The following is a 56,614-nucleotide window of genomic DNA, read 5'->3' on the forward strand; positions in this document are numbered from 1 at the left end:
CGGCGCATCTCCTCGAGCTTGGCGGCGTTGTTGGCCTCGATGTCCTGCAGCTTCCGCTCCAGCGTGGCACGGACCTCGGCCAGGCGCCGCTCGTTGGCCTCGGACAGTTGCGCCAGCTGCTGCTGCAGGCCGTCGCCAAAGCGACGCAGCGTGCCGGCCTGCTCGTCGCGCGCCTGCTGCGACTGCAGCATCAGGTGCTGGCGCACCTGTTCCAGTTGCTGGGTGTTGGTCTCGGTCAGCTTGGCCAGCTGCTGCGCAAAGGTGTCGATCTGGTTGTTCTGCAGCGTGGCGATGCCGGTCAGCTGCGACGACAGCGCCTGCTGGAAGCGCAGCATCTGCTGCGCCGACTCGCCGCGGCTGCCGCGCGCGGCCTCGGCCACCTCGGTGCGCACCTCGCGCTCCAGCCGCTCCATGCCGCGGGCCTGCTCCAGCCGCATCTCGTCGAGTTGCCGCGCCATGCCGGCGCCGGATGACCCGGCCTGCTGGCGCAGCAACACGATCACCAGCAGCACGACCGCGAGCAGCGCCGCGGCCAGCGTCAGGAACGGAATCAGGGTCATGCGAAAACCTCAGCGGCGATGCGCCATCACTTCAGGGTTGATCACGGTGGGCGGATGGCCGGCCTGCGGGCCCTGGTCGAGCGCCGCGATCAGGTTGTCGGCCGCGAGCATGGCCATGGCGCGGCGGGTTTTCTCGGACGCGCTGGCGATATGCGGCGTCAGCACGACGTTGGGCACCGTCAGCAGGTCTGGATGGACGGCCGGCTCGCCCTCGAACACATCCAGGCCGGCGCCGAAGATGCGCTTGTCGCGCAGTGCCTGCGCCAGCGCGGCATCGTCGACGATGCCGCCGCGCGCCAGGTTCACCAGCGTCGCGGTGGGCTTCATCAGCGCCAGCTCGGCGGCACCGATGGCATGGTGGCTCTGCGGGCCGTACGGCAGCACCAGCAGCAGATGGTCGGACTGGCGCAGCAGGTCTTCCTTGCCGACATAGCGGGCGTTGAGCGCGCGCTCGGTCTCGGCCGGCAGCTGGCTGCGGTTGTGGTACAGCACGTTCATGCCAAACCCGCCCGCACGCCGCGCCAGCGCCTGGCCGATGCGGCCCATGCCGAGGATGCCCAGCGTGCTGCCGTACAGGTCCATGCCGACCAGCATGTCGTAGCTCCAGCGCTGCCACTTGCCGGCGCGCAGGTAGTGCTCGGCCTCGGTGACGCGGCGCGCGGTTGCCATCAGCAGGGCCCAGCCGAAATCTGCGGTGGTCTCGGTCAGCACGTCCGGGGTATTGGTGGCGACGATGCCCGCGGCGGTCAGGGCCGGCAGGTCCAGGTTGTTGTAGCCGACCGCCATGTTGCACACCGCGCGCAGCGCAGGCAGCCCGGCAACGACGCCGGCGTCGATGCGGTCGGCGGCGTTGGCCAGCACGCCGGCCTTGCCGGCCAGCCGCGCCTTCAGGGCCGCGGCGTCGAGCACCGCGTCCTGCTGGTTGTCGTCGACATCGAAATACTGCGCCAGGTGCGCGATGACCTCGGGATAGATGGCGCGGGTGACCAGGACGGACGGCTTCATGGCATCAGATATGGAAGAAGAGGAAGGTCATGATGACGAACAGCGGCACCAGGAAAATGCCCGAATACAGCATGTAGCCGAAAAAGCTCGGCAAGCGCACGCCGCGGTTTTCGGCAATCGCCTTGACCATCAGGTTGGGCGCATTGCCAATATAGGTGTTGGCGCCCATGAACACCGCCCCGGCCGAGATCGCGGCCAGCGTCGAGGCATCTCGCGTCATCAGCGTGGCGGGGTCGCCACCGGCGGTATTGAAGAACACCAGGTAGGTCGGCGCATTGTCCAGGAATGAAGACAGCACGCCCGTCGCCCAGAAATACATGCTGTCGACCGGCTGCCCGTTGGCGTCGCTGACCGCCCGGATCACGCCCGAGAACGCGCCGTCGGTGCCCGCCTTCAGCATGGCGATCACCGGGATGATGGTCAGGAAGATGCCAGCGAACAGCTTGCCGACCTCGAGGATGGGTTCCCAGTTGAATTCATTGCCCACGCGCGCCGAGCGCGGCGTGACCAGCAGCGACACCACCGCCACCACCACCAGCAAGGCGTCGCGCACCGCGGCCTGCAGCGGCACCTCGGTGCCGAGGATATCGAACGAGATCCCGGGCTTCCACAGCCCGCTCATCAGCACCAGGCTGACCACGGCGAGCAGCAGCACGAAGTTGAACTTGCCTTCGATGGCAATGCCGCCCGAATCGGGGGTGGGATCGTTGCGCGGCGGCAATTCCTCTTCCTTGTTGCGGTAGTAGTACCGGTCGACCAGGTAGAACAGCAGCAGCAGCGCCGCGCAGACGAAGAGCGTTTCCGGAAAGATGTTCTGCAGGGTCCAGAAGAAGTCAACGCCCTTCAGGAAGCCGAGGAACAGCGGCGGGTCTCCCAGCGGCGTCAGCGCGCCGCCGGCATTGGCCACCAGGAAGATAAAGAACACCACCACGTGCGCCACGTGGCGGCGGTTGTCATTGGCGCGCAACAGCGGCCGGATCAGCAGCATGGCGGCGCCGGTGGTGCCCATGAAGCTGGCCAGGAACGTGCCCAGCGCCAGCATGCCGGTGTTGAGCCCCGGCGTGCCATGCAGGTTGCCGCGCACGCAGATGCCGCCGGCAACGATATACAGCGTGGTGATCAGCGCGATGAACGGAATGTACTCGGCCAGCAGCGCGTGCACGGTGCTGGCGGCAGCGGCCTGCGCGCCGAACAGAAACGCGAACGGCAGCAGGAACAGCAGTCCCCAGCCGGCGGCGATCTTGCCGTAATGGTGGTGCCAGAACTTCGGGCCGAGCAGCGGCCACAGCGCGATCGACAGCAGGATGCCGGCAAAAGGCAGTCCCCACAGCGGCGACAGCGACGCCCCGTCGAGATCGGCGGCATGACCGGCGGCGGGAAACGCGGCCAGCATGGCCAGCAGTGGCAACAGCACGGGGGCATGTCGCATCAGGCAGGATCTCCTCGGAAATGCAGCGGTCATGGGCGCGCGCGGCGCGATGCCAAAGCGCGCGGGCAAGCCTGCAAGTGTAATGCAAGCCCTTGCCGCGATTCCCTTGCAGCGTGCATTTTCGGATTGCGGCGCGCTGTCCTCGCGCCATCCGGCTCAGGCCGCGTCGACCAGGATCACATGCACCCGGTACGGGCCGTGGGCGCCCAGCACGATGGTCTGCTCGATATCGCCGGTGCGCGACGGACCGCTGATGATGTTGGTGGCGCGCGGCAGCTCGCCGCGCTCGCTGCGCACCAGCGCAAACGCATCCTCCAGCCCGGCGACGATGCGTGAGCCCGGCACCACCGCCACATGGGTCTCGGGCAGCAGCGCGGCCGAGGCGAAGGTGGCGGGGCCGGACAGCAGCATCAGCGAGCCGGTCTCGGCAATCGCGCAGAAACATCCGGTGATGCCGACCAGGTCGCCGTGCTCGCGGTCGGCCGCGGCGTCGCGCACCGGCGGGCGGCACTCCACTGCCAGCCCTGCGTCCTGCCAGGGCAACCGGCCGAATTCATCCCACGCGACCGCGCGGCGCACCAGGCCCAGGCTGTCGAGATAGCGCACCGTGGCGGCGGGCACCTCGGCCAGGGTCGCGACGCGGTCCACGGTCGAGGCCATGCGCTGCGCCTGCGCCAGGAAGGCTTCGGCCAGGTCCGGCGCCGCGGCCGGACGCGGGCCCTGCGGGTGGCGGGCCAGGTAATCGGCCACGGCGCCGCGTTCTCCCGCGCTGGGCCGGGCCGGCCTGCCCTGGGCGGCACGGATGCGGGCAAAGATGCGGTCGCGGGCGTCGTTGGTTTCCATGGGGCCTGGCTGGAGTGGCAATGCGCAAGGGCGCGATGCGGCGATTATAGGGTCGATACAGCGGCGCAGCTGTGTTGAGGCCGGCTACGCGGCCGGCTGCACCGAATACACCTGGCGCAGGTAGGCCAGGTAGCCGGGATCGTCGCACATGGTCTTTTCCGGCGTGTCAGACAGCTTGGCCACCGGCTGCCCGTTACAGCGCACCATCTTCAGCACGATCTGCAGCGGCGTGTAGCCCAGGTCGTTGGTCAGGTTGGTGCCGACCCCGAACGCCAGCCGGCAGCGGCCGTGGAAGCGCTGGTACAGCTCGATCACGCGCGGGATGTCCAGGCTGTCGCTGAAGATCAGCGTCTTGGTGCGCGGGTCGACGCGGTTGGCGGCATAGTGGGCCACCATGCGCTCGCCCCACAGCAGCGGATCGCCGGAATCGTGGCGCACGCCGTCGAAGAGCTTGCAGAAATACAGGTCGAAGTCGCGCAGGAAGGCATCGAAGCCGTAGGTGTCGGACAGCGCGATGCCCAGGTCGCCGCGGTATTCGCGCGCCCAGCGTTCCAGCGCAAACACCTGCGAGTCGCGCAGCCGCGGCCCCAGCGCCTGGCAGGCCTGCAGGTATTCGTGCGCCATCGTGCCCAGCGGCACCATATTATGCAGGCGCGCGAAGTGGACATTGCTGGTGCCGGCCAGCTGCGGGCCCAGCAGGCGCCGCATGGTCAGCAGCACCTCTTCCTGCCAGTCGCGCGAGAAACGACGACGCGTGCCGTAGTCGGCGATCACGCAATCGCCCAGCTCGGGCGTCTTCAGCAACGCCAGCTTGGTTTCCAGCCGGCGCCGGCCTTCGGCCAGGTCGGGCTCGGGCTGGGTGCGGCGGAAATAGACTTCGTTGACGATGGCCAGCACCGGCACCTCGAACAGGATGGTGTGCAGCCACGGGCCGGTGATGGCAATTTCGATCTCGCCGTTGCCCTGCGGCGACGGGCGCACCGAGACATATTTCTCGTTCAGGTGGAACAGTCCGAGAAAATCGACGAAGTCGCTCTTGATGAAGCGCAGGCCGCGCAGGTAGGCCAGCTCTTCCTCGGTGAAGCGCAGCTGGCACAGGTGCGCCACCTCGGCGCGGATCTCGTCGATATACGGAGTCAGGTCGATACCCGCGTTGCGGCACTTGAAGCGGTATTCCACTTGCGCCTGCGGGAACTGATGCAGCACCACCTGCATCATCGTGAATTTGTACAGGTCGGTGTCGAGCAGGGACTGGATGATCATAGCGGGCCAGACGGCGATGCCGGGGTCAGAACGCCATGCTACCTGAAGTCTGCCCGCGGCCGGCTGGCGCGGTGCTGCCGCGCGGCATGCCGGCGAACAGACAAAGCCGCCAGCCGGCCGCCCTGCGTCAAATCAAAAGTACATAAAGAAATAAGAAAACTATCTGATCCAGCTATATAGGCCGGCTATCCTTGCCAGAAGGCTCGGCTACAATATCGGTTTCCGAAAGGCCTCGGCCGGCGTTCGCCCAGCCCATGCTGCCCTGCGGCACGCGGGTACCTCCATGTGATGGATTGGGCGCGTCACGCCGGCAAGAAGCGGCCCCACAGTTTCCCATTAAAAGCCGACCCGTTTTCCTGGAACCGAAATGACTCACGTTGTCACCGAATCCTGCATCCGTTGCCGCTACACAGACTGCGTTGACGTGTGTCCGGTCGATTGTTTCCGCGAGGGCCCCAACTTCCTGGCCATCGACCCGGATGAGTGCATCGACTGCGCCGTGTGCGTGGCCGAGTGCCCGGTGAACGCCATTTACGCCGAGGAAGACGTGCCGGGCGACCAGCAGCAGTTCATCGAACTGAATGCCGAGCTGGCGCGCGCCTGGCCCTCCATCACCAAGACCAAGGCCCCGCTGGCCGAGGCCGAAGAGTGGAAGGACACCACCGACAAGCTGCAGTACCTGGAGCGCTGAGCGCACCGGGCAGTAAAGAAAGCCGTCCCCACGCGCTTTCCGCAATGCCGGGCACCCGCGTGCCCAACCAACGTATCAGGACGAAAATGGACTTGAGCATTCCAAATCCCGTTGCCGACACGACCAAACAGGTCGAGGGCGGCAGCCCCGCGGGCGGCCAGCCGCTGGAAATCGACGCGCTGATCGTCGGTGCCGGCCCGGTCGGTCTGTTCCAGGTGTTCGAACTGGGCCTGCTCGAAATCAAGGCCCACGTCATCGATTCCCTGAAGGTCGTTGGCGGCCAGTGCGTCGAGCTGTATCCGGACAAGCCCATCTACGATATTCCGGCCGTGCCCAGCTGCACCGGCCAGGAACTGACCGACAACCTGCTCAAGCAGATCGAGCCGTTCGAGCCCACCTTCCACCTGGGCCAGGAAGTCTCCGTGGTCGAGCGCCGTGAAGACGGCCGCTTCTTCGTCGAGACCTCGCTCGGCACGCGCTTCATCACCAAGACCATTTTCATCGCCGCCGGCGTGGGCTCGTTCCAGCCGCGCACGCTGAAGGTCGACGGCATCGACAAGTTCGACGGCAAGCAGCTGTTCTACCGCGTCAAGGACCCGAGCCGCTTCCACGGCCGCAACCTGGTGATCGTCGGCGGCGGCGACTCGGCGCTGGACTGGACCCTGGACCTGGTCGGCAAGGCCGAGTCCGTGGTGATGATCCACCGCCGCGACGGCTTCCGCGCCGCGCCCGCGTCGGTCGCCAAGATGAAGGAACTGTGCGAGCAGATGGAAATGCAGTTCGTGGTCGGGCAGATCAGCGGCTATGAAGAGAAGGACGGCGTGCTCACCGAGATCAAGGTGAGCGGCGCCGACGGCGTGACCCGCCGCCTGCCGCTGGACGACCTGCTGGTGTTCTTCGGGCTGTCGCCCAAGCTGGGCCCGATCGCCGAATGGGGCCTGGACCTTGAGCGCAAGCAGATCAAGGTGGACACGGAGAAATTCCAGACCAATATCCCCGGCATCTTCGCGGTCGGCGATATCAACACCTACCCCGGCAAGAAGAAGCTGATCCTGTCGGGCTTCCACGAGGCTGCGCTGGCTGCGTTCGGTGCTGCGCCGTATATCTTCCCGGAAAAGAAGATCCACATGCAGTACACCACCACCTCGCCGAAGCTGCACAAGGTGCTGGGCGTGGAATCGCCGGTGTTCGACTGACCGGCCATGGCCCACGGAAAAAAGCCGCCGCGAGGCGGTTTTTTTCTGGCACAAAGCCGGAACCGTCGCTATAATGCGGCCTCGCTGTTCAGCGCCACGGTCCCGGGCCGGCAACCAGCCACCCTGCACCACGCGCCAGCAAGCCTGCCTTCGCCGAGCCCCTCCCCTGACAGGAAGTTAATGTCGAAAGGGTGTTGACGAAGAAAAGAGAAACTGGCTATAATTTCTTTCTCAGCTGTTCCCCGATAGCTCAGTCGGTAGAGCGACGGACTGTTAATCCGCAGGTCCCTGGTTCGAGCCCAGGTCGGGGAGCCAACCGATACGGAAGCCCGGTGCAAACGCACCGGGCTTTTTCGTTTGTGGGTCGCAAATGGCTTTGGTTCGGGGCTGCCGCAGCGCCCCGCCCTTTGTTTTACTCCTGCAGCGTAGCGCCGGCGGCCTTCAGCGCCACGACGATCGCCTCTGCATTGGCTTCGACCCGATGCAGCGGCCCAGCCACCGACATCCCGTAGACCACGCCGCCGAGCGATACCGGCATCGCGATGGCCCCCAGGTCGGGGAACGACTCGCCGAAATTCGGATACCACCCCTGCGCCTGCCATTGCTGCATCGCCGCCTCGAATACCCGCAGCGAGTCCACCGTGCGGCCGGTGCGCGACGCAAAGGAAGCGCCGGCCAGCAATTCCGCGCGGCTTTCCCTGGTCATGGTGCCGAGGATGGCGCGGCCGATGGAATTCACATGCGCGTCGCGCAGCTCGCCCGGCGCGGCGATATAGCGCACCGGGTTGGGGGATTCGCGCACCTCCAGATACAGCACGCGCCCGTCGTCCTGCAGCTTGCCGAACACCACGGTCTCGCCGGTGGTGTCGCGCAGCGATTCCAGCACCGGCTGCACACGCTCCAGCAGCGGGTCGTTGCGGGCGATGCGTTGCGCGATATCGAGCAGCCGGCGGGTCGGATAGTAGCCCTGGCGGCGCCCGGTCTCGTACAGATAGCCCAGCGAAGCCAGCGTGCGGATCAGCCCCAGGCAGCTCGACATCGGCGCGCCCAGCAGCTTGGCCAGTTCGGTCAGTGTCAGCGAGCGCCCTTCGCGCGCATAGATTTCCATGATCTCGATCACGCGCAGCGCCGTCTTGACGCTGCCGTAACCGGACTTCTCCGCCGCTTCGTTTGCTGCCATCGTTGGCTTCCTCGACTTCAGTATCCGTTGGCCGGGATTGTACGCGGCGGCAGCGCGGGTCAGTCCTCCTGACGGGCGGCTGGCGGCAAGGCTTGCGGCCAGCTGCGGATATTGCCGGGCGTACGCGAGAAGCGCGTGGGAATGCCCACGCCGCGCAGGCGCCCTTCGCTTGGATGGTCGTATTCGAACATCATGCCGGTGGCGCTCAGGTGCGGGTCGTCGGCGAGGCTGTCGAAATGCGGCACCTCGCTGTGCGGGATGTCGGCATCGCGCAGCAGCGCCAGCCATGCGGCGGTGGTGCGCTGCGCGACGATCTCGGCCAGCGTGGCATAGAGCGCGTCGATATTGGCGCTGCGCGCGGCCGGCGTGGCGTAGCGCGGATCGCTGGCCAGCGGCGCATGGCCGGAGACATCGAAGAAGCGCTGCCATTGCGCGCTGGTGTACGGCAGCAGCGCGATATGCCCGTCGCGGGTGCGGTACGGCTTGCGGTGCAGCGACATCACGCGCGGATAGCCGGCCGGCCCGAGCGGCGGCACGAAGGTCTGCCCGGCCAGCTGTTCCGTGGCCAGGAACGACACCAGCGTCTCGAACATCGGCACCTCGATGGCCTGGCCGCGGCCGGAGCGCTCGCGCTCGTACAGCGCCATCGGAATCGCATAGGCCACGGTCAGCCCGGCGACCTTGTCGGCGAGGATGGTGTTGACGTACTGCGGCCCTTCGTTCGAGTTGGCGCCCTGGAACTGCGCCATGCCGCTGCGCGCCTGGATGATGTCGTCGAACGCGGGCGCGCCGGCGTACGGCCCTGACTCCGAATAGCCATAGGCACCGCAGTAGATCAGCCGCGGATGGTCCGCGCACAGCGAGGCATAGTCCAGCCCGAGCTTGCGCAGCGACTGCGGCCGCACGTTCGAGACAAAGACGTCGGCGCCGGCGATCAGCGCCTTCAGCGCCGCCAGGTCGTCGGGCTGCTTCACGTCCAGCACCACGAACTGCTTGTTGCGGTTCAGGTTCAGGAAGCTGGCGCCCATGGCGGCGTGCCGCGCCGGCTCGGCATGGCGAAACACATCGCCCGCCGGCGGCTCGACCTTGATCACCTCGGCGCCCATGTCGCCGAGGATCTGGGTGGCATACGGCCCCATCGCCACCGAAGTCATGTCGATCACGCGGATCCCGGCCAGCGGCCCGGTCGGCGCACTGCCCTGCACTGCCTTGTCTTGCATCGCCGCTCCCGTTCAGTACGACTTGGGCAAGCCCAGCACGCGCTCGGCGATAAAGCACAGGATCAGCTGCGGGCTGACCGGCGCGATGCGCGGGATATAGGACTCGCGCAGCAGCCGCTCGACCCGGTACTCGCGCGAGTAGCCCATGCCGCCCAGCGTCAGGATCGCGGTCTGGCAGGCATTGTGGCCGGCCTCGGCGGCGAGGTACTTGGCGGCATTGGCCTCGGCCCCGCACGACTGGCCCGCGTCGTAGCGCGCCGCGGCCTTGAGCATCATCAGGTTGGCCGACTCCAGCTGCATCCACGCCTGCGCCAGCGGATGCTGCACGCCCTGGTTCATGCCGATGGGGCGGCCGAACACCACGCGCTCCTTGGCGTACTGCGTGGCGATGGCCAGCGCCGCGCGTCCCAGCCCGATGGCCTCGGCCGCGATCAGGATGCGCTCCGGATTGAGCCCGTGCAGGATGTACTCGAAGCCCTTGCCCTCTTCGCCGATGCGGTCTTCGTCCGGAATGAACAGGTCGTCGATAAACAGCATGTTGGTGTCGACGGCGGCGCGGCCCATCTTGTCGATCTCGCGGATCTCGATCTTGCTGCGGTCGACCCTGGTGTAGAACAGCGACAGGCCCTCGGTCGACTTCTTCACCGACTCCAGCGGCGTGGTGCGCGCCAGCAGCAGCATGCGGTCGGCCACCTGCGCGGTCGAGATCCAGATCTTGCGGCCGCTCACCGAGTAGCCGCCCGGCACCTTGCGCGCAAAGGTCTTGAGCTTGGTGGTGTCCAGCCCGGCGTCGGGCTCGGTCACGCCGAAGCAGGCCTTCTCCTGGCCGGCGATCAGCGGCGGCAGGAAGCGGCCCTTCTGCGCGTCGGTGCCGAACACCACCACCGGGTTCAGGCCGAATACGTTCATGTGCACCGCCGACGCGCCGGTCATGCCCGCGCCCGACTGCGAGATGGTCTGCATCACCAGCGCCGCTTCCAGGATGCCCAGCCCCGCGCCGCCGAAGGCCTCGGGCATGGCCACGCCGAGCCAGCCACCTTCGCACAGCGTCTGGTAGAACTCATGCGGATAGGTGCCGGACTTGTCGAGGCGGTCCCAGTATTCCATGTCGAATTGCGCGCAGACCTGCTGCACCGCCTCGACAATGGAGGCCTGTTCTTCGGAGAGATCGAAATTCATCGCGTTACCTGCTTGCTGTCGTTGTCTGTTCGACGGTGTCTTATTCCGGCTGGATGCCTGCGTCCTTCACCAGCCGCGCCCACTTCTGCAACTCGGCCACGACGAACTGGTTGAGCTCGGCCGGCGTGCTGCCGAAGGGCTCGAAGCCGAGCGCGTGGAACTGTGCCGCATGCTGCTTGCTGGTCGCAATCGCGACCAGCTCGCGGTTCAGGCGCTCGACCACCGGGGCCGGCACTCCGGCCGGGCCGAACACGCCGTTCCACGAGGTCACGTCGAAACCCTTCAGTTCCGGCACGCTCGCCAGCGGCGGCAGGTCCGGCAGCAGCGCGCTGCGCTGCGCGGTGGTGACCGCCAGCGCGCGCAGCTTGCCGGCGCGCACGTTGGCGATGCCGGCGGCAAAGTCGACGAACATGGCCTGCACCTGGCCGCCCATCACGTCGGTCATCGCCGGCGGCGTGCTCTTGTACGGCACGTGCAGCATCTTCAGCCCCGCCATCTTCGACAGCGTCGCGCCCGAGACGATGCCGGTGCTGTTGCCGCTGGCATAGGTCAGTCCCGGATGCGCCTTGGCGTAGTCGACGAACTCGCGCAGCGTCTTGACCGGCAGCGCCGGGTTGACCACCAGCATGAACGGCAGGTTGCCCATGCGCGAGATCGGCGTGAAATCCTTGACCGGGTCATAGCGCAACTGCTTCATCAGCGACGGGTTGGCCGAATGCGTGGTGTTGGTGGTCATGAACAGCGTATAGCCGTCGGCGGGCGCCTTGGCCACGAACTCGGCGGCGATGGTGCCGTTGGCGCCGGGCTTGTTGTCCACCACCACCGGCTGCTGCAGCGACTCGCCCAGGTATTTGGCGGTCAGGCGCGCCACGGCATCGGTGCCGCTGCCGGCGGCAAACGGCACCACCAGGCGCAGCGGCTTGGCGGGGAATTCATCGGCGGCCAGCGCCGGGTTGGCGGCCAGCGCCGCGCTGCAACCCAGCAACAGGCCGGCAAAAGCGTTCTTGAAGGACTTCACGGTGGTTGTCTCCTGTCGTTATGTGCCCTGCCCGTGAGCGCCGCCGGTCAGGCGGGCCGTATCACGCGGTCAGGGGATTCCTCGTAGGGCGGGGAATAGATCACCAGAATCTTCGCCGGCTCGTCGCTGACCACCGTGAAGACGTGCATCTGGTCCGGGGGGAAGAAACAGCAGTCGCCCGGACCCAGCTCGCGGCGCTGGCCGCCGACCTCGGCGACGGCGCGTCCTTCGAGCACGTAGCAGACCTGCTCGATGCCGGGATGCGCGTGCGGCAGCGCGCCCTTGCCCTTCTCGATGGTGCCGTGGATCACTTCCAGGTGGCGCGAACCGACCGTTTCCGGCGCGACCAGCCGGCGGTTGAGCGTGCCGACATGGTTGGCGGGGTGGTAGCCCTCGACCTCGGCGGTCGAGATGAAATACACAGGTTGGTGGGGCATGCGGGTCTCCTGCCTGAATTCATGTTTATGAATAATAGTTTATACAGATGAATTTATCCGTCAAAGGTTTTTTTAGTGCGTTTGCGGGTTTACCGGGAGCGGATGGCATGGACGAGCGCCGCCCTCACGCGGCGCGTGATCGATCGCAAACGGATGGTGTGAAGTGGGCTTCCCCGGGCTCAGCCGGCGAAGCGGTAACCCACGCCGACCTCGGTCAGCAGCCACGCCGGCTGGGCCGGGTCGGCCTCCAGCTTGTGCCGCAGGTGCCCCATGTAGACGCGCAGATAGTGGCTGCTGTCGGCATGGGACGGTCCCCACACTTCGCGCAGCAGCTCGCGGTGCGTCATGACCTTGCCGCGGTGCGCCAGCAGCACGGCAAGCAGGCGGTATTCGATCGGGGTCAGGTGCACCGCCTCGCCGCCGCGCGTGACCTGCCGGTTGGCGAGGTCGACGGCGACATCGCCGAACGCCACCTGCGCCCGCCCCTGCGCGCCAGCGCGCGCATGCCGGCGCAACAGCACACGCAGCCGCGCCACCAGCTCGCCCACGCCGAAGGGCTTGGTCAGGTAGTCGTCGGCGCCGGCGTCGAGCGCGCGGATCTTCTCGGTCTCGTCGGTGCGCGCCGACAGCACCAGCACTGGCACTTCGGTCCAGGTGCGCAGCTCGCCGATCATCGACACGCCGTCGCCGTCGGGCAGGCCCAGGTCCAGGATCACCAGGTCGGGCTGGCGCGTGCCGGCCTCGATCAGGCCGCGCTGCAGCGTATCGGCCTCGTGCACGATGCAGCCCTCGTCCTGCAGCGCCGCGCGCACGAAGCGGCGGATATGGGGCTCGTCTTCCACCAGCAGCACCGTGGGCGAAAACTCGAATGGCATGACGCGTTGCTTCCTTGCAAGTTGGGCGGCTTCAGGCCGGCACGCCGGCCGCTTCGGGTTCCAGCACGGGCGGGGTGCCGCGCGGCAGCGTGACCACGAAGCGCGCTCCGGCCCCATCGACCTTCGCGGCCTGCGCCGGATGCACCGGCTCGACCCGGATGCTGCCGCCGTGCGCCTGCACGATCGCCTCGCACACGGCCAGGCCCAGGCCCACGCCGCTGGTGACGGATTCGCGCTCGCCGCGCGTGAATTTTTCGAACACCTGGCGTGCCATCGCGGCCGGCACGCCGGGGCCGTCGTCCTCGACGATCAGATGCACCGACGCTTCGGTGACCTCGCCGCGCAGCCGGATCTCGGTGCCCGGCGCGGTGTACTTGGCGGCGTTCTCGAGCAGGTTGCACAGCACGCGCTCGATCAGCACGCCATCGCATTCCACCAGCGGCAGCGCCGACAGGTCGGCCACCACCACGCGGTGCCGCGCGAGCGCATCGCGCAGCGATGCCAGCGCCGCGCCGGCCAGTTCCTCGAACGACTGCCAGGTCTTGCGCAGCGCCACGTCGGGGCCCTGCAGGCGGGCCATGTCGAGCAGGTTGGCCACCATCGCATGCATGCGCCGCGCCTGGTCGCGCATGGCACCGACCGTTTCGGCCACGCCCGGCGCCAGCGGCGGCGTGCCGCGCTGCAGGGTCTCGGCCATGCCGATCAGGCTGGTCAGCGGCGTGCGCAGGTCATGCGACACCGCCGCCAGCAGCGAGCTGCGCAAACGTTCGGACTCCATCGTCAACAGGGCCTGCTGCGCGACCTCGACGTAATGCAGCCGCTCCAGCGCAATCGCGATCAGCGTGGCGAAGACATCGGCCTGGCGCCGCAGCGCTGGCTGCGCGAAGGCACGCCAGGCGCGCGGCTCGACTGCGAGCACGCCGCGCACCTGCATCGGCGCTTTCAGCGGCAGGTACAGCACCGTGCCCGCCGGCAGCGTGTCGGTGCCGGTGCCGGCCGGCTGGCCGTGGTTGAACACCCATTGCGCCAGCACATGGTCGATGGCGTCGCTCTGCGCCGCGACGCCGGCTTGTGCATCGCTCTCGGCATCGGTTGCAGCAGGCAGCAAGCGCCCTTTCGGGCCGGCCAGGAAGAACGCCGTGCGCGCGTCGAACGCCGCGCGCAGGAAGCGGCTGCCGATGGCGATGATCTGTGCATCGGTCAGCGCCGCCGACAGTTCGCGCGCCAGTTCGTACAGCGTGCGCGCGTCGGTCTCGCGCTGGACCGACACGCGCGCCTGCTCGCGCAGCCCGGCGGTGAGCTGCCCGATCACCAGCCCCACCGCCAGCATCACCAGGAAGGTCACCAGGTATTGCACGTCGCTGACCGCGAACGACAGCTGCGGCGGCACGAAGAAGAAGTCGAACGCGCCCACCGCCACCAGCGCGGCGAAGGCGCCGGCGGTGCGTCCGTGGCGCAGCGCCACCCCCGCCACCGCCAGCAGGAACAGCATGGCGATATTGACCAGGTCGAACCATGGCCGCGCCAGCGCCGACAGCGCGGTGGCGCCGGCGCACCAGGCCACCGCCCACAGCAGGCCGGGCCACTGCGCCGGACCGACCTCTTCAACTTGCGGTTGGACGCCATGCGCATTGCGGACGGCATCGGGCGCATCATGCCGGACCCCGTCGGCGGCGACGCGGATCACGTCGACCTCCGGACACGCGGCCGCCAGCGCATCGGCAAAGCTGCTGCGCCCGAACAGCCAGGCGCGCGCACCCAGCCACGGCGCCAGCAGCTGCGCCAGCCACGCATGCAGGCGGCCCGGCAGCGCAGCGCCACGGTCACGCCAGCGCGCCGGGGTGCGGCCGATCAGGACCTTGGTCAGGTTGTGCCGCCGCACATAGCCGGCCACCGCCGCCACCATGTCGCTGCCGGCCAGGGTCTCGGTGCGCGCGCCCAGCGACTCGGCCAGCCGCGTGGCCTCGTCGAGCTGCGCGCGCAGCGGGTCAGGCACCGGCGCCAGCCGCGGCACCGACACTGTCACCACATGGCAGTCGCAATCGAGCTGCGCCGCCAGCCGGCGCGCGCTGCGCACCACCTGCGCGGCATCGCTGCCGAGGCCGATGCAGGCCAGCACGGCTTCGCGCGTGCGCCACACCGGCTCGATCGACGCCTGCTGGCGGTAGGCGCGCACATCGTCGTCGACGCGGTCGGCGGTGCGGCGCAGCGCCAGCTCGCGCAGCGCGATCAGGTTGCCCTTGCGGAAGAAGTGCTGCACCGCGTGGCGGGCCTGTTCGGGGACGTACACCCGGCCTTCGCGCAGCCGGCGCAGCAGCTCGTCGGCGGGCAGGTCGACCAGCACCACTTCGTCGGCCTCGTCGAAGACCGCGTCGGGCACGGTCTCGCGCACGCGGATGCCGGTGATGCCGGCCACCGCCTGGTTCAGGCTGTCGAGGTGCTGGACGTTGACGGTGGTCCAGACGTCGATGCCGGCCGAGCGCAGCTCGGCAATGTCCTGCCAGCGCTTGGGATGGCGGCTGCCGGGCGCGTTGCTGTGGGCCAGTTCGTCCACCAGCACCAGCGCCGGCCGGCGTGCCAGCGCGGCGTCGAGGTCGAATTCCTGCAGCGCGCGGCCACGGTGCTCGAGCACGCGCCGCGGCAGTTGCTCGAGGCCTTCGGCCAGCGCCTCGGTCTCGGCGCGGCCATGGCTTTCGACCACGCCCACCACCACATCGCCGCCCTGTTCACGCAGCGCGCGTGCCGCCGCCAGCATCGCAAAGGTCTTGCCGACCCCCGCCGAGGCGCCGAAGTAGATGCGCAGGCGTCCGCGCGCGGCGCGTTCGCCGTCGGCCTGCAGGCGTTGCAGCAGGTGGTCGGGATCGGGGCGGAGGTCGTCGGCTGGGCGCGCGGGCATGGTGGGCGCGCTCACGTTGCGGCAGCGCGAGCGCAGCCAGATTGTGCCATGCAGGCCGGCGCGAGGCCCGCCGCGAGGTTCGCCGCGAGGTTTGCCGCCTCAGCGCGCCGGCAGCGCATCCAGTGCCAGGTTCAGCTGCAGCACGTTGACTCCGGCCTCGCCCAGCACCGGCAGCAGCGGCCTGTCGGTATGCGCCGCGATCAGCGCGCGCACCTGCGCGAGCGGCACACCCCGCGCCCGCGCCACGCGCGCCGCCTGGTACTCGGCCGCGGCCACGCTGATATGCGGGTCCAGGCCGCTGCCGGAGGCGGTGACTAGGTCCACCGGCACCGGCGCGGTGTTGCCGGGATCGGCCGCGCGCAAAGCCTCGATGCGCGCGCGTGCCGCATCGGCCAGCGCCGGGTTCGACGGCCCCAGGTTGGAGCCGCCGGAAGCCCCGCCGTTATAAGGCATTGGCGCGGTCGCCGAGAGCCGGCCCCAGAAGTCCCCGGGCGCGGAGAACGGCTGGCCGATCAACTCGGATCCCAGCACCTTGCCGTCGCGCACGATCAGCGAGCCGGCCGCCTGGTGCGGAAAGGCCGCGCCGGCAATCATGGTGATCGCCGCGGGGTACAGCAGGCCGGTCAGCAGCGACAGCGCCAGCAGGATGACCAGCGCCGGGCGCATCAGGCCGCCCTGTTCTTCGGTGTGCGCGGCGTGCGCGGTGCCGGCAGTGATTGGATTGGACATGGTTGCTCCGAACATTGTTTGAGGTCGGGTCGGATCAGGCCCAGCCCATGGCGGCCAGGCCCAGGTCGATCAGCTTGATGCCGGCAAACGGCAGCGCGATGCCGCCCAGCCCGTACACCAGCAGGTTGCGGCGCAGCAACGCGGCGGCGCCGAGCGCGCGGTAGCGCACGCCACGCAGCGCCAGCGGGATCAGCACCACGATGATCAGCGCGTTGAAGATCACCGCCGACAGGATCGCCGATGCCGGCGTCGCCAGCCCCATCACGTTGAGCAGGCCGAGCTGCGGATAGGTGGTGGCAAAGGCCGCGGGAATGATCGCGAAATACTTGGCCAGGTCGTTGGCCACGCTGAAGGTGGTGAGCGCGCCGCGGGTCATCAGCATCTGCTTGCCGATGCCGACGATCTCGATCAGCTTGGTCGGGTTGCTGTCGAGGTCGACCATGTTGCCGGCCTCGCGCGCGGCCTGGGTGCCGCTGTTCATGGCGACCGCGACGTCGGCCTGCGCCAGCGCCGGGGCGTCGTTGGTGCCGTCGCCGGTCATCGCCACCAGCCGCCCTTCGGCCTGATACTGGCGGATCAGCGCCAGCTTGGCTTCGGGCGTGGCCTCGGCAAGGAAGTCATCGACGCCCGCCTCGGCGGCGATCGCGGCGGCGGTCAGCCGGTTGTCGCCGGTGATCATCACGGTGCGGATGCCCATGCGGCGCAGTTCGCCGAAGCGCTCGCGGATGCCGCGCTTGACCGTGTCCTTCAGCTCCACCACGCCCAGCACGCGCACCTCGGCCCCGCCCAGCTCGGCCACCACCAGCGGCGTGCTGCCGGCCCGCGCCACGTCCTCGACCGCGTGCGTGACCGCATCGGGAAACTTGCCCGCATGCTCGGCCACGTAGCGGCGCACGGCATCGGCCGCGCCCTTGCGCACGCTGCGCCGCGACGCGCCGTCGTCGAGGTCGACGCCGCTCATGCGCGTCTGCGCGCTGAACGGCACGAACACCGGCCGCGCCGCACCCATGCCCGGGGCGTCGGCGCTGGCCTGCTGGCGCGCCAGCGCCACGATGCTGCGGCCCTCCGGGGTTTCATCGGCGAGCGACGACAGCCACGCCGCGGCCGCCAGCTGGCGTTCGCTCACGCCCGGTGCCGGCAGCATCCGCGCGGCCTGGCGGTTGCCCAGCGTGATCGTGCCGGTCTTGTCGAGCAGCAGCACGTCGACGTCGCCGGCCGCTTCCACCGCGCGGCCCGAGGTCGCGATCACATTGGCCGCCATCATGCGGCTCATGCCGGCCACGCCGATCGCCGACAGCAGCCCGCCGATGGTGGTCGGGATCAGGCACACCAGCAGCGCCACCAGTACCGTCACCGTGACCGGCAGCCCCGCGCCCGTCACCAGCACGCTGTAGGCGGAGAACGGCAGCAGCGTGGCCGTGGCCAGCAGCAGCACCATCGACAGCCCGACCAGCAGGATGGTCAGCGCCAGCTCGTTGGGTGTCTTCTGGCGCCGCGCGCCTTCCACCATCGAGATCATCCGGTCGATAAAGCTCTCGCCGGGATTGGTGGTGATGCGCACCACGATCCAGTCGGACAGCACGCGGGTGCCGCCGGTGACCGACGAGAAATCGCCGCCGGATTCGCGGATCACCGGTGCCGACTCGCCCGTGATGGCGCTTTCGTCGACCGAGGCCACGCCTTCGATGACCTCGCCGTCGCCGGGGATCATGTCGCCGGCTTCGGCCAGCACCACGTCGCCGCGGCGCAGCGTGGTGGCCGGGCGCACCTGCATGGCACCGTCGCGGCGGCCCTCGGTCAGCACGCGCGCGCTCGCGGTGCGCTTGAGCCCGCGCAGCGACGCGGCCTGCTGGCGGCTGCGCCCCTCGGCCAGGGCCTCGGCAAAGTTGGCAAACAGCACGGTGACCCACAGCCAGATCGTGACCGCGACGATAAAGCCGGCGCTTTCCGGGGCATGCGGCTGCGGCGCGACCATCGCGCGCAGCGCCAGCAGCGTGGTCAGGACGGCGCCGGCATAGACCACGAACATCACCGGGTTGCGCAGCTGCTCGCGCGGCGACAGCTTGCGCAGCGCCGCGAGCAGCGCCGGGCGCACCAGCTCGGGCGACAGCAGGCGGCGCGGCGCGCGCGCGGGGTCGTGCGCGGCATCGTGGGCTGGATCATGGGCGGCGCCGTCCTCGGCGCGCTCCGGGGCGGCCTGGGGCCGCGTGGTCAGGGTATCGGGTTGCATCATGGGAACAGGTTCGCGAGTGGCGATTCGTCAGGACTGGCGATCAGCGCGCGGCGCCGGCCAGCACGCCCTGCAGGTGTTCGGCGACCGGACCCAGCGCCAGCGCCGGGACATAGGTCAGCGCGCCCACCATCAGCACGGCGCCGGCCAGCAGCACCACGAACAGCGCGCCGTGCGTGGGCATGGTGCCGCCGGTGGCCGGCAGCTTCGGCTTGGCCGCCAGCGAGCCTGCCAGCGCCAGTACCGGGATCACGATCCAGAAGCGGCCGAACCACATCGCCGCGGCCAGCAGCGTGTTGTAGAACGGGGTGTTGGCCGACAGTCCCGCGAACGCGCTGCCGTTGTTGTTGGCCGCCGACGACAGCGCGTACAGGATCTCGGAAAATCCGTGCGTGCCCGGGTTGAGCACCCCCGCGCGGCCCGCCCCCGCCATCACCGCCACCGCTGTGCCCAGCAGCACCAGCAACGGCGTGACGAGGATCACGATCACGGTCATCTTCATCTCGAAGGCCTCGATCTTCTTGCCGAGGTATTCCGGCGTGCGGCCGATCATCAGGCCGGCGATGAACACCGCCAGCACCGCATAGACCAGCATGCCGTACAGGCCGGAGCCGACCCCGCCGAACACCACCTCGCCCAGCTGCATCAGCAGCATCGGCACCATGCCGCCCAGCGCAGTGAAGGAATCGTGCATGGCATTGACCGCGCCGCACGACGCCGCCGTGGTGATCGCCGCGAACAGCGCGGAGGCGGCCACGCCGAAGCGCGTTTCCTTGCCTTCCATATTGCCGCCCGCCTGCAGCGCGGAGCCCGCGTGGTCCAGCGGCAGCGCGGACAGTACCGTCCCGGCGCGCTGCTCGGCGAGCGCGGCCAGGCACGCCATGGCCACGAACAGCAGCGTCATTGCCGCCAGCACCGCCACGCCCTGGCGCCGGTCCTGCACCATCTCGCCGAAGGTGAAGCACAGCGCGGCCGGGATCAGGAAGATCGCCAGCATCTCGATCAGGTTGGACAGCGCGGTCGGGTTCTCGTACGGATGCGCCGAGTTGGCGTTGAAGAAGCCGCCGCCGTTGGTGCCCAGCATCTTGATCGCCTCTTGCGACGCCACTGGCCCCATCGGCAGCGTCTGCGTGTGCGCCGTGGCGGCACGGGTCAGCGCCTGGCCTTGCGCATCGGCAACCGGATTGCCGGCGGCGTCCGTGACCGGCTGGCTGTAGGCCACCGGACGCAGCAGCGCGGCGTCGCGGTAGCCGCTGAAGTTCTGGATCACGCCCTGGCTCGCCAGCATCAGCGCAATGGCCGATGCCAGCGGCACCAGCACGTACAGCGTGATGCGTGTCAGGTCGACCCAAAAGTTGCCGATGCCGCCGGCGCGCTGGCGCGCAAAGCCGCGGATCAGCGCGAACACCACGGCGATGCCGGTGGCCGCCGAGACAAAGTTCTGCACCGTCAGCGCCAGCATCTGCGTCAGGTAGCTCATGGTCGATTCGCCGGCATAGCCCTGCCAGTTGGTGTTGGCAACGAAGCTGACGGCGGTGTTGAAGGCCGAGTCCGGCGACACCGCGCCGAAGCCCTGCGGGTTCAGCGGCAGCCAGCCCTGCAGGCGCTGCAGCGCATAGACCGCCACCGCGCCGAGCAGGTTGAAGGCAAGCACGGCCAGCGCATAGCGCCGCCAGCCCATCTGCGCGCCGCCCCGCTCGCCGCCAGGCACGCCGGCGAGCTGGTACAGCGCGCGCTCGAGCGGCCGGCCCCAGCCGGTCAGGCGGTAGCGGTCGTCTTCGACCGCGCGGCGCAGGTAGCGGCCAAGCAAAGGGGCCAGGGCCAGCAGGATGGCCAGGTACAGGGCCAGCAGGCCCGGGAAATCGGTCGGCATCAGAACTTCTCCGGACGGCACAGCGCAATCAGCAGGTAGAGGAAGATGGCCACGGCAAGCACGCCGGCCAGCAGTTCGGTCCAGTCCATCAGCGGTCTCCGGCGGTGGTGGCGCCCGGCTGGGGCCGGTCCGCGGCAGATACCGGCCGCGCCGGGCCGCACAGCCATGCGCACAGCGCGACCAGGGCGACGCTGGCGGCGCCGAAGGCAATCAGAACGAGCAGGAACATCGCATCCATGTCGAGCAGAATCGTGAGTGGCAGACGTCACCCAGATTAGGGATGTGGGGATAAAAACGGGGTAGAAAGGCCCGCTACGGCTGTAAAAACGGTATAAAGACGGCTCGCGGTCGGGTGCCGACGCCGCGGCACGCTGAAGTGGCCTGGCGATAACTTCCAGGCCCGGCCGCCGCGCCTGCGTTGCACTGCATTCTTGACAGCGCCGTCGTATACATGCCATAGTTACGGGCGTATAGCATTCATGGAAACCGGTACTGTCAGGCTCCAGTTATGTTCGGACCTGGCGCTATCACCCCTGACACTGGTTGCACGGACTGAAACGTCCACATCTTTCAGGTTCGCGGGGGCGCACCAGGGCATTGGCCCGGCGTGCAATACCAGTCGCTCCGGCGACCGCAGTTTCCCCCCGTGTGAACCAGCCGCCCCGGCGGCAATCCCCTAAAGGACTGAATTGACTAAGATCGTCTTGAAACCCGGTGAGCCCGTTGAAGTTGCAATGCGGCGTTTCCGTCGCGCCATTCTGCAGACTGGCCTGATCGTTGAACTCAAGAGCCGTACCGCTTACGAGAAACCGACGACCGAGCGCAAGCGCAAGAAGAAGGCCGCCGAAGCACGCCTGCGCAAGCGCCTGCGCATGCAGATGCTGCCGAAGAAGATGTACTGATTCCGGTACGCTTCGCGCCTGGCCTAGCCAGGCAAAAAAACCGCCAGTTCGCTGGCGGTTTTTTTATTCCCGCGCCTGCTGCACCGCGCCAACCGAGGCCGGCGCGGATGACCGGCATAATGGCGGATATTGCGCCGTTGCGGCGCCACACCGGACCCTGCCTTGACTGCCATCCTCGAATTGCGCAAGGTGCGCAAGCAATACGGCGACACGGTCGTGGTCGACGACCTCGACCTGCAGGTTTTCCGCGGCCAGTGCTTCGGCCTGCTGGGCCCCAACGGCGCCGGCAAGACCACCACGCTGCGGCTGCTGCTGGGCCTGACCACGCCGCTGGCGGGCACGCTGACGCTGTGCGGCGAGCCCATCCCCGAGCGCGCGCCGCAGGCGCGCATGCGCGTGGGCGTGGTGCCGCAGTTCGACAATCTCGACCCCGACTTCTCGGTGATCGAGAACCTGCGCATCTTCGGCCGCTACTTCGGGCTGTCGTCGGCCGAGATCGAGCGGCGCGTGCCGAAGCTGCTGGAATTCGCGCGGCTGGAAAACCGCGCCGACGCGCAGGTGCGCGACCTCTCCGGCGGCATGCGCCGGCGCCTGACCGTGGCGCGCGCGCTGATCAACGACCCGGACCTGCTGGTAATGGACGAGCCCACCACCGGCCTCGACCCGCAGGCGCGCCACCTGATCTGGGAGCGGCTGAAATCGCTGATGGCCAGCGGCAAGACCATCCTGCTGACCACGCACTTCATGGAGGAAGCCGAGCGGCTGTGCAACTACCTGTGCGTGATCGACGGCGGCCGCAAGATCGCCGAAGGCAAGCCGCACGAGCTGATCGACAGCCAGATCGGCTGCGACGTGGTCGAGGTCTATGGCGATGAACTGGAAACGCTGCGCGGCACGCTGACACCGCTGGCGCAGCGCACCGAAATGAGCGGCGAGACGCTGTTCTGCTACGTGCGCGAGCCCGCCCCGCTGCTGGCGGCGCTGCACGGCAGGAGCGGCGTGCGCTACCTGCACCGCCCGGCCAACCTCGAGGACGTGTTCCTCAAGCTGACCGGCCGCGAGATGCGGGACTGAAACAAGGGACGACATGAGCGAACAGGACCCCCGCGCGGACGCCGCCGATGCCTCCCCCGCCGCCGCCATGGCGTCGCGCCAGACCTATCCGCAGCCGCTGCTGCCGCGCAACCTGCGCAACTGGATGATGGTCTGGTACCGCAACTACATGGTGTGGAAGAAGCTGGCGATTCCGTCGATGATCGGCAACCTGGCCGACCCGATGATCTACCTGTTCGGCCTCGGCCTCGGGCTCGGGCTGATGGTGGGCCAGGTCGACGGGGTGTCGTATATCGCCTTCCTGGCGGCCGGCACCACCGCGTCCAGCGTGATGATGTCGGCCAGCTTCGAGTCGATGTATTCGGCGTTCTCGCGCATGCATGTGCAGCGCACCTGGGAAGCGATCATGCATGCGCCGCTGACGCTGGGCGACGTGGTGCTGGGCGAGATCGCCTGGGCCGCCAGCAAGGCGGTGCTGTCGGGGCTGGCCATCATGCTGGTGGCGGGCGCTCTCGGCTATGCGCAGATGCCGGGGGCGCTGCTGGCGTTGCCGGTGATCGTGCTGGCCGGGATCGCCTTCGCCGCGCTGGCGATGATCGTCACCGCGCTGGCGCCGAGCTACGACTTCTTCATGTTCTACCAGACCCTGGTGATGACGCCGATGCTGCTGCTGTCGGGCGTGTTCTTCCCGCTGGAACAGCTGCCCGAAGGTGTGCAGGCCGCCGCCAAGGCGCTGCCGCTGGCGCACGCCGTGGCGCTGATCCGGCCGCTGATGCTGGGCCGCCCGCTCGACGGCGCCAGCCTGCACCTGGCGGTGCTGGCCGCCTATGCGGTCATCGCGCTGGTGGTGTGCCTGGTGCTGCTGCGCCGCCGGCTGCTGCGCTGACTCGACCCCATGCCAGGCTCAACCAATACCAAGAGTTTTATGCCGTCTTTATTTCTCCGCCTGCGTCGCAACCTGCGCAACCATAGCGAAACCTGCGCCACCCTGCCGCGCATCGCCCCGATGCTGGCGGCCGCCTGCGCCGTCGCGTCGCTGTCCGCTTGCATGGTGGTCGGCGCCACCGTGGCGGTCGGCAGCGCCGCGGTGTCGACGGTGGCGACGGTGGGCTCGGCCGCGGTCAGCGTGGCCTCGACCGCGGTCGGCGCCACCTACGACGTCACCGCCGCCGGCGTCAAGGCGATGGCCGGCAGCGACGAGCCCGCGCCGCTAGCGCAGCCACCGCAAGGGCCAGTCCTGCAAGAACAGGCCCCGGTGGTCGCGGCGACCGAGTAGCGCCTCAGTCGCCCAGGCCGCGCAGCAGGTCGGCCTTCAGGTCCTCGACCGACTCCAGCCCCACCGCCAGGCGGATCAGCCCTTCGCCGACGCCCGCGGCCGCCTTGGCCTCGGGGCTGACGCGCGCGTGCGTGGTGGTGTACGGGTGCGTGATGGTGGTGCGGGTGTCGCCCAGGTTGCCGGTGATCGAGCACAGCCGCGTGTTGTCGATCACGCGCCAGGCATTGGCGCGCTGCTGCTCGGGCGTGGCGCCCTTGAGCTCGAACGAGACGATGGCGCCACCGCCGCTTTGCTGGCGCATCGCGATCTGGTGCTGCGGGTGCGACGCCAGCGCCGGGTGGAACACGCGCGCCACCGCCGGATGCGATTCCAGGAACTGCGCCAGCGCCAGCGCGCTCGCCGAATGGCGCTCCATGCGGATTGCCAGCGTCTCCATGCCCTTGAGCAGCACCCAGGCATTGAAAGCCGACAGCGTCGGCCCGGCGGTGCGCACGAACGGGAACACCTTGCCCATGATGAAGTCGTGCGTGCCCAGCACCGCGCCGCCCAGCACGCGGCCCTGGCCGTCGATATGCTTGGTCGCGGAATGCACCACGATGTCGGCGCCGAACTTCATCGGCTGCTGCAGCGCGGGCGAGCAGAAGCAGTTGTCGACCACCAGCAGCGCCTTGGCGTCGTGGGCGATATCCGCCACCGCGGCGATGTCGGCCACCTCGGTCAGCGGGTTCGATGGCGTCTCCAGGAAGAACAGCCTGGTGTTGGGCCGCACCGCGGCGCGCCACGCTTGCAGGTCGGTCGGATCGACAAAGGTGGTCTCGACGCCGAACTTGGCGAAGATATTGTTGAACAGCGTCATGGTCGAGCCAAAGATCGCGCGCGAGCTGACCAGATGGTCGCCGGCCTGCATCGACGACAGCACCACCGACAGGATCGCGCTCATGCCCGAGGCCGTCGCCATGCAGGCCTGCGCCCCTTCCAGCGCGGCCAGGCGCGACTGGAACATCGACACGGTCGGGTTGGTGAAGCGCGAATAAGTGTAGCCCTCTTCCGAGTTGGCAAAGCGCTCGGCGGCCTCGGCGGCGCTGTTGAAGCAGAAGCTCGAGGTCAGGTACATGGCCTCGGAGTGCTCCATGAACTCGCTGCGCAGCGTGCCGGCGCGCACGCCGAGGGTATCGATGCCGAGCGATTCGGGATTGAGCGGTTGGTTCATGCTGGTGGCGCGGTCGTACCCGCGCAAATGCGATGGTTGCGACAAGCTGCGCAGCGCCCGGCGGACGGCGCGCGGCCATGAAAAAAGCCCGTGCGATCGGATGGTCGGATCGACGGGCTTGCTGTCCTGCGTATGCGTATGGCCTTGGGCTTCAGGCTGTGGCGGCCGGCTTCCGGGCATCGTCGCGCCGGCAAGGCGCTGCGCAGCGGGAAATCTTGCTGGCCACCATCTCTTTAGCTGTTTCGGGCTGTACCCGCGTCCGCAAGCTGACTGTCAAATCGACGCCCGGCCATGTTACGGCCGGGCATCGCATTCGTCAACGCGCGCCAACGCGGTGGCGGGGCTTACTCGTTGCCGCCGGAGCGCTGCAGGTGCAGTTGCGAGCGCTCGGTGTCGCCACCGGTGCCGTCGCGGTCGGCCTGGCTGCGCGCGGTTTCCAGGCGGTCGAGGTAGGCCTCGTCGATATCGCCGGTGATGTAGCGGCCGTCGAAGCACGAGGCGTCGAAGTCCTTCAGCGCGGGGTTGATGTCGCGCACCGCCTGCTTCATCGCCTCCACGTCCTGGTACACCAGCTTGTCGGCGCCGATGATCTTCGCGATCTCTTCGTGCGTGCGGCCATGCGCCACCAGTTCGCTGCGGGTCGGCATGTCGATGCCGTACACGTTGGGGAACTTCACCGGCGGCGCGGCCGAGGCGAAGATCACCTTGTTGGCGCCGGCGTCGCGCGCCATCTGCACGATCTCGAACGAGGTGGTGCCGCGCACGATCGAGTCGTCGACGATCAGCACGTTCTTGCCCTTGAACTCCACGCCCATGGCGTTGAGCTTCTGGCGCACCGACTTCTTGCGCACCGCCTGGCCCGGCATGATGAAGGTGCGGCCGACGTAGCGGTTCTTGAAGAAGCCTTCGCGGTAATTGACGCCCAGGCGGTTGGCCACCTGCATCGCGGCCGGCCGGCTGCTGTCGGGGATCGGCATGACCACGTCGATATCGCCGGCCGACACTTCCTGGCGGATCTTCTCGGCCAGGTAGTCGCCCATGCGCAGGCGCGCGTCGTAGACCGGCACGCCGTCGATGCACGAATCCGGGCGGGCCAGGTAGACGTATTCGAAGATGCACGGCGTCAGCACCGGGTTGTCGGCGCACTGCTTGCTGTAGAGCTTGCCGTCGAGGTCGATGAAGATGGCCTCGCCCGCCCCCACGTCGCGCTCAAACTTGTAGCCGATGCCTTCCAGCGCCACCGACTCCGAGGCCACCATCCATTCCTTGCCGGTGGGGGTCTCGACGCTGCCCAGGCACAGCGGGCGGATGCCGAACGGGTCGCGCACGGCCAGCATGCCGTAGCCGGCGATCTGCGCGGCGATCGCGTACGAGCCGCGCACGCGCCGGTGCATGCCCGCCACGGCCTTGAAGATCATTTCCGGATCGAGCGCCATGCCGTTGCTGGCGCGCTGCAGCTCGTCGGCCAGCACGTTCAGCAGCACTTCGGTGTCCGAATGCGTGTTGATGTGGCGGCGGTCGCGGCGGAACATTTCCTCGCGCAGCTGCTGCCAGTTGGTCAGGTTGCCGTTATGCGCCAGGATGATGCCGTAGGGGGCGTTGACGTAGAACGGCTGCGCCTCTTCCTCGCTCGAGGCCGAGCCGGCGGTCGGGTAGCGCACCTGGCCGATGCCTGCCGTGCCCGGCAGGCCGCGCATGTTGCGGGTGCGGAAGACATCGCGCACCAGGCCGTTGGCCTTGTGCATGTGGAAGGTACTGCCGTTGGCGGTGGCGATGCCGGCAGCATCCTGTCCGCGGTGTTGCAACAACAGCAGGCTGTCGTAAATCAGTTGGTTGACAGGCGTGGCTGAAACCACACCGACGATACCGCACATGCCAAGCTCCCAGGAAAGGCTTTGATTCAGGGGGCGCAGCCCGGCCCGGGATCCTCCGGGCCCGAAGGCCTGCGTTACTACCAGCCGCGCAACGTGCCCGGCCTTATGTCTTCACGTACTTCGCCAGCTCCGGCGGCAACCATGGCTTGATCGATTCCATGGCCTGCATCACATACGGGCGGCTCACCGCATCGCGCCAGAACGGTTCTTCCGGCAATTTCGTCAGGCTGGCCAGCGTCACCATCACCATCACCAGCAGCACGCCGCGCAGCAGGCCGAACACCAGTCCCAGGCCGCGGTCGGCGGGCTTGAGGCCGGTGCTCTCCAGCAACTGCCCTACCACCATGCCGGCCAGCGAGGCCCCCAGCACGGTGCCGATCAGCAGCACCACGAAGCCCAGCGCATGGCGGGCCAGCTCGCCGCCCGGCAGGGACTCGGGCATCCAGCCCGCGGCCACCGCACCGTAGCGGAACGCCACCCAGAACGCCACCACCCAGCCGATCAGCGACAGCACCTCGCGCACCAGCCCGCGCAGCACGCCCAGCAGGCCCGAGGCCAGCAGGATGAAGACCACGGCGTAGTCGAAGAAAGTCGGCTGCATCGTTGCAGGCGGCCGGGCACGCGCGCGGCCGCGGCGCCCTTACTGTTCCACGACCTTCGAAGTCAGCCCCACGGCGCGCACGCGCTTGTCGGCGGCATCGGCGGCGTCGCGGTCGTTGAAGGGACCGGCGCGCAGCAGGATGCGCTCGCCATCGGCCAGCACTTTCTTTTCGACATAGGCCGGCACCTTGCTCGCCTTGAGCTTGGCCAGCCAGCCCTTGGCGCGCTCCTCGGAAGAAAACGCGCCGATCAGGATCAGGTACTTGCCGCTGCCGGTCTTGGCTTCGGCCCGGGTTTCAGGTTTCGGCTCGGGCCTGGCTTCGGTGCGCGCAGCGGGCTTGTCGGCCGCAGCTGCCGCGGGCTTCGGCGCATTGACGATTTCCTCGCCGGCATCGAGCGCCGCGGCATCATTGCGGGAGGCCGGCGAGGCCGGCGCGGGCGGCAGCGGATCGGCCTTGCGCGGCTCGACGCGCGGCTTCTGCGAGCTGGTCACACCATTGGCGACCTTGACCGAGACATCGTCGGACACCGGCCGCGGCTTGGTCTCGAATACGATCGGCAGCACGACCACGGCGGCCACCATCAGCACCACGGCGCCGATCAGCCGGCGGCGCGCGCGCTGCTTCTGCGGGAATTCAGGGTCCAGCGTGTCGTCGGCATACTCGTCGGCGAGGCGGCGCGACGAGGCGATGCCCGCACCCGTATCGGCGCGCTGGCGCCGGGCACGCTCGGGTGCCGGGTCGTTGCCCTTGCGGGAGGAAAACAGCGAAAGCAGGCCCATAGATTGGTTCGGTGATACGGCCCCGTGGGCCGCTCGTTGCGTTTGCCGCTCAGTGATCGGCCAAGGCCGCCGGGGTTGCCAGGTCAGCGCGCGCCGGGGCGCCCGCTTCAGTTTGCCTGCGTGGCACGGTAGGCCATCACGCCGGCGACGGTATAGAACGATCCGAAGACCAGAATTCTATCATTCTCGGTGGCGCGCTCGATGGCGTCGCGGAATGCCGCCTCGGGGCTGGAAAAGCAGGACGCGGTGGCATCCGGGCCGGGGCGGAAGCCCCCTGCTTCCAGCTTGCCGAGCAGGTCCGCGGCGCTGGCCGCGCGTTCGGTCGGCAGGTCGCACAGGCACCAGTGGTCGACCTTGTCGGCCACATGCTGGAGCACGCCGGCGATATCCTTGTCCTGCATCGCGCCGAACACGGCGTAGGTGTAGCGGAAGAAGCCCATGTTCTCGAGGTTCTGACCCAGCGTCGCCGCCGCATGCGGATTGTGCGCCACGTCCAGGATCACGGCCGGGCGGCCCGGCAGCACCTGGAACCGGCCCGGCAGCTCGACGAAGGCCAGGCCGTTGCGCACTTCCTGCGCGCTCACCGGCAGGCGCTGGCGCAGCGCCTGCAGCGCCGCCAGCGCGGCGGATGCATTCAGCAGCTGGTTGGCGCCGCGCAGCGCCGGATAGCCCAGGCCGTTGAGCTTGCGCCCGCCGCCGCTCCAGTCCCATTGCTGGCGCTCCTGGCCCTTGGCGGCCTGGAAATGGTAGTCGCGCCCCACCAGCCACAATTCGGCGCCGACCGCTTCGGCGTGCGCCACCAGCGACTTGGGCGGCACCGGGTCGCCGCAGATCGCCGGCACGCCCGGACGGAAGATGCCGGCCTTCTCGAAGCCGATTTCCTCGCGGGTGTTGCCCAGGTACTGGGTATGGTCGATATCGACGCTGGTGATGATGGCGCAGTCGGTATCGATCACATTGGTCGCATCGAGGCGGCCGCCCAGCCCGACCTCGAGGATGATCGCGTCCAGGCCGGAAGCCGCGAAGAAATGGATGATCGCCAGCGTGGTGAATTCGAAGTAGGTCAGGCTGACCGGGTCGGCAAAGCTGTTGCGCGCGCGCTCGACCGCCTCGAAGTGCGGCAGCAGTTGCGCGTCGGTCGCGATCTCGCCGTTGAGGCGCGCGCGCTCGTTGAACGAGATCAGGTGCGGCGAGGTATGGCAGCCTACCTTGTAGCCGGCTTCCAGCAGGATGCGCTCGAGCATGGCGCAGGTCGAGCCCTTGCCATTGGTGCCGCCCACGGTGAAGACGGTGGCGTCGATGCGCAGCCCGAGGGCCTCCTTCACGCGCGTGATGCGCGTCAGGCCCATGTCGATGCCCACGGGATGGGCGGTTTCGAGATGGGCGAGCCATTCGGGGAGCGTGTGGAAGACAGGCATTTCGGGTGTGCGAGGGAAGCGTTTGAAGCGTTTGCTACCAGATTCGGGCAGGCACGCGCAAAGTCAAGGGTGCGCGCCGGCGGGCGTCCAGAAAAGGCGAAAGGCGCGTCAACCACCCGCGCCTTCGGTACCGCGATATTGGCGGTGTCAGGCCACCGCGTCGGCCGGCTGCTTCTGCAGCAGCGCCAGCAGTTGCGCCAGTTCGGCGCGCATCTTGCGGCGATCGACAATCATGTCGACGGCGCCCTTGGTCAGCAGGAACTCCGAGCGCTGGAAGCCTTCCGGCAGCTTCTCGCGCACGGTCTGCTCGATCACGCGCGGGCCGGCGAAGCCGATCAGCGCCTTGGGCTCGGCGATCACCACGTCGCCCAGGAAGGCGAACGAGGCCGACACGCCGCCCATGGTCGGGTCGGTCAGCACGCTGATGAACGGCAGCTTGGCCGCGCTCAGCTGGTTCAGCATCGCCGTGGTCTTGGCCATCTGCAGCAGCGACAGCAGGCTTTCCTGCATGCGCGCGCCGCCGGTGGCGGTAAAGCAGATGAACGGCACCTTCTGCTCGAGCGCGGCCTGCGCGCCGCGCACGAAGCGCTCGCCCACCACCGAGCCCATCGAGCCGCCCATGAACTCGAACTCGAAGCAGCTCGCCACCACCGGGATGGTGTGGATGGCACCGCCCATCACCACCATGGCATCGGTCTCGCCGGTCTCGTCCATGGCGGCCTTGATGCGGTCGGGGTACTTCTTGGAGTCCTTGAACTTGAGCGCGTCGACCGGCACGATTTCCTGGCCGATCTCATAGCGGCCTTCGGCGTCGAGCAGCGCGTCGAGGCGCGCGCGCGCGCTGATGCGCATATGGTGGTCGCACTTGGGGCAGACGTGCAGGTTGGCCTCGACGTCGGTCCGGTACAGGGTGGACTCGCACGACGGGCACTTGACCCACAGCCCCTCGGGGATGCCCTTGCGGGTGCTGGGGTCGGTCTGTTGAATCTTGGGGGGCAGGAGTTTATCCAACCAGCTCATGAAAGCTCCTTTCGGATAGCTGCGCACCGCCGGCAAACCCTGTGTCAGGGCGAACTTCGGCAGGTGGCAGGGAATCAACCCGCGAATTTACCACGGCGGGCCCATGACCTCGAAGCGCGGCGCGCTTATTAGGCACGCCGGGTCACTTCTTGAGCCCTTCCGGGCGAAGATCCGGTCACTTGGCGTCCAGCGCCTGGCGGATCTCCGCGATAAACGCCTGCAGCGCGGCCACCGCCTGCTCGCGCGGCGTATCCTCCAGCAACTGCACCAGCCGGCTGCCGATCACCACCGCATCGGCCACGCTGCCGATCGCGCGCGCGGTCTGCGCGTCGCGGATGCCGAAGCCCACCCCGACCGGCAGGTTGGCATGCTGCTTGATCAGCGGCAGGCGCGAGGCCACGCTGTCCAGGTCGATCGATGCGGAACCGGTCACGCCCTTGAGCGAGACATAGTAAAGATAACCGCTGGCGACCTTGGCCACAGCCTCGATGCGTGCATCGGTGGAAGTCGGGGCCAGCAGGAAGATCGGGTCCATGCCGTGGTCGCGCATCAGTCCGGCGAACGACTCGCACTCCTCGGGCGGATAGTCGACCACCAGCACGCCGTCGACGCCGGCCGCGCTCGCAGCCTTGGCAAAGGCCTCTTCGCCCATGCGCTCGATCGGGTTGGCATAGCCCATCAGCACCACCGGCGTGTCCGCATTGGCCTGGCGGAACTCGCGCACCCACTGCAGCACCTGGGTCAGCGACACGCCCTGCGCCAGCGCGCGCTCGGAGGCGCGCTGGATCACCGGGCCGTCGGCCATCGGGTCGGAGAACGGCACGCCCAGCTCGATCACGTCGGCGCCGCCCGCCACCAGCGCGTGCATCAGCGCCACGGTCAGGCCGGGCTCCGGATCGCCGGCGGTGATGAACGGAATCAGGCCCTTCTTCTGCTGCGCGGCCAGCGCCGCGAACGTCTTCTGGATACGGGACATATCAGGGAATCAGGTGAGGCCGCGGCGCCGGCGAGACATCGTCGTTGGCGGCGGCCAGGGTTGGGGTCGCATCGGGCTCGAGCGCGGGCATGGCCTCTGCGGCAGCGGCCACGCGCCCGCACGCTACCTGCACGTACTCCGGGTTGATCTCGTAGCCGACAAAGCGCCGGCCGTGGCGCAGGCAGGCCACCGCGGTGGTGCCGCTGCCGGCGAACGGATCCAGCACCAGGCCGCCCGGCGGGCAGCTCGACAGCACCATGCGCTCGACGATCTCCAGCGGCTTCTGCGTCGGGTGGTTGGCGCGCTCCGGGTCCTGGCGGTGGATGCGCGAGACGCTCCACAGGTCCTTCGGGTTGTAGCCCACCTCCAGCCACTTCTTGCCCTCGAAGCGCGGCCGGCTGCGCGCCTTCTTGGTCTCGGCGTCGTACGGGATGCGCACCGGGTCGAGATCGAAGTAGTAGTCGCGCGCCCTGGCAAAGAAGCCGATGTTGTCGTGCACCGACGAGAACTTGCGCGTGGTGCCGCCCATGCTGGGCACGCGGCGGTCCCAGATGATCTCGTTGATCATGGTCAGGCGCCGCTTGAGCATCACGAACAGCTCCGGCGAGTACTGCCAGGTGCAGAACAGGTAGAGCGTGCCCCTGGGCGCGAGCTTGGGCACGACCGCGTCCATCCAGCGCTCGGACCAGTCCAGGTAGGCCTGGCCCGACAACAGGTCGGAATCGTTGCCGTAGTCCTTGCCCAGCCCGTACGGCGGATCGGCGACGATCAGGTCGACCGAGCCGTCCGGCAGGCGGGCAATGCCCTCGAACATGTCTTCCTGGAACAGGCGCAGCGCGGCGGAGTCGGGCGCGCCGGCAGCATCCGGCGCGCCGGCGCCGCCCACGGCAAGTCCGGTCGGAGGCAGCGCGCGCATCAGAGCTTGAGCCCCGCGCGCTCGGCCACGGTGTGCATGTCCTTGTCGCCGCGGCCGGACAGGTTCACCAGCAAGAGCTTGTCCTTGGGCAGCGTCGGCGCCAGCTTGCAGGCATAGGCGATGGCGTGGCTCGATTCCAGCGCCGGGATGATGCCCTCGATGCGGCAGCAGTCGTGGAAGGCCTTGAGCGCCTCATCGTCGGTGACTGGCACGTACTGCGCGCGGCCGCTGTCCTTGAGCCAGGCATGCTCGGGCCCGACGCCCGGGTAGTCCAGGCCGGCCGAGACCGAATGGGTCTCGATGATCTGGCCGTTGTCGTCCTGCAGCAGGTAGGTACGGTTGCCGTGCAGCACGCCCGGCGTGCCGCCGGTGAGCGAGGCCGCGTGGCGGCCGGTGTCGAGGCCGTCGCCGGCGGCTTCGACGCCGATCAGCTGCACATCCTTGTGTTCGATGTACGGGTAGAAGATGCCCATGGCATTGGAGCCGCCGCCGACGCAGGCGATCACCGCATCCGGCTGGCGCCCGGTCATTTCGGGCATCTGCACCTTGGCTTCCTCGCCGATCACGCACTGGAAGTCGCGCACCATCATCGGGTACGGATGCGGGCCGGCCACGGTGCCGATGATGTAGAAGGTGTTCTCGACGTTGGTGACCCAGTCGCGCATGGCCTCATTGAGCGCGTCCTTGAGCGTGCGCGAGCCGCTTTCCACCGGCACCACGGTAGCGCCAAGCAGCTTCATGCGGTAGACATTGGCGGCCTGGCGCTTGACGTCCTCGGCGCCCATGTAGACCACGCATTCCATGCCGAAGCGCGCGGCGATGGTGGCCGTGGCCACGCCGTGCTGCCCGGCCCCGGTCTCGGCGATCACGCGCGGCTTGCCCATGCGTTTGGCCAGCAGCGCCTGGCCGATGACGTTGTTGATCTTGTGCGCGCCGGTGTGGTTCAGGTCTTCGCGCTTGAAGTAGATCTGCGCGCCGCCGAGCGTCTCGCTCCAGCGCTGCGCGTGGTAGATCGGCGACGGGCGGCCGACGAAGTGCTTCAGCTCGCGGCGGAATTCGGCGTCGAACTCCGGGTCCTTCTGGTAGTGCGCATAGGCGTCGCGCAGCTCATCGAGCGCGTGCACCAGCGTTTCGGACACGAAGGTGCCGCCATAGGGGCCGAAATGGCCGCGGGAATCGGGCAGGTCGTACATGTCTAGGCTCTTCGGAACAGCGGCCTTGCCTCAGCCGGCAAGGGCGCGTGGTTGACTGGGTGCGCGACGGCCGCCTGAAAGCGGCGGGACACGGGTTGGGCAAGGGAGCGGGCTTCGATCCGGCTCATCCGGCCTCGGCGCTGCGGACAGCGCGCACGAACTCGGCAATGCGGGCGTGGTCCTTCACGCCCTTGGCGGCCTCTACCCCGCTGCTTACATCCACGGCGTAGGGGCGCACGCGTTCAATCGCGCCAGCGACGTTTTGCGCGTTCAACCCACCACTCAAAACGATGCGAGGAGCGCCGCTTGCGTTCGGGTTGCCGGTTGCCATAACCGGAGGATTGGGCGGAAGCCATGCCGGAGGAATCAGGGTCCAGTCGAAGACGTGGCCGCCACCGCCATAGCCTTCGACGAAGGCATCGAGCAACAAGGCAGCGGCATCACGGTATTGATCGGCGAATTCTACCAAATCGAGCCCCGCACGGACACGGGCGGCGCGCAGGAACGGCAACGCGCAGCGCTGGGCGGCCTGGGTGCAGAACTGCGGGGTTTCGTCGCCATGCAGCTGCAGCAAGGTCAGGGGCACCCGCTCCGCGACGTGGGCGATGTCTTCCAGGTCGGCGTTGACGAACAGGCCGGTCACCGTGACGAACGGCCCGGCGGCCTCGGCCAGCGCCGCGGCTTGCGCCACGTCGACGTAGCGCGGGCTGTTCGGGTAAAACACCAGCCCGATCGCGTCGGCGCCGGCGTCGACGGCGGCGCGCACGTCGTCCTCGCGGGTCAGGCCGCAGATCTTGATGCGGGTGCGCTGCGGCAGGTGCGCCGCACTGCCCTCAGGCTGCGTCATCGAACACTCCATGGAACAGGCTCGCGGACGGGTCGGCCGCGGGGATCGGGTAAGCATCAGGATACTTGACCCCGACCAGGTAGAGGCCATCCGGCATGAAGGTCGGCGCCGCCAGCTTGCGGTCGCGCCCCGCCAGCACCTGCGCCAGCCACTGCGGCGGGTAGCGCCCGCGCCCCACCGCCACCAGGCAGCCCATCAGGTTGCGCACCATGTGGTGCAGGAAGGCGCTGGCGCGGAAGCGCAGGAACACCCAGTTGCCGTGGTCGCGGATGGTGACGTCGTACATGGTCTTGACCGGCGACTTGGCTTGGCATTCGGCGGCGCGGAACGCGGAAAAGTCGTGCTCGCCGATCAGGTGCGCGGCGGCTGCGCGCATGGCGTCCACGTCGAGTCGTTGCCCCGGCGGCAGCATCTGGTAGCCGGCGCGGCCATGCACCAGCGGCACCCGGTGCGGGCCGGTGTAGAGCGCGTAGTAATACATGCGCTCGTACGCCAGGAAGCGGGCGTGGAAGCCGTCGTCCACCGGCAGCGCCCACTGCAGCGCGATCGACGGCGGCAGGAAGGCGTTGACGCCGCGCACCCAGGAAAAGGGTTCGCGCGCCAGCTCGGTATCGAGGTGGATCACCTGGCCCAGCGCGTGCACGCCGGTATCGGTGCGCCCCGCCACCGTGGTCAGCAGGCGCACGCCGGCAAAGCGCTCGATGGCGTCTTCGAGGTGGTCCTGGACGGTATTGCGGTGCGGCTGCGACTGCCACCCGGAAAAGGCGGCGCCGTCGTAGTGCAGGCCAAGGGCGATGCGGTTCATGTCAGGGGAAAAAGCATGGCGGCGCACTGGCTATGCGCGCCGAAAAAGCAAATGCGCCGGAAGGGACGCTTCCGGCGCATCGCTTCGGGCCGCGGCAGCGCCTGCCGCGGCCGGACCGCCAATGATAGCTCAGGCCACTTCCAGCAGCAGCGAGCGGGCCTCGGCCTGCAACGGATCCTGCGACTGGTCGACCACTTCCTGCAGCAGTTCGCGCGCCCCTTCCTTGTCGCCGATCTCGATATAGGCGCGCGCCAGGTCCAGCTTGATCTGCATGTCGCGCCCGCCGTCCATGCCGTCGGCCGACAGGGTGCTCGGCGACACACTTTGGCCCAGGCTACCGGCAGTATCGGGCGCCACGCGCGACAGGTCGATCGGCTCGGCCAGCTTGCCGTCGCGCAGCATGGTGGTGGCGGGAAGCGGCACCGAGGCCTCGTCCAGCGCGGCCGGGCTCGCGGCGTTGCCTTGCGGCGCGCTGCCCAGGTCCAGCGACAGTCCGGACATGTCGAACTCCAGCGGGCGGCCGCGGGTCGGCGTGTCGAGCGTCGGCACGTCGTCATCGGCGAGCGGATCGGCGCCCGGCAGGCCCATGTCGAGGCGCACCGCCTCGCCCGGCTGCGGCGTCTCGGTGCCGAACACCATCGCCGCGGAGGCCGGCGCGACGATGGGGTCGCCGGCGGCCGGTGCCGGGAAGGCATCCAGCGGCAGCGACAGGTCACCCAGCGACGGCTCCAGCCGCGCGATCGAAGCAGGATTCTGCGACGGATCCTGCGTGCGCCACTGATCGGTTGCCGGCGATGCCGTATCGGGGCCCGCCGCCTCCGGCGTCACCACCATGAACAGCGCGTTGCCGGGCTCCAGCGCGCGCCCCATTTCCGCGGCCTTCAGCCATTCCGCTCCGTGTCCGCCAGTCTGGGCGAACATTTCCTCTGCAATCACGCGGAACCCTTCCACATCCTGTCTGTTGCTGTAAATCTCCAGGAGCTTGAGCCGTACCGGCTGCTGCTCCGGGTGTTTCTCCAGGGCTTCGCGCAGGATTTCCTCTGCCTGCACATCGCGCCCGTAGGCGATATAGACCTCGGCCTCGGCGATCGGGTCGACCTCGTTGGCTTCCGGCGTGTTGTTGCCGATGCGGAAGTCGGCGCCGAACACGCTGTGCTGCGAGGTGTCGACGCTCTGGCCGCCGGCGGTGCCGAACAGCGAGTTGGCACCTGCCATCACCGTGCTCTCCTGCGACAGGATGCTGTCGCCGAAGCCGGTGGCCTCGCTCTCCTTCTGCTTCTGGCGGCGGCGATAGATCGCGTACACGCCCAGCAACGCCACCAACAGGCCACCGCCCGGCAGCAGCATGGGGTTGGCCAGCAGGCCATCGAGGAACGACGGCTCGGGCTGCGTGACCACCGGCGGCACAGGCTTGGCCGCAGGCGTCGATGCGGCGGCCTGGGCCGCGCTGGCTGCCACGCCGGCGGCAGGCTGCGAGGCGGGGGCCGCGGCCACGGCGGAGGCTGCCGCGGGCGCCACGGCGGCCGCGGCACTGGCGCCGGCCGCATTCGCAACCGCGGCAGCGGTTGCTGCGGCCGCCGCGGTGGCCGCCACGGCGTCGGCCTTGGGCGGCTCGGCCGGCACTACGACCGGCGCTGCCGCCGCCCTGGCAGCGGCGTCGGCCTTTTCCTTGTCGGCCAGCGCGGCCTCGTTGGCCTGGCTGAGCTTGGCGATCTCGGCGTTCTTCAGCTCGAGCAGCTTCTGCATGTCGCCGACGTTCTTTTGCAGCTGCGCCAGGCGCGCCTCGGCTTCCTTCAGCTGCCGCTCGCGCGCGACGTCGGCCTCGGCCTTGGCCGCGGCGTCGGCCTGCGCGCCACGCGCGGCCTTGCTGAGCTTCAGTTCATCGCGCGGGCCGTCGGTCGGTGCCGTCTGCTCTTGCACCCGCGCGGTCACGTTGCCGGACTGCTGGCGGCCGCTGTCGGGCTCGACCGCTTTGGCCGCGGCGGCGCTGGCCAGCCGGCTGCGGTAGGCGTCGAAGCCCTGCGTGCGCGCCACCACTTCGCGGCGCGCGGCCCTGGGCGTCACCGCCTGCGCCTGCTGTGGGGTCGGCACCTGCAGCACCGCGCCGCTGCGCAGGCGGTTCATGTTGCCGCCGATGAAGGCGTTGGGGTTGTTGCGATAGAGCGCCACCAGCATCTGGTCCAGCGAGACCGATTCCTGGCCCTGCACGGCTTCGCCGGCAATGCCATAGAGCGTGTCGCCGCGCTGCACGGTGTAGCCGCCGCCGGGTGCCATGTCGGTGCCTGCGGCCGGCGTCGCCGCGGCGCGCCGAGTGCCCTGGCGCGAGGGACGGGCCGGTGCGGCAGGCCGGGCCGGCTCCGCGTCGGCGCCGGACGCAGTCTGCTGCGCCGGCGCGGGTGGCGCGGCGGCAGGTGCCGGCGCGGCCGGTGCGTCGGGCGTGGCGGCCTGCACCACTGGTGCCGGCGAGAAAGTCTGGCTGGAAGCCCTGGCCCCGGCGGGGTCGAGCAGGAAGGTGTAGGCGCGCGAGACCTTGCCGCTGGCCCAGCTCATGTCGACCAGGATATCGACGAAGGGCTCGCTGATCGGCTGGCTGGAGCGGACCCGTGCCACGTAGCTGCCGTTGGCGCGGCGCTCCAGTTCCAGCCGCAGGTTGCCGACGCTTGGCAGATAGGTCAGCCCGGCCGCGGCATAGGCGCCCGGCGGCGCCAGCTTGACGCTGAGCCCGGCGGCCTCCTCGGCGGTGACCCCGCTGATGTCGATCTCAGCCTGCAGCGGCTGCCCCAGATTCGACTGAACCCGCAATTGCCCGAACCCCGCGGCATACGCGGCCGGCTGCGCAAGCAGCAGGCCCAGTGCCGTGACGGCCAGCGTTGACCAGCGCTGACGGGCAGTAGGCGCATCTTTCCGGCGATGTTGGCTCACACTCACCTTGTGCTCCGTTATGTTTTAGTAGCGATATGAATCGACAAACCGACCCCGACAACCGACTCCATTAACCAGGTCCGCCCGGCCGGCGGGGCATTCTGAACGGCCCCTTTGCGGCCCTTTGCGGCCCTTTGCCAGCCTGCGCGCAGGCGCCCGTCCCTGCGGGGCGCGGGGCGCATGCCGGCGTATTGTGACGCATCGCCCAGCAAAATAGGCGCCCGGATACAACAACGCCGCGCATGGGCGCGGCGTCGTAAGCAAAGCGCTGCATTCTGTTGCCTGGCTGCAACGGGCGCAACCAGGCCACAGGTGGCGGCCTGCGATCAGGACTCGATCAGGATACGCAGCATGCGGCGCAGCGGCTCGGCCGCGCCCCACAGCAGCTGGTCGCCGACCGTGAAGGCCGACAGGTACTCGCCGCCCATCTGCATCTTGCGCAGGCGGCCGACCGGGATGGTCAGCGTGCCGGTCACGGCCGCGGGCGTCAGGTCGGTCATGCTGGCTTCACGCGTGTTCGGCACCACCTTGGCCCACGGGTTGTGGGCGGCCAGCATGCCTTCGATCTCGTCCAGCGGCACGTCGCGGCGCAGCTTGATGGTCAGGGCCTGCGAGTGGCAGCGCATCGCGCCGATGCGCACGCACAGGCCGTCGACGGCGATCGGCGTGGCGCCGGTCGCGCCCAGGAAGCCCTCGCCGCGGCCCAGGATCTTGTTGGTCTCGGCGCCGCCCTTCCATTCTTCCTTGGACTGGCCGTTGCCCAGGTCCTTGTCGATCCACGGGATCAGGTTGCCGGCCAGCGGCACGCCGAACTGCTTGGTTTCTTCCGCCGACAGGCCGTGCTGGGTCGACAGGATCTGGCGGTCGATCTCCAGGATGGCGGAGGCCGGGTTGTCCAGCAACGGCTTGACCGACGCGTTCAGCGTGCCGAACTGGGTCAGCAGCTCGCGCATGTGCTGCGCGCCGCCGCCCGAGGCCGCCTGGTAGGTCATCGAGGTCATCCACTCGATCAGGTCGGCCTGGAACAGGCCGCCGAGGCCCATCAGCATGCAGCTGACGGTGCAGTTGCCGCCGATGAAATTCTTCACGCCCTTGGACAGCGCGTCCTTGATCACACCCTGGTTGACCGGATCCAGCACGATGATGGCATCGTCCTTCATCCGCAGCGACGACGCCGCATCGATCCAGTAGCCCTTCCAGCCCGCCGCGCGCAGCTTGGGGAAGACCTCGTTGGTGTAGTCGCCGCCCTGGGCGGTCAGCACCACGTCGCACTTCTTCAGTGCCTCGATGTCGTTGGCATCCTTGAGCGTGGTTTCGTTCTTGGCCATGGCGGGCGCCTTGCCGCCGGCATTGGACGTGCTGAAGAAGACGGGTTCGATGTGGTCGAAATCACGCTCTTCCTGCATGCGCTGCATCAGGACGCTGCCGACCATTCCCCGCCAACCGACGAGACCTACAATCATGATTTACCTCGGATGTGATTTTTACTTCCCCGCCATTTTCCTCGCCCGGCGTGGCTGCGCGGGGAAGACGGGCAGGCACGACGAACGGATCTAGGCGATCGCGGTTTTAATAATGGTTTTAATCGTCGTTGCGGTCTGGCCGAGCGAAATCGTGCCAACCGGGCCGCGGGTAGCGGTCAGGGCGACAACAGCAGTCAGGGTGGACTGGGAAAATCGGGCCATCGGCAGAGTCTACACGATTTTGCGGCGCTGCCGCAGCGTGCAAATTGGGGACAAATAAAACGCAGGGCACCGCGATTGCGGTGCCCTGTTGCGTGTGACTTACAGTGCCGCCAGCACGGCCTCACCCATCTCGCGGGTGCCCACCTGCTTGCAGCCCGGCGTCAGGATGTCGCCGGTGCGGTAGCCCTGCGCCAGCACCTTCTTGACCGCATTCTCGATGCGGTCGGCCTGCTCGGCGCGGTTCAGCGAGTAGCGCAGCATCATCGCCGCCGACAGGATGGTGGCCAGCGGGTTGGCGATGCCCTTGCCGGCGATGTCTGGCGCCGAGCCGTGCGACGGCTCGTACAGGCCCTTGTTGTTGGCATCCAGCGACGCCGACGGCAGCATGCCGATCGAGCCGGTCAGCATCGCGGCCTCGTCCGACAGGATGTCGCCGAACATATTGCCGGTGACGATCACGTCGAAGCTCTTGGGCGCCTTGACCAGCTGCATCGCGGCGTTATCGACGTACATGTGCGACAGCTCGACCTCCGGGTATTCCTTGCTGACATCGATCACGATGTCCTTCCAGAACTGGAAGGTCTCGAGCACGTTGGCCTTGTCGACGCTGCACAGCTTCTTGCCGCGCTTGGCCGCGGCCTGGAACGCCACGTGCGCGATGCGGCGGATTTCGGGCTCGCTGTAGCGCATGGTGTCGAAGGCTTCGCGCGCGCCCTGGAACAGGCCGTCCGGCGCTTCGCGCAGGCCGCGCGGCTGGCCGAAGTAGATGTCGCCGTTCAGCTCGCGCACGATCAGGATGTCGAGGCCGGCCACCAGTTCGGGCTTCAGGCTCGAGGCGCCGGTCAGTTCCGGATAGCAGATCGCCGGACGGAAGTTGGCGAACAGCTGCAGGTGCTTGCGCAGGCCCAGGATGGCCTGCTCGGGGCGCAACGCGCGCTCCAGGCTGTCGTACTTCCAGTCGCCGACGGCGCCGAACAGGATGGCGTCGGCTTCCTTGGCCAGCTTCAGCGTGTTCTCCGGCAGCGGATGGCCTTCGGCCTCGTAGCCGGCACCGCCCACGGGCGCGGTTTCGAGTTCGAACTTCTCGTCGAGCGCGTTCAGGACCTTGACGGCCTCCGCAACGATTTCGGGACCGATGCCGTCACCCGGCAGGACTGCGATCTTCATTGTTGTCTTCCTCGGTTGAGTCTTATCCGACCAGGCGGTTGTTCAGCCACGGCATCTTCGCCACGCGCTCGGCCTCGTAGGCCTTGATCTTGTCGGCATGGCGCAAGGTCAGGCCGATATCGTCGAAGCCGTTCAGCATGCAGTACTTGCGGAACGGGGCGATGTCGAACTCGTAGCCCTGGCCAGACGGCGTGATCACGGCCTGCTTGTCCAGGTCGATGGTCAGCTGGTAGCCGTTGAACGCGTTGGTCTCGTTGAACAGGTGGTCGACCTGCTGCTCGCTCAGCACCACCGGCAGCAGGCCGTTCTTGTAGCAGTTGTTGAAGAAGATGTCGGCAAAGCTGGGCGCGATCACGGCGCGAAAGCCGTATTGCGACAGCGCCCACGGCGCGTGCTCGCGCGAGCTGCCGCAGCCGAAGTTACGGCGCGCCAGCAGGATCGATGCACCCTGGTAGCGCTGCTGGTTCAGCACGAAGTCCGGGTTCAGCGGACGCTTGCTGTTGTCCATGCCGGGCTCGCCGACATCCTTGTAGCGCCACTCGTCAAACAGGTTGGGGCCGAAGCCGGTGCGCTTGATCGACTTCAGGAACTGCTTCGGGATGATGGCGTCGGTGTCGACGTTCTCGCGGTCGAGCGGCGCGACCAGGCCGCTGTGTACGGTGAACTTTTCCATGGGTTCCTTCCTTGCTTGTTCAGCCCAGCTTGCGGATATCGACGAAATGGCCCTCGATGGCGGCCGCAGCGGCCATCGCCGGGCTCACCAGATGAGTGCGCCCGCCCGCGCCCTGGCGGCCTTCGAAGTTGCGGTTCGAGGTCGACGCGCAGCGCTCGCCCGGATCGAGGCGGTCGGCGTTCATCGCCAGGCACATCGAGCAGCCCGGCTCGCGCCATTCAAAGCCCGCGGCCTTGAAGATCTTGTCCAGGCCTTCGCGCTCGGCTTGCTCCTTGACCAGGCCCGAGCCCGGCACCACCATCGCCAGCTTCACGTTGCCGGCGACCTTGCGCCCCAGCTTCTGCACCACCCACGCAGCGGCGCGCATGTCTTCGATGCGGCTGTTGGTGCACGAGCCGATGAAGACCTTGTCGATATTGATGCTCTCGACCGGCACGTTGGGCTGCAGGCCCATGTATTCCAGCGCGCGCTCCATCGCATTGCGCTTGTTCGGGTCCTTTTCCTTCTCCGGATCCGGCACGCGGTCTTCGATGCTGATCACCATTTCCGGCGAGGTGCCCCAGGTCACCTGCGGGCGCACCTCTTCCGCGCGCAGCTCGACCACCTGGTCGAACTTGGCACCGGCATCCGAATGCAGCGTGCGCCAGTAGGCCACGGCCTGCTCCCACTCCACGCCCTGCGGCGCGTACGGGCGGCCCTTGACGTATTCCAGCGTGACATCGTCCACCGCCACCAGGCCGGCGCGCGCGCCCGCCTCGATCGCCATGTTGCAAACCGTCATGCGGCCTTCCATGGTCAGGTCGCGGATGGCAGAGCCGGCAAACTCGATGGTGAAGCCGGTGCCGCCGGCGGTGCCGATCTTGCCGATGATGGCCAGCACGATGTCCTTGGCGGTGCAGCCGCGCGGCAGCTTGCCTTCCACCCTGACCAGCATGTTCTTGGCCTTCTTGCCCAGCAGCGTCTGCGTGGCCAGCACGTGCTCGACTTCCGAGGTGCCAATGCCATGCGCGAGCGCGCCGAAGGCGCCGTGGGTGCTGGTATGCGAGTCGCCGCACACCACCGTCATGCCCGGCAGCGTTGCGCCCTGCTCCGGCCCGATCACGTGCACGATGCCCTGGCGGTGGTCGTTCATCTTGAACTGGGTGATGCCATAGCTGTCGCAGTTGGCGTCGAGCGTATCGACCTGCAGCTTCGACACCGGATCGGCAATGCCCTGGCTGCGGTCCGTGGTCGGCACGTTGTGGTCCGACACCGCCAGGTTGGCGCTGATGCGCCACACCGGACGCTCCGCCATCTTCAGGCCCTCGAACGCCTGCGGGCTGGTCACTTCATGCAGCAGGTGGCGGTCGATATAGAGCAGCGTGGTGCCGTCTTCCTCGACGTGGACGGTGTGGTCATCCCAGAGTTTGTCGTAGAGCGTCTTGGCCATGATGCGATGGCGGGCCGAATGACCGGTCCCTTGCAGGAGAGGTCCGCGGTAACCGCAGTAGTTTGCAGGGGGTTTTTGTTCGCTTCGGTCGCGGTGGCGTATACGGTGGTCGATTACGACCATCGCGATGATCGCGCCGGAAGCCGCCTGAAGCGAGCGTTATTTCAAGCGTTGCCGCAATGCTTGACTTGGCAATCGATTATGCCACAGGGGGTATGGGGATCAGCGCCTGCCCGGTCGGGACGGCGCGTGGAATGTAATGTGATTGGCGAAAGGGGGCTTTCGCGGATGGCGAAAACGCGGATGGCGCAAGGAAGCGGCCGCCGCGGCAGGCGCGGCGGCCGGCCGGCGTCAGCCGCCGAGGTAGGCGGCCTTGATCCGGTCGTTGGCGAGCAGGTTGGCGCCGGTATCGGCCAGCACTACCTTGCCCGTCTCCAGCACATAGCCCCGGTCCGCCACCTGCAGCGCCTTGTTGGCGTTCTGCTCGACCAGGAACACGGTGACGCCCTCGTCACGAATGGTGCGGATGATGTCGAAGATCTGCGCGATGATCAGCGGCGCCAGGCCGAGCGTGGGCTCGTCCAGCAGCAGCAGGCGCGGCCGGCTCATCAGCGCGCGACCGATCGCCAGCATCTGCTGCTCGCCGCCCGACATGGTGCCGGCGCGCTGGCCGGCACGCTGGTTCAGGCGCGGGAACAGCTTGAACACATGCTCGATGCCCGCCTCGATCTCGTCGCGCTTGGCGAAGAAGGCGCCCATCTTCAGGTTTTCCAGCACCGTCAGGCTGGGGAACACGCGCCGGCCCTCGGGCGAGATCGCCATGCCCAGGCGCATGATCTCGTGGGTCGAGCGATGGGTGATGTCCTGCCCTTCGAACAGCACGCGTCCGCTCGAGGCGCGCGGGGTGCCGCACACGGTCATCATCAGCGTCGTCTTGCCGGCGCCGTTGCTGCCGATCAGGGTGACGATTTCCCCCTTGTTGACTTCGATCGATACGCCCGACAGCGCCTCGACGGCGCCGTAGTGGGTATGGACCTGTTCCAGCTTCAGCATCAGTCCTCTCCCAGGTAGGCCTTGATCACGCGCGGGTCGTTGCGCACTTCCTCGGGCTTGCCAATCACGATCGGCTTGCCGTGCTCCATCACCAGGATGCGATCGGACACGCCCATCACCAGGCTCATGTCGTGCTCGATCAGCAGCACGGCAATGCCGAACTCGCGCCGCAGCTGGTCGATCAGCTGCTGCAGCTCGATCTTCTCCTGCGGGTTCAGGCCGGCGGCGGGTTCGTCCAGCATCAGCAGGCGCGGCTGGGTGATCATGCAGCGCGCGATCTCGAGCCGGCGCTGGTGGCCGTAGGACAGCGTGCCCGCCTCGCGGTTGGCGACGCCGGTCAAACCCATGCGCTCCAGCCATTGCGCGGCGCGCTGCAGCGCCTCGCGCTCGGCGCGGCGGTAGGCCGGGGTTGCGAACAGGCCGCGCAGGATGCCGGACTGCACCTGCAGGTGTTGCGCCACCATCAGGTTCTCGACCACGGTCAGGTTCTTGAACAGGCGGATGTTCTGGAACGTGCGCACCAGGCCCTTGCGCGCCACCATGTGGCTCGGCAGGCCGGCAATGGCATGGCCGTCGAGCGTCACGTTGCCCGCGGTCGGCTTGTAGAAGCCGCCGACGCAGTTGAACACCGTGGTCTTGCCGGCGCCGTTGGGGCCGATGATGGCGAAGACCTCATCCTTGCGCACATCGAAATCGATGCCGTCGACGGCCAGCAGGCCGCCAAAGCGCATCTGCAGGCCCGACACCGTGAGCAGTTCTGCCGTTGTATTCATCGGCGCATTCATCATCGGCGCATTCATCGGGGAAGCTCCACGTGCGGGCGGCTCGCGGGCAACAGGCCCTGCGGACGCCACATCATCATCAGCACCATCACCAGGCCGAAGATCAGCATGCGATATTCGGCGAAGCCGCGCGCCACCTCGGGCAGCACGGTCAGCAGGATCGCCGCCAGGATCACGCCCAGCTGCGAGCCCATGCCCCCCAGCACCACCACGGCCAGCACCAGCGCCGATTCGATGAAGGTGAACGATTCCGGGTTGACCAGGCCCTGGCGCGCGGCGAAGAACGCGCCGCCCAGGCCGGCGAAGGATGCCCCCAGCGTGAACGCCGACAGCTTGATGCGGGTCGGGTTCAGGCCCAGCGAGCGGCACGCGATCTCGTCCTCGCGCAGCGCCTCCCAGGCGCGGCCCATCGGCATGCGGATCAGGCGGCTGGTGACGAACAGCGTGAAGCCGACCAGCAGCAGCGCGATCAGGTAAAGGAAGATCACCATGTGCTGGCTGGCGTAGTCCAGTCCGATCAGCTCGTGGAAAGTGCGCGCGCCCTCGACGCTGGCGCTGCGCGCCATCTCGATGCCGAAAACGCTGGGCTTGGGGATGCCCGAGACGCCGTCGGGGCCGCCGGTCAGGCTGGTCAGGTTGTTCAGCAGCAGGCGGATGATCTCGCCGAAGCCAAGCGTGACGATGGCCAGGTAGTCGCCGCGCAGGCGCAGCACCGGGAAGCCGAGCAGGAAACCGAAGCCCGCCGACATGGCCGCCGCGATCGGCAGGCATTCCCAGAAGGTCAGGCCGAAATACTGGTTCAGCAGTGCGTAGGTGTAGCCGCCCACCGCATAGAAGCCGACATAGCCCAGGTCGAGCAGGCCGGCATAGCCCACCACGATATTCAGGCCCAGGCCCAGGATCACGTAGATTAGCGCCAGCGTGGCCACGTCGACCGCGCCGCGCGAGCCGAAGAACGGCCACACCAGCCCCACCGCCAGCAGCACCCACACCGCCACGCGCTGCCGCTGCGCGCCCAGCTGCGGCAGCGCCGGCAGGCGCACCGCGCTGCCGGCGCGCGACAGCATCGGCTTGAACAACTGGAACAGGAACACCGCCGCCACGGCCAGCCACACCGGCCGCCAGTGCGGTTCCAGCACCACCTTGTAGCCTTCCAGCTTGAGCTGCAGGCCCAGGATGGGGATGGTCAGGATGGCGGTCATCACGGCCGCCGTGATCGCGTTCTTCAGCGACTGGCCCGGCGTGGCGCCGCGCGCGGCGGCCTTGGCCGCCGGCATCGCAGATACGTTATTGGTCATGGTTTCGCCCCCCTCAGACCTTTTCGACATCAGGCTTGCCCAGCAGCCCGGTCGGACGGAACAGCAGCACCAGCACCAGCAGGCTGAATGCGACCACGTCCTTGTATTCGGCCGGCATGTAGCCCGAGGCGAAGGTTTCCGCCAGGCCCAGCAGCACGCCGCCGAGCATCGCGCCCGGGATGCTGCCGATGCCGCCCAGCACCGCCGCGGTAAAGGCCTTGATGCCGGCAATGAAGCCGATGAAGGGATTGAGCTTGCCGATGGTCAGCCCGATCAGCACGCCGCCCACCGCCGCCAGCATCGCGCCCAGCACGAAGGTGAACGAGATCACCTTGTTGGTGTCGATGCCCAGCAGGTTGGCCATGCGCATGTCCTCGGCGCAGGCGCGGCAGGCGCGGCCCATGCGCGAGCGGCCGATGAACAGCGTCAGCGCCACCATCAGCGCCAGCGTCACGCCGACGATCAGCAGGCGCGAGTACGGCACCGTCACGGTGAAGTCGCCGCCCATCTGGAACTCGATGGCGCCCGAGATCAGCACCGGCACCGAGACATCGCGCGCACCCTGCCCGATCTGGACATAGTTCTGCAGGAAAATCGACATGCCGATGGCCGAGATCAGCGGCACCAGCCGCGGCCCGCCGCGCAAGGGGCGGTATGCCACCCGCTCGACCGCATAGCCGTAGACGCCGGTCACCATCACCGACACCAGCAAGGCGGCGCCGAGCACCAGCGGCAGGGGATAGCCTGCCTGGGCGCCGATAGCGGTGAGCGTGACCAGGCCGACATAGGCACCGATCATGTAAATCTCGCCGTGCGCGAAATTGATCATGCCGATGATGCCGTAGACCATTGTGTAGCCGATGGCGATCAGCGCATAGATCGCACCCAGCGTCAGGCCGTTGACCAGCTGCTGGGTGAACTGTGGAAGGAATTCATTCATTGGGGGAAGCCTCGTAGGCGCCGGAACTGGCCTCGGCGGAGATGCGCCAAAACCATTCGAACTTGCCAAAGCAAGGTGTTCTCCCTCTCCCCGCATGGGGAGAGGGCCGGGGTGAGGGGTGGTTTAGCGAGGAGCCACATCAAGCGGGGCCAACGTTTTTACCCACAGCCGTCAGCTTTTGACCCGCCTGCCCTCACCCCCTGCCCCTCTCCCGCAAGCGGGAGAGGGGAGCACCCCGTCGGGATGCGAACGCCTCAGTTGGCGGCCGTCTTGCTGGCGTCCTTGTGCCAGGTGTAGACCACGAACTTGAAGGACTTCAGGTCGCCCTTGGCGTCGTACTCGACCTTGCCGATCGGGGTGGTGAAGGCGTTCTTGTGCATGTACGCCGCGACCTTGGTGGGATCGGTGCTCTTGGCGCCGGCGATGGCGTCGCCGATGATCTTGACGGCGGCATAGGCCGGCATCTGGAACGGGCCGTTGGCGTCACGCTTTTTGTCGGCAAAGGCCTTGACCAGGCCGGAGTTGGCCGGATCGGCCGAGAAGTCGGCCGGCAGCGTCACCAGCATGCCTTCCGACGACGGGCCGGCGATCGCGGTCACGTCCTTGTTGCCCACGCCCTCGGGGCCCATGAAGGTGGCCTTCACGCCCTGCTCGCGTGCCTGGCGCAGCAGCAGGCCCATTTCCGGGTGGTAGCCACCGAAGTAGACGAAGTCCACGCCCTGCGACTTGAGCTTGGTGATCACGGCCGAGTAGTCCGAGTCGCCGGCGTTGATGCCTTCGAACACGGCCACCGGGATCTTGGCGGCTTCCAGGTCCTTCTTCACCGAGCTGGCGATGCCCTGGCCGTACGACTGCTTGTCGTGCAGCACCGCGACCTTCTTCGGCTTGATCTTGCCGATGATGTACTGGGCGGCGGCCGGGCCCTGCTGGTCGTCGCGGCCGATGGTGCGGAAGATGAAGTTGCGCTTCTTGGTCTCGGTCAGCTGCGGCGCGGTGGCCGACGGCGTGACCATCACGATGCCTTCGTTCTCGTAGATGTCCGAGGCCGGGATGGTCGAGCCCGAGCACACGTGGCCGATCACGTACTTGATGTTCTGGCTGACGATCTTGTTGGCCACGGCCACGGCCTGCTTCGGCTCGCAGGCGTCGTCCATCAGCACCACCTCGAACTTGTTGCCGCCGGCGCCGCCGGCTGCGTTGATCTGTTCGACCGCGGTCAGCGCACCGGCCTTGACCATGTCGCCATACTGCGCCACCGAGCCGCTCATCGGGCCGGCAATGGCGATCTTCACGGTTTCGGCGTTGGCGGCGGCGCCGAAGGTAGCCAGCATGGCAGCCAGCGAGATGGTGGAAAGGCGGGACAGCGTCATCAGGAGCTCCTCGATTTATGTTTGGGTCATCCGGGCAGAAACGGTATGACCTGCGCAATCGAACAACACCCGCGGACGACTGGGATCGGGACTTGCGACAAGCGCGGCCCGAGACGCGGAAGTCGGGCCTGCAAGGAAGAGACAGCGTATGCGGGGCCCGGCAAGTGTCAGTCCCGCTGAGGTATGGGGACCAAGGTTCGGAAAGACAACGTTTGATGCGTTCTCTATTGCGCAAGCGATTCGCCTGCCCCGCTTGCCGCACCGCAAGCCGGAAGGGTGGCCCGGCTGCCGTCGGCAAAGCAGCCCGCATTATAGGGTCAAATTTCCTGCCGCACGCGACTATCGCACAATTTATGCGGAATGGATTTGGGAAAACGCGACACAATCATCCACAAATTGCGCTCCGGACCATTCAGGGTGCAATTTCCTGCCCTTCTCCGCGCCGCGCTGCACAACCGCGTCCCGCCCACAAAGACAAACGCCCCGGCGGGCCGGGGCGTCTGGAATTGCTGCACTGCGCAGCGGCGGGCAGCTTAGCGCTTGGCCACGTCCGGCACGTCGCGGGTGGCGGCGCCAACGAACAGCTGGCGCGGACGGCCGATCTTGTATTCCGGATCGGTGATCATCTCTTCCCACTGCGAGATCCAGCCCGGGGTGCGGGCCAGCGCGAAGATGCAGGTGAACAGCGAGGTCGGGATGCCCAGCGCGCGCTGCACGATGCCCGAGTAGAAGTCGACGTTCGGGTACAGCTTGCGGCTGACGAAGTACTCGTCTTCCAGCGCGATCTTTTCCAGCTCCATGGCCAGCTTGAACAGCGGGTCGTTGTGCAGGCCCAGTTCGTTCAGCACTTCATGGCAGGTTTCGCGCATCAGCTTGGCGCGCGGATCGTAGTTCTTGTACACGCGGTGGCCGAAGCCCATCAGGCGCACGCCCGAGTTCTTGTCCTTGACCTGCTTGATGAACTCGGGGATGTTGTCGACGCTGCCGATTTCTTCCAGCATCTTCAGCGCGGCCTCGTTGGCGCCGCCGTGGGCCGGGCCCCACAGGCAGGCCACGCCGGCGGCGATGGCGGCGAACGGGTTGGTGCCCGACGAACCGGCCAGGCGCACGGTCGAGGTCGACGCGTTCTGCTCGTGGTCGGCGTGCAGGATGAAGATGCGGTCCAGCGCGCGCTCCAGCACCGGGTTCACGGTGTACGGGGCGCACGGCGTGGCGAACAGCATGCGCAGGAAGTTGCCCGAGTAGGACAGGTCGTTCTGCGGATAGATGTAGGGCTGGCCGATGTTGTACTTGTACGCCATGGCGACCATGGTCGGCATCTTGGCGATCAGGCGGATGGCCGAGATCTCGCGCTGGTGCGGATCGTCGATATCCATGGCGTCGTGATAGAACGCGCTCATGGCACCCACCAGGCCGGTCAGCACGGCCATCGGATGGGCATCGCGGCGGAAGCCGCGCATGAAGAACTGCAGCTGCTCGTGAACCATGGTGTGGTTCATCACGTGGCCGACGAATTCTTCCTTCTGCTTGGCGTTGGGCAGCTCGCCCTTCAGCAGCAGGTAGCAGGTCTCGAGGTGGTCGCACTTCTGCGCCAGCTGCTCGATCGGGTAGCCGCGGTACAGCAGCTCGCCCTTGTCGCCGTCGATATAGGTGATCTTGGAATTGCACGAAGCCGTCGACATGAAACCGGGGTCGTAGGTGAACTTACCGGTTTGTCCGTACAGCTTGCGAATGTCGATCACGTCCGGGCCAACCGTACCCTTGTAGATCGGCAGCTCAACGCTGGGGGAACCATCGGAGAACGATAGCGTGGCTTTCACATCGGACGGCGTCATGTCGGATCCTTCAAATGCTGTGAATAATAATGTTGACCAAAACTCAGACCGTACGCAGCAGGCCAATGACTCGCTGCATCGGGGGCGTGTCGAGCTCACCGTCCAGTTCCTTGCGCGCAAGGAGCAGGTCCATCAACTCGTTGTCGCTGAGTTCGAACAGCTGGCTCAGCGCAGCCACATCCTCGTCGGACAGGCTCTCCTCGTAACGGTTGAAGAAACGTTCGACGATGATGTCGTTCTCCAGGAGGCCGCGGCGGGCACGCCAGCGCAACCGGGCGCGCTTGTGCGGATCGGCCTGATGGGAGAAGGTGGTGGCAGGACTCTCGGTCATGGCTTCCTACTTTCGGCGCGCCCGCCAGATATAGCCGCTCTGGCTGACGCGCCGCTTACTACTTAGACAGCCGCGGAATCACACCGCGCGGCGGACCATCAGTTCCTTGATCTTGCCGATGGCCTTGGTCGGGTTCAGACCCTTCGGGCACACGTCGACGCAGTTCATGATGCTGTGGCAGCGGAACAGGCGGTACGGGTCGTTCAGGTTGTCCAGGCGTTCATTGGTGGCCTGGTCGCGGCTGTCCGCGATGAAGCGGTAAGCCTGCAGCAGGCCGGCCGGGCCGACGAACTTGTCCGGGTTCCACCAGAACGACGGGCACGAGGTCGAGCAGCTGGCGCAGAGAATGCACTCGTACAGGCCATCCAGCTCGTCACGCTCTTCCGGCGACTGCAGGCGCTCTTTTTCGGGCGGCGGCTCGTCGTTGATCAGGAACGGCTTGATCGAGTTGTACTGCTTGAAGAAGTTCGTCATGTCGACGATCAGGTCGCGCACCACCGGCAGGCCGGGCAGCGGACGCAGCACGATGCGGTCCGGCAGCTCGCGCATGTTGGTCAGGCAGGCCAGGCCGTTCTTGCCGTTGATGTTCATCGCGTCCGAGCCGCACACGCCTTCGCGGCACGAACGGCGGAACGAGATGGTCTCGTCCAGCTTCTTCAGCTTCACCAGCGCGTCCAGCAGCATGCGCTCGTGGCCGTCCAGCTCGACCTCGTAGGTCTGCATGCGCGGCGCCGCGTCCTTGTCCGGATCGTAGCGGTAGACTTCGAAAATACGCTTCATTTCTGTGGGTCCTGTTGTCTCTACGATGCGGTGCTCAGAAGGTACGGGCCTTCGGCGGCACGCTTTCCACCGTCAGCGGTTCCATCTTCACCGGCTTGTAGTCGAGGCGGTTGCCTTCGCTGTAGAACAGCGTGTGCTTGAGCCAGTTCTGGTCGTCGCGGTTGGGGAAGTCGCTGTGCGCATGGGCACCGCGCGATTCCTTGCGGGCCGCCGCCGAGATCATGGTGGCCTTGGCCACTTCCACCAGGTTGGCCACTTCCAGGGCTTCCACCAGCGCGGTGTTGAAGACCTTGGACTTGTCCTTCAGGTGGATGTTGGCGGCACGCTCGGTCACTTCCAGGATGCGCTCGACGCCTTCGTCCATCAGCTTCTGGGTACGGAACACGCCGGCATGCGACTGCATGTTCTTGCGGATGTCGTTGGCGACGTCCTGCGTGTACTCGCCCGACGACGAGGCCTGCAGCTTGGCCAGGCGCGACAGCGCGAGGTCGGCGGCATCGGCCGGCAGCGGCTTGTGTTCCTTCTGCTTCAGGTTCTGCGCAATGATGTGGTTGCCGGCGGCGCGGCCGAACACCACCAGGTCGAGCAGCGAGTTGGTGCCCAGGCGGTTGGCGCCGTGCACCGACACGCACGAGCATTCGCCGATCGCGTAGAAACCGTTCAGGACTTCGTTCGGGTTGCCGTTCTTCGGCACCACGACCTGGCCGTGGTAGTTGGTCGGGATGCCACCCATCTGGTAGTGGATGGTCGGGACCACCGGGATCGGTTCCTTGATCGCGTCGACGTTGGCGAACTTCAGGCCGATCTCGCGGATCGACGGCAGGCGCTTCATGATGGTCTCGGCACCGACGTGGGTCAGGTCGAGCAGCACGTAGTCGCCGTTCGGGCCGCAGCCGCGGCCTTCCTTGATTTCCTGGTCCATCGAGCGCGAGACGAAGTCGCGCGGCGCCAGATCCTTCAGCGTCGGCGCATAGCGCTCCATGAAGCGCTCGCCGTCCTTGTTGCGCAGGATACCGCCTTCGCCGCGCACGCCTTCGGTGATCAGCACGCCCGCGCCGGCCACGCCGGTCGGGTGGAACTGCCAGAACTCCATGTCTTCCAGCGGCACGCCTGCGCGCGCTGCCATGCCCAGGCCGTCACCGGTGTTGATGAAGGCGTTGGTGGAAGCGGCGTAGATGCGGCCGGCACCGCCGGTCGCGAACAGCGTGGTCTTAGCTTCGAGGATGTAGACCTCGCCGGTTTCCATTTCCAGCGCGGTCACGCCCAGCACGTCGCCGTCCTGGTCGCGGATCAGGTCCAGCGCCATCCATTCGACGAAGAAGTGGGTCTTGGCGCGCACATTGCGCTGGTACAGCGTGTGCAGCAGCGCGTGGCCGGTACGGTCGGCCGCGGCGCAGGCGCGCTGCACCGGCTTCTCGCCGTAGTTGGCGGTGTGGCCGCCGAACGGACGCTGGTAGATGGTGCCGTCGGGGTTGCGGTCGAACGGCATGCCGAAGTGTTCGAGCTCGTACACGACCTTCGGGGCTTCACGGCACATGAACTCGATCGCGTCCTGGTCACCCAGCCAGTCCGAGCCCTTGATGGTGTCGTAGAAGTGATAGTGCCAGTTGTCCTCGCTCATGTTGCCGAGCGAGGCACCGATGCCGCCCTGCGCCGCCACGGTGTGCGAGCGGGTCGGGAACACCTTGGACAGCACGGCCACGTTCAGGCCGGCTTCCGCGAGCTGGAGGGATGCGCGCATCCCGGCGCCGCCAGCACCGACGATGACCACGTCAAAGCGGCGACGCGGCAATCCAGTCTTGACTGCGACCATTTATTACACCCTCCAGAGAATCTGAGCAGCGTAGCCCGCGCAACCGACGAGCCACAGAATCGTAAGAACTTGCAGCACGAGGCGCACCGCCATCGGCTTCACATAGTCCATCCAGATATCGCGCACGCCGATCCAGGCGTGATACAGCAGCGACAGGATGGTCAGGAACGTGATGATCTTCATCCACTGGTTGGCGAAGAGCCCTGCCCACGCTTCATACGAAGCGCCGTTCGACAGCAGGAAGGCAATCGCCAGGATCACGGTGAAGACCACCATGACCACGGCGGTGACGCGTTGCGCGAGCCAGTCTTTCAGGCCGTAGTGCGCACCGACGACAAGACGCTTGGGACCGATATTGTTATTTGCCACCTTGATTCTCCTCAGAACAGGCCGAACAGCTTCAGGCCGAAAATCAGGGTAAGCAGCAGGCTCACAACCAGCACGCTGACGGCAGACTTGGCCGAGGCGGGCTTGGAGACACCAACGTGCACGTCCAGCAGCAGGAAGCGGATCCCGGCGCAGAAGTGATGCAGATAACCCCAGATCAGGGCCAGCACAACCAGCTTGACAAAGCCGCCGGACAGAAGGGCCGAGAACTTTGCGAAGCTCAGTTCGGAGGTGATGCTCTGCTCAAACAGATACAGGACGAAGGGAAGGAGGAGGAACATCAGTGCACCGCTCACGCGATGCAGGATGGATACCTTGCCGGCCCAGGGCAACCGATATTTCGCGATCTGCGAAATACCGATATTCCGGAACTCCGGCCTGGCTTGTTTGACGGCTTCAGCCATGCGAGACCCCATTAGCGGTAAACAAAGAAACGAAACTGCCATTGCCTGCATGCAACGGGATGCATTAGGGCAAATCCATGAGATTTTAGCGCCTTTGTTGCGCGCTGCACCAATAATTTTCTGCTATCACGGCCCGACAAGCGCCGCCCGACAATCGCACACTCCGCACATCCGGCGCGCGACTTCACGCGACAAACAGCGCGTCGCGCAAAGCCGGCAATACCATGGCCAAACCCACCATAATCGGCGCGCACGCCCCTGGCGCGACGCCGCCATTTCAGCTCAGGTCGTTCTGGTAATAGTGCCGGGTGGTGACGTAGAGTCCACGGCGCACTTCCACGGGACGGTCGCCATAGGTGTAGGAGACGCGCTCGACCGACAGCAGCGGCGCGCCCACCGGCACCGACAGCAACTCGGCGGCGGTCTCGTCGGCGGGCACGGCGCGGATCTTTTCCGAGGCGCGGATCATGCGCGTACCGAATTCGGCCTCGAACAATGCATACATGGGCCCTTTCCACTCGGTCAGCTTTTCCGCGGTCAGGCCCTTGAAGTTGGCGCCGAGCAGCCAGATTTCGTCCAGCACGGTCGACTCGCCGGAGAACGTCAGCACGCGGCGGATCTGCACCACGCTGTCGCCGGTGCGGATGTCGAGCAGCCGCGCGATTTCGGCGGGGGCGCGCAGGCGCTTGCATTCGAGCACGCGGCTGGCGCCATAATGGGGTTCGCCCTCGTCCGGAACGAGGCGCAGGAATCGGAACTTGACCACGTCTTCATGGTGCGTGGTCACGAAGGTGCCCTTGCCCTGGCGGCGCGCCACCAGGTTTTCGGCGGCGAGTTCGTCGATGGCCTTGCGCACCGTACCCTGACTGACCTTGTAGCGTGACGCCAGCTCCATCTCGCTGGGAATCATCTCGCCCGGCTTCCATTCGCCGGATTGCAGGCTGCGCGTGATCAGCGCCTTGATCTGCTGGTATAGCGGGCTGAACGTGGGCGAAGGCACTGACTGCAGACCAGGAGCGGGACCGGAAGCGGAACCAGTTGGGGTAGCGGCCTGCGGCGCGGCGGCCGGCGCGGGCGCCGGCGGCGAAAGCGGCTGCGTCCCGGCGCCAGGCGTGGCGGCGCCAGTTTCCTGCGCGCCGGGGGCGGCTGCGCCGGTCAGGGACGTAGGCAGGGAGGACATAGCGCGATTTCACCACAAAAGGGCGCGCAACGTCCAGCCTTACGTTAATTGTCTTATGTCTTATATAAGACATATGAATTGACAGACAGAGAGGCCACGCCTACACTCGCGCTGGTCCACGCCCGCGATGGCCCGCCCCCAAGGCTCGCCGGCTGCTGCCCATGGCGCAAATGTACCGCGCCGGCGGCGGTCCGGTATGGAAATGGCGCCTCGCTTCGCAGTAGACTAACGCCTTGTTGCATCACCATGACCCGTTGTGGCTCTCCCCCACCGGCCCCGCCACCTGGCTCCGGCGGACGGCCGCTCCCCGCTGTGGCGACAACCAGCACCCGGTGACACACCGCGCGCCTCTGCATGGCGCCGGCGCGCCACCGACCGGCATTCCCCCTTCTATCGTTTGGAGATTTACTCATGGCTAAAGCCCCAATGCGCGTCGCAGTGACCGGCGCCGCTGGCCAGATCGGCTACTCCCTGCTGTTCCGCATCGCCAACGGCGACATGCTGGGCAAAGACCAGCCGGTCATCCTCCAACTGCTCGACCTGCCGCAAGCCCAGCAAGCCGTCAAGGGCGTGGTGATGGAACTGGAAGACTGCGCGTTCCCGCTGCTGGCCGGCGTGGTCATCACCGATGACCCCAAGGTTGCCTTCAAGGACGCCGACGTGGCCCTGCTGGTGGGCGCCCGTCCGCGCAGCAAGGGCATGGAGCGCAAGGACCTGCTCGAAGCCAACGCCCAGATCTTCACCGTGCAGGGCAAGGCGCTGGACGAAGTCGCCAGCCGCAATGTCAAGGTGCTGGTGGTCGGCAACCCGGCCAACACCAACGCCTACATCGCCATGAAGTCGGCCCCGAACCTGCCGCGCGAGAACTTCACCGCGATGCTGCGCCTGGACCACAACCGCGCGCTGTCGCAGATCGCCGCCAAGACCGGCAAGCCGGTGTCGTCGATCGAGAAGCTGTTCGTGTGGGGCAACCACAGCCCGACCATGTACGCCGACTACCGCTACGCCACCGTCGACGGCCAGAGCGTCAAGGACCTGATCAACGACCCGGTGTGGAACAACGACGTGTT

At 67.4% G+C, this 56,614-nt stretch carries 53 protein-coding genes and 1 tRNA gene (2 of these 54 only partly in view); 8 read left to right on the forward strand and 46 right to left on the reverse strand.

All coding sequences use genetic code 11. The features are described from left to right. The 5 genes from rmuC to pncB all read right to left on the reverse strand — a co-directional run. Positions 1-560 carry the beginning of a DNA recombination protein RmuC gene (gene rmuC / locus U9J39_RS26660; RefSeq protein WP_115710173.1) on the reverse strand. Its footprint begins 940 nt before the window's first position, so only the first 560 of its 1,500 coding nucleotides appear in the window; its start codon is at positions 558-560; its stop codon lies off the left edge, out of view. 9 nt (positions 561-569) lie between these two features. Beyond that, entirely contained in the window at positions 570-1,565 is a 996-nt protein-coding gene (locus U9J39_RS26665) for a 2-hydroxyacid dehydrogenase (RefSeq protein ID WP_116312840.1), read from the reverse strand. Positions 1,566-1,569: 4 nt separating this feature from the next. Continuing rightward, positions 1,570-2,994 carry a sodium:proton antiporter gene (locus U9J39_RS26670; RefSeq protein ID WP_326348548.1) on the reverse strand — a complete coding sequence of 475 codons (1,425 nt, stop codon included), beginning with the start codon at positions 2,992-2,994 and terminating at the stop codon, positions 1,570-1,572. Positions 2,995-3,150: 156 nt separating this feature from the next. Beyond that, the gene (locus U9J39_RS26675; RefSeq protein WP_116312842.1) at positions 3,151-3,837 is read right to left on the reverse strand and encodes a LutC/YkgG family protein; all 687 of its coding nucleotides are present in this window, start codon (positions 3,835-3,837) and stop codon (positions 3,151-3,153) included. Positions 3,838-3,921: 84 nt separating this feature from the next. Next, the gene (gene pncB / locus U9J39_RS26680) at positions 3,922-5,100 is read right to left on the reverse strand and encodes a nicotinate phosphoribosyltransferase (RefSeq protein ID WP_115710180.1); all 1,179 of its coding nucleotides are present in this window, start codon (positions 5,098-5,100) and stop codon (positions 3,922-3,924) included. A gap of 367 nt (positions 5,101-5,467) precedes the next feature. Here pncB and fdxA point away from each other — a divergent pair, with 367 nt between their 5' ends. The 3 genes from fdxA (at position 5,468) to U9J39_RS26695 (ending at position 7,302) form a co-directional block, all read left to right on the forward strand. Beyond that, positions 5,468-5,791 carry a ferredoxin FdxA gene (gene fdxA / locus U9J39_RS26685; protein WP_029046281.1) on the forward strand — a complete coding sequence of 108 codons (324 nt, stop codon included), beginning with the start codon at positions 5,468-5,470 and terminating at the stop codon, positions 5,789-5,791. Between the two features lie 86 nt (positions 5,792-5,877). Continuing rightward, complete coding sequence (locus U9J39_RS26690) at positions 5,878-6,987, forward strand: NAD(P)/FAD-dependent oxidoreductase (RefSeq protein ID WP_240987681.1); 1,110 nt, start codon at positions 5,878-5,880, stop codon at positions 6,985-6,987. Between the two features lie 239 nt (positions 6,988-7,226). Beyond that, a tRNA-Asn gene (locus U9J39_RS26695) sits at positions 7,227-7,302 on the forward strand. A gap of 97 nt (positions 7,303-7,399) precedes the next feature. Here the strand turns inward: U9J39_RS26695 and U9J39_RS26700 are convergent. The 12 genes from U9J39_RS26700 to U9J39_RS26755 form a co-directional block, all read right to left on the reverse strand. Continuing rightward, positions 7,400-8,167: an IclR family transcriptional regulator gene (locus tag U9J39_RS26700; RefSeq protein ID WP_115680656.1), complete on the reverse strand. Its 768-nt coding sequence runs from the start codon at positions 8,165-8,167 to the stop codon at positions 7,400-7,402. 59 nt (positions 8,168-8,226) lie between these two features. Further along, positions 8,227-9,387 carry a CaiB/BaiF CoA transferase family protein gene (locus tag U9J39_RS26705; RefSeq protein WP_115710182.1) on the reverse strand — a complete coding sequence of 387 codons (1,161 nt, stop codon included), beginning with the start codon at positions 9,385-9,387 and terminating at the stop codon, positions 8,227-8,229. 12 nt (positions 9,388-9,399) lie between these two features. Then, entirely contained in the window at positions 9,400-10,566 is a 1,167-nt protein-coding gene (locus U9J39_RS26710; protein WP_115710184.1) for an acyl-CoA dehydrogenase family protein, read from the reverse strand. Between the two features lie 40 nt (positions 10,567-10,606). Continuing rightward, entirely contained in the window at positions 10,607-11,584 is a 978-nt protein-coding gene (locus U9J39_RS26715; RefSeq protein WP_115680658.1) for a Bug family tripartite tricarboxylate transporter substrate binding protein, read from the reverse strand. A 47-nt stretch (positions 11,585-11,631) separates the two neighbouring features. Next, the gene (locus tag U9J39_RS26720; RefSeq protein WP_115710186.1) at positions 11,632-12,021 is read right to left on the reverse strand and encodes a cupin domain-containing protein; all 390 of its coding nucleotides are present in this window, start codon (positions 12,019-12,021) and stop codon (positions 11,632-11,634) included. Positions 12,022-12,200: 179 nt separating this feature from the next. Further along, on the reverse strand, positions 12,201-12,896 hold the full coding sequence (kdpE, locus tag U9J39_RS26725) for a two-component system response regulator KdpE (RefSeq protein WP_115680660.1): 696 nt from the start codon (positions 12,894-12,896) through the stop codon (positions 12,201-12,203). A gap of 31 nt (positions 12,897-12,927) precedes the next feature. Beyond that, the gene (locus tag U9J39_RS26730) at positions 12,928-15,792 is read right to left on the reverse strand and encodes a DUF4118 domain-containing protein (RefSeq protein WP_326348550.1); all 2,865 of its coding nucleotides are present in this window, start codon (positions 15,790-15,792) and stop codon (positions 12,928-12,930) included. Positions 15,793-15,891: 99 nt separating this feature from the next. Beyond that, positions 15,892-16,521, reverse strand: a complete 630-nt coding sequence (gene kdpC, locus U9J39_RS26735) for a potassium-transporting ATPase subunit KdpC (RefSeq protein ID WP_326348551.1) — start codon at positions 16,519-16,521, stop codon at positions 15,892-15,894. Between the two features lie 34 nt (positions 16,522-16,555). Further along, positions 16,556-18,754, reverse strand: a complete 2,199-nt coding sequence (gene kdpB / locus U9J39_RS26740) for a potassium-transporting ATPase subunit KdpB (protein ID WP_442784927.1) — start codon at positions 18,752-18,754, stop codon at positions 16,556-16,558. Between the two features lie 40 nt (positions 18,755-18,794). After that, positions 18,795-20,624 carry a potassium-transporting ATPase subunit KdpA gene (gene kdpA, locus U9J39_RS26745; protein WP_116312843.1) on the reverse strand — a complete coding sequence of 610 codons (1,830 nt, stop codon included), beginning with the start codon at positions 20,622-20,624 and terminating at the stop codon, positions 18,795-18,797. Then, complete coding sequence (locus U9J39_RS26750) at positions 20,624-20,713, reverse strand: potassium-transporting ATPase subunit F (protein WP_111517532.1); 90 nt, start codon at positions 20,711-20,713, stop codon at positions 20,624-20,626. Before U9J39_RS26750 ends, kdpA begins: the two co-directional genes overlap by 1 nt. Further along, positions 20,713-20,862 carry a hypothetical protein gene (locus U9J39_RS26755; protein WP_172581745.1) on the reverse strand — a complete coding sequence of 50 codons (150 nt, stop codon included), beginning with the start codon at positions 20,860-20,862 and terminating at the stop codon, positions 20,713-20,715. The genes U9J39_RS26750 and U9J39_RS26755 overlap by 1 nt, the downstream gene beginning before the upstream one ends. Positions 20,863-21,313: 451 nt before the next feature. Here U9J39_RS26755 and rpsU point away from each other — a divergent pair, with 451 nt between their 5' ends. The 4 genes from rpsU (at position 21,314) to U9J39_RS26775 (ending at position 23,855) form a co-directional block, all read left to right on the forward strand. Further along, positions 21,314-21,526, forward strand: a complete 213-nt coding sequence (gene rpsU, locus U9J39_RS26760; protein ID WP_010814647.1) for a 30S ribosomal protein S21 — start codon at positions 21,314-21,316, stop codon at positions 21,524-21,526. A 162-nt stretch (positions 21,527-21,688) separates the two neighbouring features. Beyond that, a complete protein-coding gene (nodI, locus tag U9J39_RS26765; protein WP_115680665.1) occupies positions 21,689-22,600 on the forward strand; it encodes a nodulation factor ABC transporter ATP-binding protein NodI in 912 nt (303 codons plus the stop codon). 13 nt (positions 22,601-22,613) lie between these two features. Continuing rightward, positions 22,614-23,465 carry an ABC transporter permease gene (locus tag U9J39_RS26770; RefSeq protein ID WP_115680666.1) on the forward strand — a complete coding sequence of 284 codons (852 nt, stop codon included), beginning with the start codon at positions 22,614-22,616 and terminating at the stop codon, positions 23,463-23,465. A gap of 39 nt (positions 23,466-23,504) precedes the next feature. Continuing rightward, complete coding sequence (locus tag U9J39_RS26775; RefSeq protein ID WP_240987682.1) at positions 23,505-23,855, forward strand: hypothetical protein; 351 nt, start codon at positions 23,505-23,507, stop codon at positions 23,853-23,855. Between the two features lie 4 nt (positions 23,856-23,859). Here the strand turns inward: U9J39_RS26775 and U9J39_RS26780 are convergent, their stop codons facing one another. The 29 genes from U9J39_RS26780 to U9J39_RS26920 form a co-directional block, all read right to left on the reverse strand. Continuing rightward, positions 23,860-25,065, reverse strand: coding sequence for an O-succinylhomoserine sulfhydrylase (locus U9J39_RS26780; RefSeq protein ID WP_116313282.1), 1,206 nt, complete (start codon positions 25,063-25,065; stop codon positions 23,860-23,862). 344 nt (positions 25,066-25,409) lie between these two features. Beyond that, on the reverse strand, positions 25,410-26,939 hold the full coding sequence (gene purF, locus U9J39_RS26785; protein ID WP_115680667.1) for an amidophosphoribosyltransferase: 1,530 nt from the start codon (positions 26,937-26,939) through the stop codon (positions 25,410-25,412). A 103-nt stretch (positions 26,940-27,042) separates the two neighbouring features. Next, a complete protein-coding gene (locus tag U9J39_RS26790; protein ID WP_025585719.1) occupies positions 27,043-27,540 on the reverse strand; it encodes a CvpA family protein in 498 nt (165 codons plus the stop codon). 39 nt (positions 27,541-27,579) lie between these two features. Then, the gene (locus U9J39_RS26795; RefSeq protein WP_116312844.1) at positions 27,580-28,320 is read right to left on the reverse strand and encodes an SPOR domain-containing protein; all 741 of its coding nucleotides are present in this window, start codon (positions 28,318-28,320) and stop codon (positions 27,580-27,582) included. Positions 28,321-28,427: 107 nt separating this feature from the next. Further along, positions 28,428-29,738, reverse strand: a complete 1,311-nt coding sequence (folC, locus tag U9J39_RS26800; protein ID WP_115710192.1) for a bifunctional tetrahydrofolate synthase/dihydrofolate synthase — start codon at positions 29,736-29,738, stop codon at positions 28,428-28,430. 147 nt (positions 29,739-29,885) lie between these two features. Further along, positions 29,886-30,758 (reverse strand): acetyl-CoA carboxylase, carboxyltransferase subunit beta, encoded by an 873-nt coding sequence (gene accD, locus U9J39_RS26805; protein WP_062800953.1) that lies wholly within the window; start codon positions 30,756-30,758, stop codon positions 29,886-29,888. 175 nt (positions 30,759-30,933) lie between these two features. Beyond that, positions 30,934-31,734: a tryptophan synthase subunit alpha gene (gene trpA, locus U9J39_RS26810; protein WP_115710193.1), complete on the reverse strand. Its 801-nt coding sequence runs from the start codon at positions 31,732-31,734 to the stop codon at positions 30,934-30,936. Between the two features lies 1 nt (position 31,735). After that, positions 31,736-32,650, reverse strand: a complete 915-nt coding sequence (locus U9J39_RS26815; RefSeq protein ID WP_115710194.1) for a DNA-methyltransferase — start codon at positions 32,648-32,650, stop codon at positions 31,736-31,738. Beyond that, entirely contained in the window at positions 32,650-33,843 is a 1,194-nt protein-coding gene (gene trpB, locus U9J39_RS26820; protein ID WP_115710195.1) for a tryptophan synthase subunit beta, read from the reverse strand. The genes U9J39_RS26815 and trpB overlap by 1 nt, the downstream gene beginning before the upstream one ends. A gap of 124 nt (positions 33,844-33,967) precedes the next feature. Continuing rightward, the gene (locus tag U9J39_RS26825; RefSeq protein WP_115710196.1) at positions 33,968-34,690 is read right to left on the reverse strand and encodes a phosphoribosylanthranilate isomerase; all 723 of its coding nucleotides are present in this window, start codon (positions 34,688-34,690) and stop codon (positions 33,968-33,970) included. After that, positions 34,677-35,495, reverse strand: a complete 819-nt coding sequence (gene truA, locus U9J39_RS26830; protein WP_115680674.1) for a tRNA pseudouridine(38-40) synthase TruA — start codon at positions 35,493-35,495, stop codon at positions 34,677-34,679. The genes U9J39_RS26825 and truA overlap by 14 nt, the downstream gene beginning before the upstream one ends. 129 nt (positions 35,496-35,624) lie before the next feature. After that, positions 35,625-38,423 (reverse strand): FimV/HubP family polar landmark protein, encoded by a 2,799-nt coding sequence (locus U9J39_RS26835; RefSeq protein ID WP_326348553.1) that lies wholly within the window; start codon positions 38,421-38,423, stop codon positions 35,625-35,627. Between the two features lie 320 nt (positions 38,424-38,743). Beyond that, on the reverse strand, positions 38,744-39,880 hold the full coding sequence (gene asd, locus U9J39_RS26840; RefSeq protein ID WP_112773928.1) for an aspartate-semialdehyde dehydrogenase: 1,137 nt from the start codon (positions 39,878-39,880) through the stop codon (positions 38,744-38,746). A gap of 90 nt (positions 39,881-39,970) precedes the next feature. After that, positions 39,971-40,102 carry a hypothetical protein gene (locus U9J39_RS26845; protein ID WP_012353360.1) on the reverse strand — a complete coding sequence of 44 codons (132 nt, stop codon included), beginning with the start codon at positions 40,100-40,102 and terminating at the stop codon, positions 39,971-39,973. A 99-nt stretch (positions 40,103-40,201) separates the two neighbouring features. Then, entirely contained in the window at positions 40,202-41,269 is a 1,068-nt protein-coding gene (leuB, locus tag U9J39_RS26850) for a 3-isopropylmalate dehydrogenase (RefSeq protein WP_115680677.1), read from the reverse strand. Between the two features lie 22 nt (positions 41,270-41,291). After that, positions 41,292-41,942, reverse strand: a complete 651-nt coding sequence (leuD, locus tag U9J39_RS26855) for a 3-isopropylmalate dehydratase small subunit (RefSeq protein WP_115710199.1) — start codon at positions 41,940-41,942, stop codon at positions 41,292-41,294. 19 nt (positions 41,943-41,961) lie between these two features. Next, entirely contained in the window at positions 41,962-43,371 is a 1,410-nt protein-coding gene (gene leuC / locus U9J39_RS26860) for a 3-isopropylmalate dehydratase large subunit (protein ID WP_115710201.1), read from the reverse strand. Positions 43,372-43,722: 351 nt separating this feature from the next. Then, entirely contained in the window at positions 43,723-44,424 is a 702-nt protein-coding gene (locus U9J39_RS26865) for an ABC transporter ATP-binding protein (protein WP_012353364.1), read from the reverse strand. Further along, on the reverse strand, positions 44,424-45,197 hold the full coding sequence (gene livG, locus U9J39_RS26870; RefSeq protein ID WP_116313283.1) for a high-affinity branched-chain amino acid ABC transporter ATP-binding protein LivG: 774 nt from the start codon (positions 45,195-45,197) through the stop codon (positions 44,424-44,426). Before livG ends, U9J39_RS26865 begins: the two co-directional genes overlap by 1 nt. Before the next feature lie 23 nt (positions 45,198-45,220). Further along, complete coding sequence (locus U9J39_RS26875) at positions 45,221-46,483, reverse strand: high-affinity branched-chain amino acid ABC transporter permease LivM (RefSeq protein ID WP_115680681.1); 1,263 nt, start codon at positions 46,481-46,483, stop codon at positions 45,221-45,223. A 34-nt stretch (positions 46,484-46,517) separates the two neighbouring features. Next, on the reverse strand, positions 46,518-47,444 hold the full coding sequence (gene livH, locus U9J39_RS26880) for a high-affinity branched-chain amino acid ABC transporter permease LivH (protein WP_012353367.1): 927 nt from the start codon (positions 47,442-47,444) through the stop codon (positions 46,518-46,520). A gap of 254 nt (positions 47,445-47,698) precedes the next feature. Continuing rightward, positions 47,699-48,814 carry a branched-chain amino acid ABC transporter substrate-binding protein gene (locus U9J39_RS26885; protein ID WP_115710203.1) on the reverse strand — a complete coding sequence of 372 codons (1,116 nt, stop codon included), beginning with the start codon at positions 48,812-48,814 and terminating at the stop codon, positions 47,699-47,701. Between the two features lie 533 nt (positions 48,815-49,347). Further along, positions 49,348-50,649 (reverse strand): citrate synthase, encoded by a 1,302-nt coding sequence (gene gltA, locus U9J39_RS26890; RefSeq protein ID WP_018005206.1) that lies wholly within the window; start codon positions 50,647-50,649, stop codon positions 49,348-49,350. Between the two features lie 43 nt (positions 50,650-50,692). Then, the gene (locus tag U9J39_RS26895; protein ID WP_115680683.1) at positions 50,693-50,980 is read right to left on the reverse strand and encodes an FAD assembly factor SdhE; all 288 of its coding nucleotides are present in this window, start codon (positions 50,978-50,980) and stop codon (positions 50,693-50,695) included. A gap of 78 nt (positions 50,981-51,058) precedes the next feature. Beyond that, positions 51,059-51,760, reverse strand: coding sequence for a succinate dehydrogenase iron-sulfur subunit (locus U9J39_RS26900; protein ID WP_010814619.1), 702 nt, complete (start codon positions 51,758-51,760; stop codon positions 51,059-51,061). Positions 51,761-51,794: 34 nt separating this feature from the next. Further along, complete coding sequence (sdhA, locus tag U9J39_RS26905) at positions 51,795-53,573, reverse strand: succinate dehydrogenase flavoprotein subunit (protein WP_111517512.1); 1,779 nt, start codon at positions 53,571-53,573, stop codon at positions 51,795-51,797. 3 nt (positions 53,574-53,576) lie between these two features. Beyond that, the gene (sdhD, locus tag U9J39_RS26910; protein WP_012353372.1) at positions 53,577-53,942 is read right to left on the reverse strand and encodes a succinate dehydrogenase, hydrophobic membrane anchor protein; all 366 of its coding nucleotides are present in this window, start codon (positions 53,940-53,942) and stop codon (positions 53,577-53,579) included. A gap of 11 nt (positions 53,943-53,953) precedes the next feature. After that, positions 53,954-54,364, reverse strand: coding sequence for a succinate dehydrogenase, cytochrome b556 subunit (sdhC, locus tag U9J39_RS26915; RefSeq protein ID WP_062802218.1), 411 nt, complete (start codon positions 54,362-54,364; stop codon positions 53,954-53,956). A gap of 277 nt (positions 54,365-54,641) precedes the next feature. Continuing rightward, the gene (locus U9J39_RS26920) at positions 54,642-55,544 is read right to left on the reverse strand and encodes a GntR family transcriptional regulator (RefSeq protein ID WP_116312848.1); all 903 of its coding nucleotides are present in this window, start codon (positions 55,542-55,544) and stop codon (positions 54,642-54,644) included. Positions 55,545-55,955: 411 nt separating this feature from the next. Here U9J39_RS26920 and U9J39_RS26925 point away from each other — a divergent pair, with 411 nt between their 5' ends. Beyond that, positions 55,956-56,614 carry the 5' portion of a malate dehydrogenase gene (locus U9J39_RS26925; protein WP_012353375.1) on the forward strand. It continues 325 nt past the right edge of the window, so only the first 659 of its 984 coding nucleotides appear in the window; its start codon is at positions 55,956-55,958; its stop codon lies off the right edge, out of view.

It is taken from the genome of Cupriavidus sp. SS-3 (assembly GCF_035818815.1).
Lineage (GTDB): Bacteria > Pseudomonadota > Gammaproteobacteria > Burkholderiales > Burkholderiaceae > Cupriavidus > Cupriavidus taiwanensis_C.

Excerpts from the sequence above, each read along its gene's own strand:
- U9J39_RS26795 (WP_116312844.1), bottom strand. The coding sequence starts at position 28,320 with ATGGGCCTGCTTTCGCTGTTTTCCTCCCGCAAGGGCAACGACCCGGCA.
- U9J39_RS26665 (WP_116312840.1), bottom strand. The coding sequence starts at position 1,565 with ATGAAGCCGTCCGTCCTGGTCACCCGCGCCATCTATCCCGAGGTCATC.
- U9J39_RS26700 (WP_115680656.1), bottom strand. The coding sequence starts at position 8,167 with ATGGCAGCAAACGAAGCGGCGGAGAAGTCCGGTTACGGCAGCGTCAAG.
- U9J39_RS26755 (WP_172581745.1), bottom strand. The coding sequence starts at position 20,862 with ATGGATGCGATGTTCCTGCTCGTTCTGATTGCCTTCGGCGCCGCCAGC.
- U9J39_RS26845 (WP_012353360.1), bottom strand. The coding sequence starts at position 40,102 with ATGGCCCGATTTTCCCAGTCCACCCTGACTGCTGTTGTCGCCCTGACC.
- U9J39_RS26895 (WP_115680683.1), bottom strand. The coding sequence starts at position 50,980 with ATGACCGAGAGTCCTGCCACCACCTTCTCCCATCAGGCCGATCCGCAC.
- asd (WP_112773928.1), bottom strand. The coding sequence starts at position 39,880 with ATGATTGTAGGTCTCGTCGGTTGGCGGGGAATGGTCGGCAGCGTCCTG.
- U9J39_RS26775 (WP_240987682.1), top strand. The coding sequence starts at position 23,505 with ATGCCGTCTTTATTTCTCCGCCTGCGTCGCAACCTGCGCAACCATAGC.
- U9J39_RS26865 (WP_012353364.1), bottom strand. The coding sequence starts at position 44,424 with ATGCTGAAGCTGGAACAGGTCCATACCCACTACGGCGCCGTCGAGGCG.
- accD (WP_062800953.1), bottom strand. The coding sequence starts at position 30,758 with ATGAGCTGGTTGGATAAACTCCTGCCCCCCAAGATTCAACAGACCGAC.
- U9J39_RS26705 (WP_115710182.1), bottom strand. The coding sequence starts at position 9,387 with ATGCAAGACAAGGCAGTGCAGGGCAGTGCGCCGACCGGGCCGCTGGCC.
- livG (WP_116313283.1), bottom strand. The coding sequence starts at position 45,197 with ATGAATACAACGGCAGAACTGCTCACGGTGTCGGGCCTGCAGATGCGC.
- livH (WP_012353367.1), bottom strand. The coding sequence starts at position 47,444 with ATGAATGAATTCCTTCCACAGTTCACCCAGCAGCTGGTCAACGGCCTG.
- trpB (WP_115710195.1), bottom strand. The coding sequence starts at position 33,843 with ATGTACGACCTGCCCGATTCCCGCGGCCATTTCGGCCCCTATGGCGGC.
- pncB (WP_115710180.1), bottom strand. The coding sequence starts at position 5,100 with ATGATCATCCAGTCCCTGCTCGACACCGACCTGTACAAATTCACGATG.
- U9J39_RS26710 (WP_115710184.1), bottom strand. The coding sequence starts at position 10,566 with ATGAATTTCGATCTCTCCGAAGAACAGGCCTCCATTGTCGAGGCGGTG.
- kdpE (WP_115680660.1), bottom strand. The coding sequence starts at position 12,896 with ATGCCATTCGAGTTTTCGCCCACGGTGCTGCTGGTGGAAGACGAGCCC.
- gltA (WP_018005206.1), bottom strand. The coding sequence starts at position 50,649 with ATGACGCCGTCCGATGTGAAAGCCACGCTATCGTTCTCCGATGGTTCC.
- purF (WP_115680667.1), bottom strand. The coding sequence starts at position 26,939 with ATGTGCGGTATCGTCGGTGTGGTTTCAGCCACGCCTGTCAACCAACTG.
- U9J39_RS26750 (WP_111517532.1), bottom strand. The coding sequence starts at position 20,713 with ATGGACTGGACCGAACTGCTGGCCGGCGTGCTTGCCGTGGCCATCTTC.
- leuB (WP_115680677.1), bottom strand. The coding sequence starts at position 41,269 with ATGAAGATCGCAGTCCTGCCGGGTGACGGCATCGGTCCCGAAATCGTT.
- U9J39_RS26730 (WP_326348550.1), bottom strand. The coding sequence starts at position 15,792 with ATGCCCGCGCGCCCAGCCGACGACCTCCGCCCCGATCCCGACCACCTG.
- U9J39_RS26920 (WP_116312848.1), bottom strand. The coding sequence starts at position 55,544 with ATGTCCTCCCTGCCTACGTCCCTGACCGGCGCAGCCGCCCCCGGCGCG.
- kdpC (WP_326348551.1), bottom strand. The coding sequence starts at position 16,521 with ATGTCCAATCCAATCACTGCCGGCACCGCGCACGCCGCGCACACCGAA.
- leuD (WP_115710199.1), bottom strand. The coding sequence starts at position 41,942 with ATGGAAAAGTTCACCGTACACAGCGGCCTGGTCGCGCCGCTCGACCGC.
- kdpB (WP_442784927.1), bottom strand. The coding sequence starts at position 18,754 with ATGATGCAACCCGATACCCTGACCACGCGGCCCCAGGCCGCCCCGGAG.
- U9J39_RS26790 (WP_025585719.1), bottom strand. The coding sequence starts at position 27,540 with ATGCAGCCGACTTTCTTCGACTACGCCGTGGTCTTCATCCTGCTGGCC.
- truA (WP_115680674.1), bottom strand. The coding sequence starts at position 35,495 with ATGAACCGCATCGCCCTTGGCCTGCACTACGACGGCGCCGCCTTTTCC.
- U9J39_RS26875 (WP_115680681.1), bottom strand. The coding sequence starts at position 46,483 with ATGCCGGCGGCCAAGGCCGCCGCGCGCGGCGCCACGCCGGGCCAGTCG.
- U9J39_RS26675 (WP_116312842.1), bottom strand. The coding sequence starts at position 3,837 with ATGGAAACCAACGACGCCCGCGACCGCATCTTTGCCCGCATCCGTGCC.
- U9J39_RS26770 (WP_115680666.1), top strand. The coding sequence starts at position 22,614 with ATGAGCGAACAGGACCCCCGCGCGGACGCCGCCGATGCCTCCCCCGCC.
- trpA (WP_115710193.1), bottom strand. The coding sequence starts at position 31,734 with ATGTCCCGTATCCAGAAGACGTTCGCGGCGCTGGCCGCGCAGCAGAAG.
- sdhA (WP_111517512.1), bottom strand. The coding sequence starts at position 53,573 with ATGGTCGCAGTCAAGACTGGATTGCCGCGTCGCCGCTTTGACGTGGTC.
- U9J39_RS26885 (WP_115710203.1), bottom strand. The coding sequence starts at position 48,814 with ATGACGCTGTCCCGCCTTTCCACCATCTCGCTGGCTGCCATGCTGGCT.
- folC (WP_115710192.1), bottom strand. The coding sequence starts at position 29,738 with ATGCCTGTCTTCCACACGCTCCCCGAATGGCTCGCCCATCTCGAAACC.
- U9J39_RS26670 (WP_326348548.1), bottom strand. The coding sequence starts at position 2,994 with ATGCGACATGCCCCCGTGCTGTTGCCACTGCTGGCCATGCTGGCCGCG.
- kdpA (WP_116312843.1), bottom strand. The coding sequence starts at position 20,624 with ATGCCGACCGATTTCCCGGGCCTGCTGGCCCTGTACCTGGCCATCCTG.
- U9J39_RS26780 (WP_116313282.1), bottom strand. The coding sequence starts at position 25,065 with ATGAACCAACCGCTCAATCCCGAATCGCTCGGCATCGATACCCTCGGC.
- sdhC (WP_062802218.1), bottom strand. The coding sequence starts at position 54,364 with ATGGCTGAAGCCGTCAAACAAGCCAGGCCGGAGTTCCGGAATATCGGT.
- U9J39_RS26690 (WP_240987681.1), top strand. The coding sequence starts at position 5,878 with ATGGACTTGAGCATTCCAAATCCCGTTGCCGACACGACCAAACAGGTC.
- U9J39_RS26720 (WP_115710186.1), bottom strand. The coding sequence starts at position 12,021 with ATGCCCCACCAACCTGTGTATTTCATCTCGACCGCCGAGGTCGAGGGC.
- fdxA (WP_029046281.1), top strand. The coding sequence starts at position 5,468 with ATGACTCACGTTGTCACCGAATCCTGCATCCGTTGCCGCTACACAGAC.
- U9J39_RS26900 (WP_010814619.1), bottom strand. The coding sequence starts at position 51,760 with ATGAAGCGTATTTTCGAAGTCTACCGCTACGATCCGGACAAGGACGCG.
- U9J39_RS26825 (WP_115710196.1), bottom strand. The coding sequence starts at position 34,690 with ATGACGCAGCCTGAGGGCAGTGCGGCGCACCTGCCGCAGCGCACCCGC.
- leuC (WP_115710201.1), bottom strand. The coding sequence starts at position 43,371 with ATGGCCAAGACGCTCTACGACAAACTCTGGGATGACCACACCGTCCAC.
- U9J39_RS26815 (WP_115710194.1), bottom strand. The coding sequence starts at position 32,650 with ATGCGCGCGCTGCCTCCGACCGGACTTGCCGTGGGCGGCGCCGGCGCG.